This is a genomic window from Arthrobacter sp. 10N43 (genome assembly GCF_056394525.1).
The window spans coordinates 1-55,477 of sequence record NZ_JBFTIA010000019.1 but is presented as its reverse complement, the minus strand read 5'-3'; the positions used below and the strand labels follow the sequence as shown (position 1 = coordinate 55,477).

Below are 55,477 nucleotides of genomic sequence, written 5' to 3'. Positions count from 1 at the left end.
GAGTTCAGAGATCATGAACGCCGGGATGAGGGTCTGCAGCGGGACAGCCTCGGGAGTGGCCGGGTTCTCGGCCCCGGCTGCACGGGACATCAGGGCGATGTCCTCTTCCCTGGTGTGGGCGAGCATGAAGTGCTGCAGCGGACCCGACGCGGCGCTGACCGCACCGTTGAAGTCCAGCGTGCCGTTGAGGTACGGCTGGATTCCAGTGGTGTTGATCTCGTTGATGACGGGCCACATCACAAAGATGGACAGGAACAGGGCCAGCCCGGCCAGCACCTGGTTCGGCGGGATGGACGGCAGGGACAGTGCGTTGCGGGTCATCGCCAGGACCACAAAGATCTTGGTGAAGGACGTCATCATCAGCAGCAGCGAGGGTGCGACGGCCAGGAGCGTGATCCCGATCAGGGTCAAAACGGCGGTGGAGGGTTTACCGTCCGCGCCGTTGATCTGGATGTTGACGTTCCCGCCGCCGGGGTTGGCGGGATCGGTCGGCGCCACCGGCGCTATCGGGTCGATCGGCGCGGCGTGGCCGGCGGAGGCATTGAGCCAGAGCAGCAGGAAGGTGAACAGCACGACGGCGACCCCCGCGGCCAGGAGCCTAAGGGGTCGTGCGCCTGCTGAAAGCGAGCGGGTGGTACCGGTAGCAAGGGGGCGGATCAATTGCGGCGTCCGCTCCTGAGTGCGGCGGCGGCCTGCTTCCACGTGGAGCCGGCCAGGATGGAGCCGTGCAGCGGCGGGTGTCCCGACGCGCCGCTCGCGCCGCCACGGACGGCAGGGCCGCGGGCGTGGGAGCTCCGGTGAAGGGTGCTGCGGCGGGACGGCGGCAGGTCCCGGACGCCGTCCTGGCCTTCCGCGCCGTCGGCGTATCCGCCGTCGTCGTATCCGGCGTCGTCATATCCGCCGTCGTCATGCGTGCCGGCGTCCGTGCGGACGTGGCTGCCGGAGAGCGGGCTGGCCTCGGCGAGGATCCGGGCGAAATCCCCGAAGCCGCGGCCGGTGCCGGGGACAGGGATTTCTTCGGGTTCGGGCGGGATGTCCCCGGTGTGCAGGACGTTGACGGCGTGCTCGGTGACGCCCAGGAGGAAACGCTGCCCGGCGGCGTCGACTACCACCACGGAGGCTTTCTGTCCGAGGCTCTGCCGGCTGACGATGGTCAGGGCACGGTCAGCCCGGCGCCGCCCGGTGCCTTGGCCCAGCCGGCGCTGCAGCAGCCACATGAGGCCAAGCACCGCGCCCAGGGCCACGACTACCCGCAGCCCGAGGATCAGTGCATCCATTCAGCTGAGCCCCTCGGCAACGTCGAGGATCCGGGTGATCCGAACCGCGTAGTCCTGGTCCAGGACCACAACCTCGCCGTGGGCGATCAGGCGCCCATTGAGCAGGACGTCCGCCGGGGCGCCGGCGGAGCGGTCCAGTTCGATGATCTTGCCCGGTTCCAGGGACAGCACATCCCGGACAGACATCCGGGTGCGTCCGATCTCCACGGTGAGGGCCATTTCAATGTTGTTGATGCGGCCTAGCCGGCCGGCCACCGTGTCGCCGCCGGCGAAGACGTCCCCGGCGCGGTCCTGGCTGTTGCCGTGCTCGCGGAGCCGGACAGCAAACCAGGCCGCGGCGTTCGTGCCGTCGGAGAGTTCGAAGACCGCCGTGTCGGGGTCCGAGAGCAGCCCAGAGACGTCGGATTCGCGCAGGTCGGACAGGACGCCGGCGCCGAAGACCGAGCTGGCGCCTTCCATCGCGGGACGCAGCACGTCCGTCACGGAGACGTGCCCCAGCTGGGACCCTGCCCCAGCGGCCTCGTCAAGGAAGGTGCGGTCGCTGAGCATGAGCGCGAGATCGGCGGTCACCGCGCCGACGAAGGTCGCCGTGACGGCCTGGCGGGCGTAGGCGGCCGCGGCCCGGGCAGGAACCAGGGCAACAACCTTCAGGGCCACCGGGCTCGGCAGTTCCTCGACGAGCCGCTCCGCCGACAATTCGTGCTTGGTCAGGGTGATGCTCATCGTTGGTTCTCCTCGATTGTGACAATGACTGCGGCCGCGCGGGAGCCGTTGCGGGCCGGGGCCGCGGTGGCCAGCCGGGTTCCGTCCAGGGTGAGGTCAAAGGGCCGGTTTTCCAGGTGCGGCAGGGTCAGGACGTCGCCGACGGCGAGGCCCAGGACCTGGCTCGGGGTGACGAACGACGTCGAGAGCCGCACCGACAGTTCCACCGGCACCTGCTCCAGCTGGGCGCTGATGCGTGCCGGGGCGTCGTCGCGGGTGTCGGTCGGGTTGACCTTCTTCAGCCGCCCCAGCAGGATGCCGGCCGGAACAGCCAGGGTGGCGGGGGCGTTGACTTCGCCGACGCTCATGGTGAAGGAGGCCACGATCATCAGTTCGCTCGGCGCGGCGGCCTGGGCAAACTGGGAGTTGTACTGGATGGTGTCCACCCGGACGGCCTCGCTGAGCAGCGGGCCAAGGGAGTAGCCGAGGTCCTCAAGGGCCTCGTCCATGAGGCCCTTGATCAGCGCCTGCTCGATCTGGGTGAACTTGCGGTCCGGCATGGGCGAATCATTGGAGGCGCCGAGCATGCGGTTGACCCAGCCGAGGGCGGCCGGGCCGGGGAACTGCACCACGAGCTTGGAATCGTGGGCCTCCACGGTGCACAGGACCATGGCGGTGACGGCGGGCAGGGAGGCTGCGTACTCGTSGTAGCTGAGCATGCTGACGTCTTCAAGGCGCACCACGGACTTGACGCGCACCTTGGCGGTGAGCTGGGTGCCCCACTGGCGGGCGAAGGTTTCAAAGGCGAGTTCGAGCACCCGGCTGTGTTCGCGGGCGAGGGTCGCCGGAMGGCGGAAGTCATAGACGCTGACGGTCCGCTCCCGTGCCACTTCCCGCTCATCCAAAACACTCACGGTTGCCACTATCGGCAAGGGAATGCGCGGCGTAAGCGATCCGCCGGTGGCAATCCGCTGGAAGCAACCAACGGCTTATTTCTTGCTCAGCTTCAGTGCCTCTGGAATCAGCGCCCGGACGACGTCGGGTTTATCGGAAAGGACCACGATGTCCACCCGGCGGTTCCGCTCCATGAGCGCGGGGGTGGAGTCGTCGTTGACCTGGCGGGCCGATCCGAAAGCGACGGCGCCAATGGTGCCGGGGCCAATGCCGCCGTTGTCCACCATGTACCGCAGGACGTTGACGGCGCGCGCGGAGGACAGTTCCCAGGTGGAGGGGTAGGCCGTGATGCCGTTCGCGGCGTGGCCCTCGACCATAATTTCCATGCCGGCCGGTTTCAGGACCGGGGAGATGACCTGCAGCACCCGGGCAGCCCGGGAGGTGAGTTCGGGCCGGTCAGGTTCGAAGAATGCCTGAGATCCGACGAGTTTGACAGTCAGGCCCCGCTGGTCGATCTGGAACTCGACGTTTTCGCTCAGCCCGGCCGCCGCCAGGCCGGCCTGCATTTTCTTCTGCAGCTCCTTGAGCCGGTCCACTTCCTTGATCGCCTCAGCCATGTTCTCGGGGGAGGCGGTGGCGGCGCCCTTGACGGCGGCGAACGCCTCAAGGTTCTGGTCCACGAGTTCGGGCGGCACCACCGTGCCCGACGCCGTGTCCACGGTCTCGGACGCGACCGCGCCGAATCCTGTGGCCAGGGAGTTGCGGAGCTTTTCAAACTTGTTGGCGTCCACCGTGGACATCGCGAAGAGGACGATGAACATGCACATCAGCACGGTGACCATGTCCATGTAGGACGCCATCCAGCGTTCGTCGACGTGGTGCTCCTCCGGCTTCTTCCGCCCGCGCCGTCGTGGGCTCACGCGGCCTCGTCCATCCTGTCGGCCTTGTCCGCGCCGGCCTTCTTGCCGCCGGAGCTCCTGAGCTGGTGCTCGGGGACCATGGCCCGGAGCCGTTCGGCGAGCAGCAGCGGCTGGGCGCCGGATTGGACGGACAGCATGCCTTCCATCAGCAGGGTCATCCGTTCGATGTCCAGTTCGGAGAGCCGGGCCATCCGGGCGCTGAAGGGGAGCCAGATGAAGTTGGCGGAGAGCAGGCCCCACAGGGTGGCGACGAAGGCCGCGGCGATCATGGGGCCAAGGTGGTCCGGCGTGGAGAGGTTTTCCAGGACGTGGGTCAGGGACACGACGGTGCCGATGATGCCCACGGTGGGTGCGTAGCCGCCCAGGCTTGCAAAGAATTTGGAGTTTGCGTGGTCGCTGCGGGACTTCGAGTCGATCTCGTCCTCCATCAGCATCCGGAGGTCCTCGGCGTCGGTGCCGTCGGCGATGTTCTGCAGGGCACGGGCCAGGAAGGGATCCTTGACGCTGGCCGCTTCCTCTTCCAGGGACAGCAGGCCCTCGCTGCGGGCCTTTTCGGCGAAGCGGACCATCTGGTCAATGCTTTCCTGCGGCTTGGCGGTCTTGCCGAGGAACATCTTGGGGAGGGCCTTGAAGGCCTGGAGGACGTCTTTGAGGGTGTTCCCGGCGATCCCGACGGCGAGCGTGGCACCGAAGACCAGGATCATGGGGGCGGGGAGGAGCAAGGCCGACAGGCTGGCGCCTTCAAGCGACACCATGGCGATAACGGAGCCAAAGGCGAGGAGCAGTCCAATGACTGTTGCGGGATCCATCGTTACTTTCTGGGTTGCAGGGGCACCGTGGGGCCGGCGCCGTCGGTGTCGTCTGTGTCGTCGTCGGGCGAGTCGTCCGACGAGTCGGTCCGGACCAGGCTGAGCGGATACCCGGTGATGGCCGGAAAGTCCCTTGCCTTGCTCAGGACGTAGGCCCGGTAGTCGGCAATGAGCTCGACAACTTCAGCGAGGCTTTCCAGCACCACGTACGCGGCGCCGTCCAGCGTCACCAAATGCGTATCCGGGCTCTCGTGGATGCGCTCAATGAGGTCCGGATTGACCGCGAAGCGCGTTCCGTTGAGGCGTGTAACGACGATCATGGGCCGATTCTGCTCTGTGAGGGGAAGGGTGTTCTCCTCCGTACTGTCGGCAGCCCCGGCCCCTTCGTTAGGCGCCGCGAACAGGCCCCTTGCACAGTCCGGATCCACGGGGTGGCGGCCGTGCCAAGATTTCCCGTGCCAAGGCCGCCTCACGGTATTAAGGTGGGAGCTGACGGGGCCACCCGGCCCGCCCCGGAAGGAAGGCCAGCCATGGTGCCATTTCCGGCTCTCGAGCAGCCGTTGAACCCGTTTCCCCGCTATGAAGCCATGCGTGAGAGTGAACCGGTTTTCCAGGACCAGGAAACCGGCGTCTGGCACGTGTTCCGCTACGACGACGTGCAGCGGGTCCTGTCCGAGCACGCCACGTTTTCCTCTCGGTTCGGCGGAGATGACCCCTCGGGCCAGATGTTTGCCGCCAGCCTGGTCAACACGGACCCTCCCCGGCACCGCCAATTGCGTTCCTTGGTGTCGCAGGCGTTCACGCCCCGGTCGGTGGAAGCGCTCGCACCGCGCATCTCCGAGCTCACCAGCGAATTGTTGGACCCGGTCATTGCCGCCGGCACCACGGACCTGATCGACCAGCTGGCCTACCCGCTGCCGGTCATCGTGATCGCGGAACTGATGGGCATCCCGGCCTCGGACCGGAACCGGTTCAAGCAGTGGTCTGACGTGATTGTCAGCCAGACCCGCGAGGGCGCCAACGGATCCAGCCACGCGGCCGCCAACCGGGAAATGGCGGAGTACTTCATGGACATGATCGAACAGCGGCGGCGCCAGCCGGGCAACGACCTCATCAGCGCGCTGCTCGGGGCCGAGATCGACGGGCAGAAACTCACCGTGATGGAGCTGCTCGGATTCTGCAGCCTCCTCCTCGTTGCCGGCAACGAGACCACCACCAACCTGATCGGCAACGCGGTGCTGTGTTTCACCGAGGCGCCGGGCACGGCAGAACGACTGCTCGCCGAGCCTGATCTGCTGCCGCATGCGATCGAAGAAGTGCTGCGCTACCGCTCCCCCGTCCAGTCCATGTACCGGATCTCGACGGTGGACACGACGCTGCACGGCCGGCCGGTCCCCGCAGGGTCGCCGATCGTGGCCTGGATCGGTTCTGCGAACCGGGACGCAGCGCAGTTCCCGCACCCTGACGTGTTCGACGTCGAACGCTTACCAAACCGTCACCTGGCCTTCGGTCAGGGCATCCACTTCTGCCTCGGCGCTCCCCTGGCCCGGCTCGAAGCCAAGATCGCGCTCCAGGCTGTGCTCTCGCGGTTGCCGGGGCTGGCCGTAGAACCCGGAGCGGCGCTGGAGCGGATGGAGAGCACGATCGTCTTCGGGGTGAAACAGCTCCCCGTGACCTGGCGGGCTGCCTGACCGCGAGCGCCGCTCCCGTTGCCCTCGCCGCTCCCGTTGCGCTCGCCGCTCCCGTTGCCCTATCAGTTGTGGCTGCCACAGCGTCCGAATGACAGCCGTAAGTGACAGGGCAACGCGGAGGATTTAGCGCTTGAGCTGGGTCAGTTCCTGCAGGACCTCGTCCGAGGTGGTGATGATGCGGGCGTTGGCCTGGAAGCCGCGCTGCGCAACGATCAGGTTGGTGAATTCCTGGGACAGGTCCACGTTGGACATTTCCAGGGTTCCGCCGGTCAGGGTGCCGATGCCGGGGTCGCCCGCAGCACCCAGCTGCACGCCGCCGGAGTTGCCGGTGGCCACGTAGGAGGAGCCGCCGGCCTTCTCCAGGCCGCCGGGGTTGGTGAACTTGGCGAGGGCGATCTTGGCCAGGACCTGCTTGATGCCGTTGCTGAAGGATCCGACCAGTGAACCGTCGTTTCCGAGCGTGTAGGATTCGAGCTTGCCGACGGGCGCGCCGTCCTGGCCGCTGACGGCCAGCGAGCTCATGGTGGCGTAGCCGGAGACCTTGGAGATGTCGATGGTGATGCCGTTGACGGTGAAGTTGCCGCCGGCGGTGGGCTTGCCGTTCGTGTAGGTCACGGACCCGGCGGCTGTGGTGCCGTTGTCGTCAGCGGCGATGTTCCAGGTGCTGCCGGCCTTGGTGAAGGTCATGGCCACACTGCGCTCGGCGCCGGCCGCGTCGTAGACCTTGACGAGGCGGTCCAGTTTGGTGCCGTCGGCGGCGTCGCTGGGCAGGTTGCCGTCCAGCGTCACCGTCTTGGTGGCGGCCGCCACCATGGTGTTCGGGTTCAGCGTGATGTCGCCGACCGGACCGCCGGCGTTGATGACGCCGTTGGTGGCGGTCCAGCCCTGGAGAACGCCGCCGTCGGGGCTGACCAGCTGGTTGGACGAATCGGGGCTGAACGAGCCGGCCCGGGTGAAGAGCTGCTGGCCGCCCTTGCTGGTCACGAAGAAACCGTCGCCGGAGATCATCATGTCCGTGGCGCGGCCGGTGCTCTGCGATGAGCCCTGGCTGAAGTTGGTGGTGACGCCGGCAACCCGGACGCCGAGGCCGACCTGGGCGGGGTTGGTGCCGCCCGACTGGGCCTGCGGGCCGGTGGCGCCCTGCTGCAGCTGGGACAGAGTGTCCTGGAACTGGGTGGAGGAGGCCTTGAAGCCGGCGGTGTTGACGTTGGCGATGTTGTTGCCGGTGACGTCGAGCATGGTCTGGTGGGCGCGAAGGCCGGAGATTCCGGAGTACAGCGAGCGGAGCATGGGAACTGCCTTTCTACGGGTGAAGAGCTGGTTAGGAAGCGGCCGGAGCAGTGAGCCCGGTGATGGAGTCGAGGGGAACGGAATGATCGCCGACCGTGACGGACGGGACCGAGCCCGCATATGTCACGGAGCTGGCGATGCCGGTTCCGGTGGTGCCGTCCGCGAGCGTGTAGCCGACCGAGTGGCCGATCAGCTGGGCCGCCGCCGTCCGCATCTGGAGGGAGAAGCCCTCCTTGCTGTTGGTGGTCAGTTCAGTCATTTTTTCCATCATGGAGAGCTGGAGTGTCTGGCTCATCATCTGGTTGGTGTCCATGGGCGCGCTCGGGTTCTGGTTCTTGAGCTGCGTCACGAGCAGGGACATGAACACGTTGGCATCCATGGTCTGCGCGGGAGTCCGGACGGCAGAAGCCTGGGAGGCCTCCCCCGCTGCCGTTACCGGCTGGGATGCGATCGGCTGAATCGTCATAAGTCGCGTTCCTTCGTGTCAGACAAGAATGTCGAGGGTGGTCTGGGGGCCGTTCAATGCCCGTGCGGTGCGCACGGCCTGGTCATCGGCCAGGGCGTCCCAGCGGTGTCCGGGTCGCGGCTCGGCCGGTCCGTTGCGGCCGCCCGGACCGGAGCCGCTTCCGCCGGGGTCCCGGCCGGCGGCGAACTGGCCTCCGGGGCCGGTCCGGTCCTGGCCGGCGCCGTTGTTCCCTCCGTTTGGGGAGGAGCCCCCGGGGCCGCCGCGATCGGACAGGTCAAGGCTGGCCCCGAAGCCGGCGTTGTGCAGTTCCTTGCGGAGTTCGGGCAGGATCCCTCGGACGGCTTCACGTCCTGCCTCGCCCGGGGCGAAGAGCTCAATCCGGACGCCCGCGCCGTCAATATGCGCCCGGACCGTCAGCGGGCCGAGATCTTCCGGGCTGACCTTCAGCGTCATGACGTGCTGTCCGTGGGCAGCTCCCACGAGGGTGAAGAGCGGTTTGGCCAACTGGGGCTGGAGGGCCTCGGCCTGCGAAGCCGGCTGTGCAGCCGGCGGGAACGCAGCCTGCGCGGTTGTTTGGGGCACGGTCGTTTGGAACACAGTTGTTTGGGGCACAGTTGTTTGGGGCACACTCATTTGGGGCACAGCCGGGGGTACCGTTTGGGGCCCGGACTGGGAAACGGTGGTGCCGGCCGACGGCGGCACGGCGGCCGTGCCTGCCGGGGCACCGTTGTCCGGGCCGGACGGTGCCTCCGCGGCGCTGGTTATCGCGGCGGGACCGGGTGCCGTGGGGGCATTGGGGCCCGCCGGGACGGCGGCGGCGGCGGTTGCGGTTGCGGTCGCGACGGCGGCGGATGCGGATGCGGTCGCGACGGCGGCGGTTGCGGTCGCGACGGCGGAATCCATGGTGCCGGCCTGGACGGCGGGTACGGGCATGAGCTGTGCGGCGGCAACTTGTCCGGGTACTGACGGAGCGCCGGCGGCAACGTCCGCCTGCGCGCCAACGGTCGCCGTCGTGGAAGCCGTGACCGTCAGGGGCACCCCTCCGAGCACAGAGGCACGTCCCGGGACGGACTGTGCGGGGAAGGACTGTGCGGGGACGGCGTCAGTGCCAAGCCCTGCCGGCGCGCCGAAGTCCGGTGCGGACCCGGACACGGAAGTCGTTGCCACCCCGCCGGCGGCAGGCCCGGCCGGCGACGAGGCCGCGGCAGTAACGAACTGGGTCACAGGCACCGGGACCGGCGCGCCGACAGGCGACGCGGCCGGGGCAGAAACCTGTGCAAAGGAGGGCCTGCCGTCGGCCGGCGTGGAGAGTGTCGCGGCCGTGGCAGGGACGGCAGCGGCGAACGGGCGTGGGCCTGCCGGCTGTGCGGCGGCAGCGGCGGCGGCTGGCGCGGCCGCGCGGGAACCGGCAGAGGCAGTGGGCGCCGCAGGGGTTGCCGCGGCCGCGGTGCCAGTTACCCCGTTGGTTGCTGCGGCCGCAGTCGGGACGGCAGCGGCGAACGGGTGTGGGCCTGCCGGCTGTGCGGCGGCAGCGGCAGCGGGCACGGCCGCGCGGGAACCGGCAGCGGCAGTGGGCACTACAGGGTTTGCCGGAGGGGTTGCCGCAAGGGTTCCCGCAGGGGTTGCCGCGGCCGCGGTGCCAGTTAGCCCGTTGGTTGCTGCGGCCAATTGGGTGCCTGCAAGAGTCGGAGCCTGCCCGGCAGCCGTCGCAAGCGTTCCCACAACAGGCCCAGCGGTAGTGGACCCTGGTACCTGCTCCGGCCGGTCCGGGGCGGGTGCCACACCTGCGGACACAGCCGTGGGTGAAGCGGAGGCCGGTGCCGCGGCGCGGGATTCTTCGATGCGGCCCGACGTCGGAGCAGCGGCCTGCGCGGCTGCGAACTGCACGGCTGCGAACTGCACGGCTGGAATTTGCGCCGGGGCAAACTGCGTGAGCTGGGTGAGCTGGGTGGGGGCCGCACCGGCGGGCGAGCCGGCCTCGGCCTGCGGCGCGGGCCCGGCTCCGCCGTCGGCCGTCACGGCGCTATTGGCCGCGCCGCTATTGGCGGCGTCGCCGCCTGGCGCGCCACCGGAAAGGTCCCCGTCGGACACCGGCAGATCCGTTCCCCCGCCGTCAGTTGCCGAAGCGGCAACCTCGCGGATGGGGCCGGCAGCGGTGCCGTTGCCTGCCGCGCCCTGGACGTCGTTCAGGACCGAGTCGAAGGACGCGGTCCCCGGGTTTGCGTTGGCGGACCGGGGATCCGTGCCCAGGCGGCCGGTCCGGACCGGTGTGGCCAGTGCAGCCGCCAGATCCGGCGCCGCCGCGGCCTTCACGATGCGCTCCCGGCAGGAACGATGCGCCGGATGGAGGTCAGGTTGGACTGCTGCTCCCAGGCATCGCGGATCTGGATGGTCTTGCCTGGCACGGGTGCGTCGATCGCCTTGCCGTTGCCCAGGTAGATGGAAATGTGGTTGCCGCCGAAGCTCACCAGGAGATCGCCGGGCTTCGCCTCGGCGAGGGAAGCCACGGGTGTGCCTTGGCGCATCTGGTCACTTACCACGCGGGGAATCTCCACGCCGAGGTCCTTGAACACGCGCTGGGTGAAGCCGGAGCAGTCCATGCCCGTGGCCGGGTTGGTTCCGCCCCATACATAGGGAACTCCGATGTACTTCTTGGCCACAGCCACCACGTCGTTGCCGGTCGCTGCACTGCCGGTGTGCACGGATCCCGCCGGCTGGGCTCCCGTGAGCCCTGCTGTCCCGGCCGCGGTCGTGCTGCCCAGTCCCAGGGTGCTGCCGAGCCCCGGGCTGTCGGTGAGGGAGGAACCATCCGTTGCCCCGCTCCCGCCCAATGCCGCGGCCAGCGCCTGCGTGAATGTGCCGGAGTCGCCCGTGCCCGTAGCGGTGGCAAGCGAGGTGGCCGCCGCAGTCTTGGCGGCGGTTGTCTCCGTGGCCGCGGGCCGGCTCAGTTCCGCGATCATCGATTGGATGCCCTGCATGCGGCTGATCGCCTCGGTCATACTCATGGCTTCACCTGCTGCTCGTCGCGGTGCCAGAGCGTCGAGGCGATCTCGTCGAGGGCCGACTGTTCGGCGCGCAAGTCCGCGGAGTGGACCTCGGCGTCGTGACGGGCCTGCAGTTTTTCCAGGCCCACGGACCGCGTGCGGGCAGCGATGAACTCGGCACGGGCGTTGGCTTCTTCGGCCTCGACCAGGTGCGTGAGGTTTTGCAGGTCCGCGAGCATGCTGTGCGAGGACGACCGGGCGGCGGCCACGGCGCGCAAGGAGGCCGAGCTGGAGATGGGGTCATCCGTTGCGGCCAGTTCGCGGCGGGCGGCGGCCTCGCGGACCCGGACGGAGCTGGAGCGTGAACGGGCGCGTGCCAGGCCGGTGGCCGCCTGGTCCTGCTGGAGCTGGCGGAGGCGCAGGAGGCCGGCCAGAGAGAATTCGCGGTTCATGCTGCTCCCAGGATCGAGGTGAGGTGGCCGAGCCGCTGCCAGGACTCGGGGTGGGCCGTGGATTCGTCCATCGGCTGCTGGAGGAAACCGCTGACGTCGTGCTCGTGGTTCAGCGCTGCGTCCACAAGCGGGTTGGTCCCGGCCTGGTACGCGCCGACGTCGATCAGGTCCTGCGCCGCCTTGCGGGCCGCGAGGACCCGGCGGAGCGTGGCCGCAGACTCGAGATGGGGCCGGGAATTGACCTTGCTGGCCACCCGGGACACGGATCCGAGCACGTCCACGGAGGGGAAGTGCCCGGTGACGGCCAGCTTGCGGTCCAGGACCACGTGGCCGTCCAGGATGGAACGGGCAGCGTCGGCGATGGGTTCGTTGTGGTCGTCGCCGTCCACCAGCACCGTGTAGATGCCGGTAACGGAACCGGTTTCGGCCGTGCCGGCGCGCTCCAGCAGCCGCGCCAGGATCGAAAAGGTCGACGGCGGGTAGCCGCGGGTGGCAGGGGGCTCGCCGGCCGAGAGGCCAATTTCACGCTGGGCCATGGCCACACGGGTCAGGGAGTCCATCATCAATACGACGTCCTGGCCCTGGTCGCGGAAGGACTCGGCGATCCGGGTGGCAGTGAAGGCCGCACGCATGCGCATGAGGGCGGGTTCGTCGGAGGTCGCGACCACCACAACGGAACGTGCCAGGCCGGCGGCCCCGAGGTCGTCCTCAAGGAACTCGCGGACTTCGCGGCCGCGTTCGCCGACCAGCGCAATTACGGAGACCTCGGCGTCGGTGCCGCGGGCGATCATCGAGAGCAGGGAGGACTTGCCGACGCCGGAGCCGGCAAACAAGCCCATGCGCTGGCCCTTGCCGAAGGTCGTCATGGTGTCCAGGACGCGCACGCCGGTCTGCAGCGCGGTGTCGATGCGGGCGCGTTTCATGGCGTTGGGTGCCTCGTTGTCGATCGGCACGCGCGGTCCGCTGAGCAGCGGGCCCTTGCCGTCGATCGGGCGCCCAAGGCCGTCAAGGACCCGGCCGAACAGTCCCCGGCCGGTGGGAACCAGCACCGCGCCGCCCTTGGCGCGGACGGGGTCGCCGGCCGCCACGCCGGCAAGCCGGCCCAACGGCATGCAGCGCACGGAGCCTTCCAGGGCCGCGACGACTTCGGCGTCAAGGCCCGGGTTCTGCCCCACCGTGACGAGGTCGCCCAGCGCGCAGTCCAGTCCTGACACTTCCATGCCGAGACCAATGACGGACGTGACAACGCCGACCCTTTGGGGGGCAGCAGCGGCCAGCGCAGCGGCGTAGTCGGCACCCTTCGGGCGCCACTCGGCGATCATTCCTGCCCCCGGTAGGCGCCGGCAGGGTAGGCGACGCCAGGGTAGCCGCCGGCAGCGTCAACGCCGGCAGGGTCGGCGCCGGGCAGCTCCGCGTCGCCGAGCAGGGCCGTGCGGGCACGGCCCAGGGCCGTGCGCAGGCTGGCATCGAACCAGCCCTGCTGGTATTCGACCTTCGCGTCGCCGCGGCCAAGGGAAGGGTCCGCGATGAGCGGCAGTCCGGCGGGCAGGTCCTGGCCCTCCCGGCTCAGGACGTCGATGTCCGCCGGGTGCAGCCGGATCGCCAGCACGGTGGCGGCGTCATTCCCGGACAGGGCCCGGGCCAGGGCGGCGCGGGCGGTCCGGGTGCCTTCGGCCAGTTCGTAGCCGAGAATGGCCTCGGCGAGTTCCAGCGCCGTACGCGCCAGGATTTCCTCGGCGTCCTGCAAGGCCTGCACGTTGCGGTGCGCGAAGTCGGTCTTGGCGACGGCGAGGGCGCGCACGGCGCGGTCCAGGTCCTGCTGTCCGGCGGCCAGGGAGGCGGCCTGTTCGGCGGCCATCCGGTCCCGCCAGCGGCGCTGTTCCTTCGCGGCGGCGCGGACTCCGGCGGCGTAGCCTGCGGCGTGGCCCTCGGTGTAGCCGGCCTGCTCGGAGGCCGGGCCGTTGGCCCGCAGCGAGGGAAAGACGATGCGCGCCGGGGCGCTGGCGGCTGCCCCGTTCTCAGTAGACATAGTCTTMTTCGTCCCCGCGCTGGATGGTGATCTGGCCTTCGGCCTCGAGCTCGCGGATGGACCGCACGACGGCGGCCCGGGCTTCTTCGATCTGCGAGGCACGCAGCGGCCCCAGGCCGGCGATCTCGGATTCGAGGATTTCCAGGTTGCGCCCGGAAACGTTGGTGGTAATGGTTTCCAGGACCGGCTCGGAGGCACCCTTCATGGCGATCGCCAGGACGGCCGAGTCGAGTCCGCGGAGCACCAGCTGGACGTCGCGGCGTTCCAGCTTCACGATGTCGTCGAACGTGACCATCTGGGCCCGGATCTCCACCGCGAGGTCGGGATCGAGCAGGTCCAGGCCGTCCAGCACGGACCGTTCCGTACCGGCGTCGGTCCGGTTGATGATCTCCAGCAGCGGCTGAATGCCGCCCACCACCTTCGAGGCCTGCTGGGACACGGCGGCACCGCCGCGGAGCTTAAGGGTGTCGGCGACAATCCCGATCGCCTCGGGCGCGCCGGATCCCATGGTGGCGATGCTGAGGGCAACGTCGGCCCGCAGCGAGCCGGGCAGCCCTGACATCACGGCCGAGGCCTTGCGCGGACTGAGGTGGGCGAGAACCAGGGCGATGGTCTGCGGCAGTTCGCCGTCGATCAGGGCCAGGATCTGCACCGGTTCGATGTCTTCGAGGAACTCGAAGGACTTGCCCGCCATGTTGACCGTCAGGCGGTTCATGAGTCCGGCGGCCCTTTCCGAGCCGAAGGACGCCTCGAGCAGGCCCTCGGCGAGTTCCCGGCCGCCCCGGGCCTGGCGCGGGCTGGTCAGCGCAGTCTGGTGGAAGTCCTTCATGATCTGCTCGGCGACGTCCGGGTCCACCTTGCGGAGCTTGACGATCTCGCCGGCAATCTCCTCCGCCTCGGTGTCCGTGAGCTGGGCCATGACCTTGGCGGCGTTCTCTGGGCTCATCTGCATCAGGACGACGGCGGCGCGCTGGGTTCCGGTGAGGAGCGTATCGGCCGGTTTCATGCCGGCTGCCTGTCATCCATGAGGCTGCGCAGGTAATCGGCGGCCCGCTCCGGGTTGGCGGCCACCATGCTGTCGATCTCAAACCGGCGGCGCTCGGACTCCAGCTGTTCCATGCTGGGACCCGGAAGCGGAGGCAAGGCGGTGATCGGGATGGCCGACGTCGCCGGCGCGGGCTGAAGGGCGACAACGGGCGGGGCCACCGGCATGATCTCCAGGTCCAGGCGTTCGCCCAGGTCCACAGGCTCGCGCTTCTGGCGGCGCCGCAGGATGATCGTGAGGACCAGGGCCAGGATCAGCAGGCCAAGCAGGATGCTGCCGGCGGTGACGAGCGTTCCGAAGAACGCGGCCTGCTTTTCGGCTTCGGCATTGGCCTGCGCCTCGGCGAGCGCTTTGGCCGCGTTGTCGGCGGCGGTGGTGCTGAACGGCACCACCTCGACGGTGACGACGTCGCCGCGCGTAGCGTCGATCCCGGCCGCGGAGGTGACGAGGTTCTTCAGGGAGGCCAGGTTCAGGCCACCGGCGGCGGCCTGGCTGACGGCCACGGAGATGGTCTGCCGCTTGATGGCGCCGGCCGGGATGAGCCTGTCCTCGGTGACCTTGTTGACGGCGTTGTTCTTGGTCTCGGTGGAGGAGTCGAAGTTGCCGTTGCCGGCCGTGCCGCCGGGAACGGCGATGTTGTCCGGGCCCAGGACGCCCGCGGCGCCTCCCCCGGTTCCGGTGTATTTCTCGGTCTTGGACGATTCGCTGAGCGGCAGGGCGCCCGCGGTGTTGGAGAAGGTTTCGCTCTTCTGCTGCGCGGATTCACCGGTCACATCGGTGGCGACGGCGACCGTGGAGTTACCCGGGCCCACCACGCGGTCCAGGACGGCTTTGACGGCGTCGGAGGTGCGTTGCTGGTAATCGCTGGCCTGCTTGGACGAGGAACCGGCCGGCCCGCCGCCGACTGTGGAGAGCACATTGCCCTGGGAATCGACCACGGAGACGTTGGCGGGCTTGAGGTTTTCGATCGCGGCGGAGGTCAGGTGGACGATCGCCTGCACTTTGTCGCCGGAGAGGGTGGTGCCGGCGTCGGTCTCGACAAAGACCGAGGCGGTGGTGTCCGGGGCCGTGGACACAAAAACGGTCTTCTCGGGGATGGCGAGCCGGACGGCGGCGGTCTTCACGCCGTCCATGGCGGAGATCGTGCTGGCCAGTTCGCCTTCGAGGGCGCGCTTGTAGGTGACGGACTGCTGGAACTCCGAGGACGTCACGCCCATCTTGTCCAGCAGGGAATACCCGGTCGCGGCGGCGGTCGGCAGGCCGGCGGCGGCAGCCTTGAGGCGCTCGTCATAGACCTTGTCCTGGGGGACGAGGATGGTGGATCCGCCGTCGCTGAGCTCGTACGCAACGTTGTCCTTGCGGAGCTGTTCGACGATGCCGTTGGCGTCGGTGGTCTGGAGTCCGGAAAACAGGGGCGTCAGCACCGGACGGGTGAGCCAGGCGGACAGCGCCACAATGCCGACCACCAGAAGGGCAGCGCCGAGCACGGCCAGGGTGCGCTGGCCGGCGGTGAAGCTCTTCAGGCTGGCACCGAAGCGCTGGAAGAAGGCGTTTATCTGCGGAGGCATCAGGCCTGCATCCTCATGATCTCGTTGAATGCGTCAACACCCTTGTTGCGTACGGTGGCCATGAGCTCGAGGGTGACCTGGGCCCGGGTGGCGGCGAGGGTGGCGTTGTGGATGTCATCGAGGTTGCCGGTGACGGCGGAGACGGCCAGCTGGTTCGACGTCGACTGCAGCTGCTGGAGGTTGTCCACCGCCCCCGTGAGGGACGTGGCGAAGGCGGAACCGTCCGTGCCGGCCACGGGGGCCGTTCCTGCGACGTAATTCGTGGGCAGGACTCCCTGGACAGGAGCGATGGGGGCAACAGTCATCAGGAGCGTCCAATCTCAAGGGCAGCCATATAGGTTTCGCGGGCGCGGTCCACAACCTGGGCGTTGGCCTGATAGCCGCGCTGGGCGATGATCAGGGCGCCCATCTGTTCGGCCAGGTCAATGTCCGGGTATTTGACGTTGCCGTTCGCGTCCGCCAGCGGATGGTCCGGCTGGTAGACGATCCTGCCCTCGGCGCTGCCGCGCAGGGCGCCCTTGACGTACACGCCGGATCCCTCCGAGCCCTCCGCGGCCTCGACGTAGCGGGCCTGGAAAGCCGGGCCGGACGTGGCTGAGGCGTTGTTCATGTTCGCGAGGTTGTCCGAGACAGCATCGAGCCACTTGCGGTGGACGGTGAGGGCGGAGCCGGCGATGCCGATTGCGTCGAAGGTCATCAGCTGGTCCTCAGGGCGGCGCGCACGGCGGAGAATTCGGTATTGACTGCGCGGGCGGCGAACTGGAAGCGCAGCACGGTGTCGATGTTGGACAGGGTCTCGGTGTCCAGGTTGACGTTGTTTCCGTTCAGCTGGGTCGGCTCCAGGGATTCCGCCGTCGTTGCCTGGACGTGGCCGTCCCCGGACTTCACCGACGCAGCGAGGGCGTCCTCGAAGCTGACCCGCTTCGCGTGGTAATTCGGCGTGTTGACGTTCGCGATGTTGTTCGCGATGGTGCGCTGGCGCAAAGCCAGGCCGTCCATGGCGCTGGCCAGGGCGGCGGAAGTCACGGATTCGAGCACAGAGTCCTGCCTGGGAAAGGTGGGGGTGGCCAATCCGTGGCCGGTAATCGAGCGATCCGTGCTCTTACAGTGGTTATCGGCACTGCTCAGCGCCGCGTTAGGTGAAAACGGGAGAGTATTTCAGGATGTTTTGGAGCCCGCGATTCCTAGCCGTTGACGTCGAGGTACAGCGCCCCCGCGGACTCCCCGACGCCGGGCACCGAGGACACTGCCTGGAGCTGCCGGGCAACACCCAACCTGGCGTCTTCCAGCCGCAGGGCGACGCGTTCCTGGGCGGCCGCCAAGGCCGCAGCGCGCCGCCGGGCGGCCGCCGGCAAAGGCCCCGGCAGGGCGGGCGGGGACCAGCGTTTTTCCGGTCGCGGCTCCGCCGTGGAACCGGCGGGGACCGCGAGCGGGCCCAGTGGGTCCTTCAGGGTTCGTTCGGCTGCCTGGACAGCCATTTCGAGTACTTCCAGGACTGCCATCCAGGCTGCCAGGGACGTGTCGTCCGGGTTTTCCTCGGGAGCAGGTGATCCAGCGTTGTTGGATCCGGCTCCCCCAAAGCCCGACCCCACGTCTGCCTGGTTAGCCAAAACCTAGGCTCCCGCCGCCTGAGCCGGACTGCGCGTTCCAGGCGCCGGCGCCTGCGAAGGCGGGTGCGGCCGGAGTTGCGGGGGCCGCTGTGGGGAGCGCCCCGCCAGAGAAAGCTGCGGGCGCCGCGGCGGCCTCGTGCCAGGCTTGGCGCAGGGGCTCAAGGAGGTCGATCGCCTCCCGGGTGAGGGCGGGATCGCGTTGGATGTTGGCGTTGACCAGCGCGGTCGAAGCGTAGTTGTAGAGTCCCAGGAGCCCGTCGGCGCCTTCCCAGGTGTCCGTCTTCAGGGAAGACGACAGCTCGGTGATGATCGCCTGCGCGTGGATCAGGTTCTCAGAGGCGACGGACCAGTTCGCGGTTTCCTGGGCCGATTCCGCCCGGCCCAGGTCCAGCAGGAGCCGGTCGTAGAGCATGGTGAGCAGGCGCGCGGGCGGGGCCGAAAGAACCGAGTCCGCGAGGTACTGGTTGCGCTGCGAGGCGTGGCCGTAGCCGCCGGCAAAGGGCATCGAGGTCATTATTTTGACGTACTTCCTGAGAGGCCTGCGATCTGGGACGACAGCCACGCTGACTGCGCTTTCATGCCGCTGAGGGACACCTCGAGCGCCGTGTAGGTCTGCTGCAGGGTGGCGCGGCGGATGGTGAGACGATCATCCCAGCTGGCGATCTGGTCCGTGTAATCCTTGGCGGCAGACTGCTGGCCCTTGATTTTGGTGCTCAGCAGCCCCGTCGTGGGGTCCGAGGCCTGCTTGGCGGCGTCGGCCACGCGGCCGGCGATTGTGGCCACAGCGGCCATGGTTCCCACGGGGTCCTTCGCCATAGCGTCGCCGAACTTGGTGGAGTCGAAATCGATGGATCCGGTCTTGTTCAGGACCAGTCCGAGGTCCGACGGTGACTTGCCGTTGACGGGCTGGGAAGCCGCGGACAGGACGGCCGCGTTGACCGCGCGGATGGTGCTGTCACCGGTGAAGATTCCGCCGGAGGTGATCGCGGCGCCGGAGGCGTCGGTGCTGCTGACCACGTTGCTCTTGGTGGCGATCTGGGCCAGGACGCCGTTGACCGAGCTGACCAGGTCCGAGGCGGCCCTGCTGATCTGGGCGTTGTCGCGGGAGACGGTGATGCGGGCCGGCGTGGCCGAGACCTCGCTCACCGTGGCGGAGACGCCCGGGAGGAGATTGGAGAAAGTGTTGGTGGAGGAATTGAGCGAGACCTCGGCGGCGCTGCCTGCCCAGAGCTTGATCTGGGCGTCCTGCGGTGCCTGGACAGTGGTCAGCGCTGCGGTTCCGTCCGGATCCGCGATGCTGAATCCGCCGGCCACGCCCGACGTCGAGGACGCGAACTGGAGGCGGTACTCGCCGCCGCCCACGGACACTTTTGACGCCACAATGCCGGCGCCGGAGAGGTTCACGGCGGAAACGACGTCGTCGAGTGAACTGGTGAGCGGCGTGACGGTGATGGCCTGTCCGCCCTCGCCGGTAATAGTCATGGTGGTGTAAGGCCACGCGGCGATGTTCTTGGTGACCGAAACCTGGGTCTGTGCCAGCTTGGTTACCGTGAAATCAACGGCTCCGGGCTTCGCCCCGGCGCTGACGGAGGCCGTGACGTTCGAGGCGCTGCTGGTCGCCGAGTAGAGTTCCAGGTTCTTGGGGTCCGAGAGTTTCCCCGCCTTGGTGGCCAGATCTGCGACGGCCGAATTGAGGCCCTGAAGCGCTGAGATGCGGGTCTGGACAGCCGCAGCCTTGCTTTTGATGAGGTTCTGCGGTGCAGCCTCAATCGTCATCAGCGAATTGATCAGGGATGTGGTGTCCAGTCCACTGGACAGCCCATCAATGGAGAGTCCCACGCCTACAACTCCTTAGAACAATCGAAAAGATGAAATACGTAACAGCCGGTGGTACTGCAGAGCGCCCGGGGAGAGGTTTTCACCCTCCCCGGGCGCCAAGTCCTCGCCTAAAAACTAGCGGAGAGGGGCCGCTGAGCCGGCCCCTCTCACGTTAGGTCTAGCGGAGAAGCTGCAGAACACCCTGGCTGGTCTGGTTGGCCTGGGCCAGCATTGCGGTGCCGGCCTGGGACAGGATGTTGTTGCGGGTGAACTTGACCATTTCCTCAGCCATGTCCGTGTCGCGGATACGGGAGTTGGAAGCCGTCAGGTTTTCCTTGGCCACGTTGATGGTCTGCACAGCGGACTCAAGGCGGTTCTGGGTCGCACCGAGATCGGCGCGGGCCGTGGAAACGTACTTGATCTGGGTATCGATGGCGACCAGGGAAGCCTGAGCTGCACTGGTCGAGGAGAAGTCAAGACCCGTGCCGCTAACGACTGTGCTGCCGGCATTGAACACGCCCGAGCCCGACGGATCGGTCAGGTCGATCGTGCCGCCATCGTTAGACCGGATGATGATGCCATCGCCCGTGCCGTTCGTGCTCTTGGAGACTGAGGCCGTGAAGCTCGAGTTGAAGTTCTTGTCCGCGTTGAGCTTGGCAACGAAGTCCTCTGCGGTGGTGGCTGCAGCGGTGGTAGTGACAGCCACGGTGGTCGTGACGCCACCCTTGACCGACTCAAAGGTGTAAGCACCTGCGGCGAGACCCTGGGGGCTGCCGTCCGTGGCGCTGAACGCTGCAACCTTGAACGTGGTGGAACCGGACGCTGCCGACCCCAGTGCTGTCGCGACAGAACCGACGTTAGCAGAGGACAGGTTGACGTCGATGATGCTCTGCGCGTCAGCGTTGGCGCCGACCTGAAGCGACATCTTCGCCTTGGAGCCGTCCAGCAGCTGGGCACCGTTGAAGTTCGTGGAGCCGGCGATGCGGTCCAGTTCCTTCACGAGGCTGTCAGCTTCGGTCTTGATGGCGCCGCGGGATTCTGCGTTGTTGGTATCGTTCGCGGCCTGGACGCCCAGGTCACGCAGGCGCTGCAGGATGGAGTGAGCCTGGTTCAGGCCGCCTTCAGCGGTCTGGACTGCGCCGATGCCATCCTGGGCGTTGCGGGCGGCAACCGTCAGGCCACCGATCTGGGACTTCAGGCCTTCGGAGAGAGCCAGGCCGGCCGCGTCGTCACCGGCGCGGTTGATGCGCAGGCCGCTGGAAAGCTTCTCCAGCGACTTGGACAGGTCGTTCTGGGTGTTGCTGAGGCTGCGGTAAGCGTTGTTCGCAGCCAGGTTGGTGTTGATCTGCATTCCCATGATGTTTCCTCCATGATTGGGACTTGTGCGACGGCCCATCCGTGGGCCTTCAGGAGTAGTTATCGCCCGGCTGATAACTCTGGTAAGGGGAATCCGAAAAAATGTTTTCCGGCTTGATGCTGCCCTGCGGTGTCGTGAAGTCCAGCGTGATATCAGCTTTATTGCTGCTAACGCTTGCCGCAGCCCTGCCGATAGTTTCTACGAACCCAGCTGTTGGCTGAATCGTCCGCACGATTAATCAGCCGCCCCGGCACCACCGCACCTGTCACCGAAGAGGGAGTCCTCCGGACCTATGGCCATCCACGAACTGTCAGCCCTGCTGTGGCGGGAGCGTGAACTCCTGGACGTTCTCACTTTCAAGCTGGAGGAAGAGCAACTGCTGCTCACCTCAGGCAAATCGCGCTGGCTGGCCCACGGCACCAAGGAAGTCGAGCAGGTCCTCGAGCACCTCTCCAAGGCGAGCCTGGCGCGCACCATCGAGGCCGCCGTCGTCGCCGAAACCTGGGGTTTGCCCTCCGATGCTTCGCTCGGGGAGCTGGCCGCTGCCGCCCCGGAAGGCGCCTGGTCCGAGGTCCTGACCGCGCACCTGACCGCGCTGACCCGCCAGACGGCCCTCATCAAGGAGCTGCGCGACTCCAATGAGCAGTACCTGCGCACCGCGGTCCGTTCCACCCAGGAGTCCCTGGCCGACCTCCGGCCCGCCGCCGCCGGCACGTACGACGCCCACGGCAAGACCGGGGAAACCGCCGGCTCGCGCCTTTTCGACAAGCAATTCTAAGGAAGCGACCATGAGCACCTTTGGCGCCCTGAATACCGCCTACCGGGGGCTGACGGCTGCCCAGCAGGGCATGAACGTCGCCGGCCAGAACATCGCCAACGCCGCTACCGAGGGCTACACCCGGCAGCGCGTTCAGCAGTCCTCCATCGCCGCCCCGGCCCAGGGCCTCTTCGGCTCGGGCCGCCCGGAGTCCGGCAACGGTGTCTCGGTGGACGGCATCGCCCGTCTCGGCAGCAGCTTCCTGGACGCGGGTGTCCGCTCTGCCGGCGCCCGGGCCGGTTACGCCGGTGTCCGGTCCGCCGCGCTGCAGGGAATCGAGGGGATCCTGCAGGAACCGGGCGACAACGGGATTTCCTCCGCGCTGCACAACTTCTGGTCGGCCTGGCAGGGCGCGTCCAACCAGCCCGGGGAATCCGGTCCGGCGGGGCAGCTCCTGCAGGCCGGCAACGAGCTCACCGCGAAGATCTCCGCCGGCTATCAGTCGCTGACGGCGCAGTGGACCAGCGTTCGCGGCCAGGCCCAGGACAACGTCGACGCCGTCAACTCTGCGGCAGCGCAGGTGGCCGCGTTCAACGCGACCATTCGCTCGACGACCGCTGCGGGCGGTTCAGCCAACGAACTCATCGACGCTCGGGCCAAGCTCACGGAGACGATCTCCCGCCTGACCGGCGGAACTGTCCGCGAACAGGCTGACGGCACCGTGGACATCCACGTCGGCGGCAACGCCCTCGTCATGGGCACCTCGGTCCGGGCCCTGGCCCTCTCCGGCACGCAGTCCGGGGACTCGCTCGGGTCCCCGGTCCAGCTCGAATGGGCGGACCGGCCCGGCGCGGCCGTGCCGGTCACCGACGGCGAAATCGCCGGCGCCCTGTCCGTCCTGGCGCCTGCCAACAGCGCAGGCACCGGCGGCGCGATTGCCGAGGCAGCGGCGTCGTACAACACGTTTGCTTCAAACCTGAGGGACGCCGTCAACGCCCTCCACAACGGCGCCCGGACCTCCACCGGGGCGGTGGCCGGCAACTTCTTCAGTCCGGCCTCCGGGCTGCCGGCGGCGCTGGATATCGCTGTCCTGCCCAAAGACGCCAGCGGCATCGGCATCGGCGCCGGGGCTGGGAATCTGGACAACAGCGTGGCGGACAAGATTTCCCAGCTCGGCACGGGTCCCGGATCCCCGGACAGCCTCTGGGCCGGCGTCGTGACGGGGATCGGTGTCCTGTCCCGGGGCGCGCAGCAGCACGATGCCCTGGCCGCCGCGTCGCAGGCGTCCGCCCAGGCCAACCGCGCGTCCTCCGCCTCGGTCAGCCTGGACGAGGAAAACGTCAGCCTGCTCACTAACCAGCACGCCTACCAGGCCGCCGCCCGGGTCATGACGGCCGTGGACGAGGCCCTGGATGTTTTGATCAACCGCACCGGACTGGTAGGAAGGTAGACATGCTGAACCGGGTAACAAACCTGACCATGAGCACGTCGGCCCAGCGGACGCTGCAGGCCCAGCAGGCGAAACTCGCCGAACTGCAGGACAAGGCGAGCACCCTCGACAAGATCTCCCGGCCCTCGGACGACCCCGCGGCCACGGCGCAGGCCCTCCAGACCCGCTCCCGGATCGCCGCCGCCGCCCAGTACGGCCGGAACATCGACGACGGCGACCGCTGGCTCACCGCCGCGGATTCCGCCCTGGAGCAGGCCACCAACGTGGTCCACAAAATGCAGGACCTCACGGTCCAGGCCGGCAACGGCACGCTCAACCAGTCGGGCAGGGACGCGATCGCCCTCGAGCTCGAGGGCCTGAACAAGGACCTCCTGTCGATCGCCAACCGAAAGCACCTGGGCCGCAACATCTTCGCAGGCAGTTCGGACGCTGCCAACGCCTTCACCGCCGGGACATCTGGCCCGCCGGCCACGCCCGCGACGTTCAACGGGATTGCCAACAGCTCCGTGGAGCGCCGCATCAGTGAAAACCAGACCGTCCGGGTGGACGCCGACGGCGCCGCGATCTTCGGTGACGGCGCCACGTCGATCTTCGAAACCGTCAGCGGAATCGTCAACGGACTGCGCAGCAACTCGGACGTGACGGCACTGGCCGGCAAGCTCGAGTCCGGGGCCAAGGACGTCATCAACGGGCGTTCTGACATCGGAACACGCCAGGCCCAGCTGGAACGTGCCAGCAGCGTCAACACAGAATTGGAGGCCACCTTGGATGCACAGAAGACGGGCATCGAGAAGGCAGATCTTGGCAGCGTCATCATGGACCTGAAGCTTCAGGAGACCAACTACCAGGTGGCCCTGGCCGCGACGGCGCGCGTGCTTCAGCCGACGCTGATGGACTTCCTGCGGTGAGTGCCCCGGTCATGGACACTCCTGTCGCCAACCTGCCTGTCGTGTTCACCGCGCCCATGCCGGGCTTCGAGGATCTGCACGACTTCAGCCTGCGCAGCGTCGAGGGCGCGCCCGGGCTGTATGCCCTGGAAGCTGCTTCCTCTCCGGTGCGGCTGTTCCTGGCCGACGCCGCCGTGTTTGCTCCCAGCTACGCCCCGCCCATCCCTGCAGCAGCGCTGGAGGCACTGGACCTTCCGGAGTCGGAGGTACCCCAGGTACTGATCGTCCTCAACCACACCCCCGGTTCCACCACGGTCAACCTCATGGCCCCGATCGTCCTCAACCGCAGCACGGGACGCTGCACCCAGCTGGTGCTCGACGGCCGGGACTACCCGCTTCGGGCCGAACTCAACTCCCTCTAGCCACCGGGCCCGCCGGGTTCGGCCGGTTCACCAGAAGTGCGCCACATCCACCACGAACCGTGACCCGGTGCCCGGTCCGGCCAGGGCAAGGACCCGGAACGGCAGCCGGGCACGGACCCCCAGGCCCAGGCTGCTGTAACCCTCGAAGCTGCCCGCCCACGCCACCTGCCGAAACGTCTGGTACCCGCTCACGTTCACAAGTTCATTCTTGTCCGCAGGGGTGTACGTGGAGTTGCCGTTGCTGTCATAGGCCGGCGCGTTGACCGTGAGCTGGATGAAGGCCTGGCCGCGCAGCAGGACCGGCAGGCCCGACCCGTCCTGCAGTACTTGGGGAACATAGCGGACGGTGTAGCCGGCCACCGGGCCGTTCAGGTCGATGACGAGCCGATCGAAGCAGTAGTGCTGGCCGCTCCGGACGTTCACCGCCTGGGCCTGGCTCATGGCAGGATCCGTTTTCATCAGCGATCCCCAGACCAGTCCGCAGTATGGGTCCGCGGCTGCCGGCGCCGGTGCGAGCATCCCCAGGCCTATGGCCATCAGCACTGCCGCGAGCAATGCGTGGATCTTCTTCACCTGGATCTTCTTCAGCTGGGTCTTTTTCAAAGCGGCCACCCCCTGACACTGAACTGCTCCGATATTGAACGCACTGCCCTGTGTTGACGGGCGGTCTGGGCGGGGAGCCTGGACGGGCGGCACTGTCAGACGCTTTCAGCGTAAGCGGAGCCGAACCGGCGGGCGAGGCCGCCCACCATTTCGGCGCCCAACTGTTAGCGCGGCCCGCCGCCGGTCACGGACGGATGTCTCCGGAGGGTGCTTCGAGATTCGTTTACGAACAGATAACGCGCCCGCTCGCTGGGTCCAGGCGTGCCGGAGCGGGCAGGAACGCACGAAGCGCCGGCACCCTGGCGGGTCCGGCGCTTCGTGCGTTTAGTGCTGGAAGGCTCTTAGCCTTCGCAGTCGCGGCAGTACTTCATGCCGTTCTTTTCAAGGGCAACCTGGGACCGGTGGCGGACCAGGAAGCAGGAGGCACAGGTGAATTCATCGGACTGCTCGGGAACAACAACGACGGTCAGCTCTTCGCCGGACAGATCCGCACCCGGGAGATCAATGCCTTCGGCGGTGTCGTTCTCATCGACGTCGATCACAGCAGTCTGCGCGCCGCCACCGCGGGACGCCTGCAGGGCCTCCAGCGACTCGGCGGGAGATTCTTCTTCTGTCTTGCGTGGGGCGTCGTAATCGGTAGCCATTTTGGGGTTCACTTTCGTTGCTGCGCAGCGCCATTTCAGGCACCTCAGTGAAGCAGTTTAGGACATTATGCATGGAGTTGAGCAATAGTGTGGCCAATCCGACACAATGAGACTGCCGGGCCGCGGAAATCCGGGGCAGCGGCCCTGGCCGGAGCCCGGCCGTGGGCGTCGGCCGGGCGGTTCAGGTCGGGTCCAGACGGGCAGTCCAGGACGGGTTCAGACGGGCAGGTCACGCGACCGGCCAAACCACCAGAGTCTGCCATTTCGCCGGGTCGGGTTCGACGCCGGGATCGGTCAGGTAGTACTCCCACATTGCCTCCCCCGGGCTCGCGCCGTCGTGCCGCATCCGCGCCATGATGGCGCCGTAGGTCTGCGGCAGTGATTCGTAGGGACCGATGTGCATCGCCTCGTAGGCCCGGCCCGCGGGGAGGCTCCCGGCGATGACCGCGGTGTCCGCGCCGCCCGGGTTCGTGAAGGGCGCGGCGAGGGGGAACCCCGCTTCGACATCGACGACGTCGGTCGGCGTGCCGCGGTACAGCGCGAACGGCGGTCCGGCCAGCTGGACGTGCTGCTCCTGCACCGCGCCCATGACGGCACCGAAGGCACGGCCGAAAAAGTCCCGCAGGGCGTTCATCGGGACAGTCTCGTGCACCACCGCCGTCGGCTGTTCCTGGAGCTGGGCGGCCTTGATGTCCGGGGCGGGCCCCGGATTCGCTGGAGTCATACGCCCAGATTCTGCCGCGCCCATTCCGCGGTCTAGGGCCTTACGGCCCGCCGCCGAATAAATAAATGAACTTTATTCATTTTTGGTCTTGTCCCGAGCTGCGAGTGCCCCGATACTAAATGAACAACGTTCATTTCTGTGACGCCCGTCTCACTGGAGTAGCCATGATTGAAATCACTTCGCTCGATTGCCCGCCCTCCCTCGCCCGGACGGCGCCGTCCGGCCGGCCGGCGCTGCGCGTCGGCGTCGTGCAGCACCGCTGGCAGCCCGACGCCACGGCCCTGCGCGCCGAACTGGACGAAGGCATCGGGCGCGCCGCCCGACTGGGAGCCACCGTCGTCTTCCTGCCCGAACTCACCCTGTCCCGCTACCCGGCGGACACGCTTCCGGAGAACGACACGACCGGCGGCGGGGCCACGCGCCCGCGGCCCTCGGACATCGCCGAGGACCTGCTCACCGGCCCCACGTTCCACTTCGCGGCGGACGCGGCCCGCCGGCACGGAGTCTGTGTCCATGCCTCGCTGTACCAGAAGGCGGAGAACCCGGACGGCTCCGATGACGGACTCGGCCTGAACACCGCCATCCTGGTGTCCCCCGAAGGCGAACTGCTGGGCCGCACCCACAAGCTGCATATCCCCGTCACGGCCGGCTACTACGAGGACAAGTTCTTCCGCAAGGGCCCCGAGGGCGAGGACGCCTATGAGGTCCACTCCCCCGCCGAACTCGGCGGCGCACGGCTGGGCATGCCCACCTGCTGGGACGAGTGGTTCCCCGAGCTGGCGCGGATCTACTCCCTCGGCGGGGCAGAAATCCTGGTCTACCCCACGGCCATTGGCTCCGAGCCGGACCACCCGGACTTCGACACCCAGCCGTTGTGGCAGCAGGTCATTGTGGGCAACGGGATTGCCAACGGGCTGTTCATGGTGGCCCCCAACCGCTACGGCAGCGAAGGCACGCTGAACTTCTACGGCTCGTCCTTCATCTCCGATCCCTATGGCCGGATCCTCGCCCAAGCGCCGCGGGACGAATCCGCCGTGCTGGTCGCGGATCTGGACCTTGACCAGCGCAAGGACTGGCTCACGCTCTTCCCGTTCCTGGCCACGCGCCGCCCGGACACTTACGCGCGGCTGACCGAACCCGTGCGCCCCGAGGCCCCGCTCGGTCCTGACGCACATAGTGCCACTGCGCAGAAGACCACTGAGCAGACGGCAACCATGCAGAAGGCCACGGCGTGAGCGCCTGGCGGATGCCGTCCGAAACGGCACCCCAGGACCGCGTCTGGATGGCGTTTCCCACCGGCGGCTACACGCTGGGCGAGACAGCGGAAGAAGCCCACGCCGCCCGATCTGTCTGGGCCGCCGTCGCGAACGCCGTCGTGGATTTCGAACCCGTCACCATGGTGGTGGCCCCGGACGACGTCGAGACCGCCGCCGGCTACCTCCGCCCGGAGATCGAGGTGGTCACCGCCGCGCTGAACGATGCCTGGATGCGGGACATCGGCCCCACGTTCGTGCTGGACAACGCCGGCCGGCTCGGCGCCGTGGACTGGGTCTTCAACGGCTGGGGGGGCCAGGACTGGGCCGCCTGGGACAAGGACTCGCTCGTGGCAGCGGACGTCGCGGCACGCTCCGCGGCCCGCCACGTCGTCTCGCCGCTGGTGAACGAGGGCGGCGGCATCCACGTCGACGGCGAAGGCACGGTCCTCGTCACCGAGACGGTCCAGCTGGATCCGGGCCGCAACCCGGGGCTCAGCAAGGCCGACGTCGAGGCAGAACTGGCCAGGACGCTGGGCGCCACGCACGTCGTTTGGCTTCCGCGGGGGCTGACCCGGGATTCGGAACGGTTCGGCACCCGCGGGCATGTCGACATCGTCGCCGCCATCCCGTCCCCGGGCACGTTGCTGGTCCACTCCCAGCAGAACCCGGAGCACCCCGACTTCCAGGTCAGCCGGGACATCATCAACCACCTCGCCACCACCCGGGACGCGGCCGGCCGCGAATGGAACATCATCGAGGTCCCCGCCCCGGAAATCCTCACGGACGAGGAAGGCTTCGTCGACTACAGCTACATCAACCACCTGGTGGTCAACGGCGGCGTCATCGCCTGCACCTTCGGCGACCCGATGGACGACAAGGCCTTGCGAATCCTCGGCGATGCCTACCCCGGCCGCACAGTGGTGGGCATCGACGCCCGCGAGCTCTTCGCCCGCGGCGGCGGCATCCACTGCATCACCCAGCAGCAACCATCCGCCTCCCAGAATCTCCCAGAATAAGGTCAGCCATGAGTCAAACTATCGGCCGTGAAGACGGCACCATCACGCACGACGTCGTCGATCCGGCCGGTTCCAAGCACGGCATCTCGGGCAAGGGGCTCAAGGGCGGCCAGCTTGGCCTGCTCGCCGTCGTCGTCCTCGGCATTTCCTCCGTGGCGCCCGCCTACAGCCTTACCAGCTCGCTGGGACCCGCGGTCGGCGCCGTCGGCCTGCAGCTGCCGGCGATCTTCATCGTTGCGTTCATCCCCATGATCCTGGTGGCGTTCGCTTACCGGGAGCTCAACGCCGATTCCCCGGACAGCGGCACCACCTTCACGTGGGCCACCAAGGCGTTCGGCCCGTTCGTCGGCTGGATGGGCGGCTGGGGGCTGCTGGCGGCCAACATCATTGTTTTGTCCAACCTGGCCGGCGTCGCGGTGGACTTCTTCTACCTCTTCCTGGCCCAGGTCTTCAACAACCCCGAGCTCGCGGACCTGACCTCCAACACCGCCGTGAACATCCTGACCTGCCTCGTGTTTGTGGCACTGGCCGTCTGGGTCAGCTACCGCGGCCTGCACGCCACCAAGCTGGTGCAGTACACCATGGTCGGATTCCAGGTGCTCGTCCTGGGCATCTTCGTCGTCATGGCGCTCACCCACGCCGCCTCGGGCGACTCGGGCACCGCAATCGCCTTCAGCTGGGACTGGTTCAACCCGATGAAGATCGGCAGCTTCGAGCAGTTCGCCGCGGGCATGTCACTGGCCGTCTTCGTCTACTGGGGCTGGGACGTCTGCCTCACCGTGAACGAGGAAACCAAGGGCGGCAAGGGCACGGCAGGCCGGGCGGGAACAACGACGGCGGTCGCCGTCCTGGCCCTCTACCTCGTCGCGATCGTGGCCACCATGATGGTGGCCGGCACCGGAACCGACGGCATCGGCCTGAACAACCCGGACAACCAGTCGAACATCTTCGCGGCACTGGCCTCCCCCGTCATGGGCCCGCTGGCCATCCTGATGTCCCTGGCCGTGCTCTCCGGCACCGCGTCGTCCCTGCAGTCCACCATGGCCTCCCCCGCCCGCAGCCTGCTGGCGATGGGCCACTACGGCGCCCTGCCGTCGCGCTTCGCATCCGTCAGCAAGCGCTTCGGGTCCCCGGGCTACGCCACGGTGATCGCCGGCGTGATTTCCGGCGGCTTCTACGCCGTCATGAAGGTGGTCAGCGAAAACGTCCTCAACGACACCATCATGGCCCTGGGCCTGATGATCTGCTTCTACTACGCCCTTACTGCGTTCGCCTGCACGTGGTACTTCCGTCACAGCCTGTTCTCCAGTGTCCGCAACGTCTTCATGCGGCTGCTGTTCCCGGTCCTTGGCGGACTGGTCCTCACCGTGGTCTTCTTCCAGACCGCCGTGGACAGCTGGGCACCGGAATTCGGCAGCGGCTCCGAGGTCTTCGGCGTGGGCCTGGTGTTCATCCTGGGCATCGGCATTCTCGCCCTGGGCGTGGTGGTCATGCTCGTGACCGCGAAGCTGCATCCGGGATTCTTCCGGGGCGAGACCATCCGAAAGGACACCCCCGCCCTGGTGGTTCCGGAGTAGCCCCAGTTGCAAGACACGACGCACGGCTTTGCCCCCTGCTGCGGGGCAAAGCCGTGCGTTTTGCTGTCACGTTTACTGTCAGCGGACCCTGCGCGTGCTGATCGGCGCTACTGGGCAACTTCTTGCTGGGCGGCGCTCACGGACCGATCTGCAACAGTTCCGGCTCCGTCTCTGTCTCCGTCTCCGTCTCTGTCACTGTCTCGGCAGACGAGGGGCCGCTATTGCGCCGACGCAGGCGCCTTTCCACCGCGAAACCCGCCAGGCCAAGGAGCACGAACACCACAATCACTGCGTAGTTTTGGTACCACGGCGCCTCCGGCTGCCGGGGCCATGCGATATTGACGATCTCAAAACCCAACCACAACAGCGCAGCCACGTTCACCACCGGGCCGAAAACTCCCAGGCTGAAGGGTCCGGCCTTCCATGCTCCTTTCAGCCGCACTACTAGGGCGGCCAGCACTGGGAAGATGAAAGCCACGTAGAAGCCCGCCGTTGCGAACGCAATGAGGGCGCCGTACACCTGCGATGCCGACAGTGCAAGGACGATCATTGAAGCGACCGCAGAGACTAAGAGGGCGTTGATGGGCAGCCGGTCGGTCTTGCTGAGGCGCCTCAGAACCTTGGCCGCAGGCAGGGCATCCAGCCGGGCGAATGCGAAAATCGATCGCGATACGGCAGCCTGCAGCGCTACCGTCCCCGCGATGAATCCCAGGACGATGGTCACCAGGAGCGGCTTGGTGATTCCCTCGCCAAGATTGGCAGTCAGGGTTGTCGTAATCGGGTCCGGGTCTGCCCCGGACATGGCGGCACCAATATCCGGGATTGCCAGGAGCAGGGCAAGGCACGAAAACGTGATGACCGATGCCACCGTGACCAGGGACGTCAGCACAGCCCGAGGCACTCTGCGTTCGGGCGATCGAACTTCCTCGGCTATTGCGCCTGCACTTTCAAATCCAACAAACGACCATCCGATAATTGCCACTGCCGCCAGGAAAGGCCCAAAGACGTATGCGGTGGTGTCGGGTGCGGATCCGAAGGACTCCAGGATCGTGCTGAGGGAATTTCGGCGATGGAAGATGATGAGTACCAACCCGACTCCCAGGCTGGCGATGACCTCGCACACGATGCTCACGGTCACCAGCAGGCTCAGCCATTTCCTGCCGGCGGAGTTGGCAATCGTACTGACCAACAAGATGACGGCGCCCAGGATGATTTTCGTTGTCGTGTCAGGCTGTTCGATGCCGAGCAATGAGGCCAGGAATGTGCCTCCGCCGAAGGCTACAGCGGCGACTGTGATGATGAGGGTCCAGATGTAGGCCCATCCTGCGTACCAGCTGTAGGTGTGCCCCAGAAGGGACCTGGACCAAAGGCAGACCCCTCCGGCAACAGGCCAACGTGAAGCGAGCTCGGCAAGGACCGCCGCTACCAGGGCCTGGCCCAAGAGAACCGCCAGCAGGCCCCACCAGAAGGCCGGCCCTGCGGCCATCAGTGCCAAGCCAAATACGCCGTACAAGCCGATGATTGGCGACATGAACGCGAACGCCAAAGAGAACGAGGACCAGAACCCCATCTCCCGTTTGAGTTGGAGGGATTCAGGATTGGGCGTCTGTGGTGGACCAGGTGCCTCCGACAACAGCTGGGACGGGGAGTTCATTGCTATGGGCCTTCTTTCGCTGGGACGGTCATGGGGTTGAAGCTTCACAACGCGCGGCTGGCGTGGCTGAAGCGCAGGCCAGGGGCTTAGCCCCTGGCCTGTTGTGTTGTGGGATCAGCAGTGTTCGCCGTTGCGCCGTGTTAAGTAGTCCGAAGTTCAGTAGTCCGCAGTTCAGTAGTCCGCAGTTCAGTAGTCCGGATACAGCTCCGCGGACGCTGTGACTGGATTAAGGGGCCCGGCAATCAATTCCGGGTCACTGAGGGCCGCTTCCGCGAGGGCTTCGCAGGTCGAGAAGCGGACGTCGCCTCGTTGCAGCGCCGTTTCAATAACGGTCAGCAGTGCTTCCAGCCGTCCTGCCCGCCCAGTGAGAAAGGGGTGGCACGTGAGCATGAAAAGCGCCCCATGACGTCGCATTGCGTCGATCTCGTGAATCCACATATCAGCGACCACCAGTGGCGACTGGATGATTTCACCGATCTTGGGTTCCGGAAGGAACGCGTACTGCTCCCAGTCGTCCAGGCTCCAATGCGGGGGAAGCTCCGCAATCGTTCCTGCGGGGGTTTCAATCAGATACGGGACGTCCGCGTCCATCAGGCTGGAATCGTATTTCAGCCCGTACTCAGCTACCAACGACGGCGTCTGCCAAGAGGGCTCCCACAGTGCGGCCCTATGCCCCTTTGGCGCAATGCCGAAGCGCCCGAGTGCGACAAGCGCCAGGTCGAAATCGGCACGTTCCTCGTCGAAACTCATGTTCACTGCGGTGCGGTGAGTGTGTGAGTGGTGCGCGATCTCATGCCCCGCTTCCAGGACCTGTTCAACCATGTGGGGATAGCGCTCCGCGGTAACCCCTGGAATGAAGAATGTCGCCGGCTGTTGGACATCTTTCAGCATTTGGAGAATCCGAGGAACACCCACCTTGGGTCCGAACGCCTGGTGAGTCATCGCCATCGCATTCTCGGCGTAGCGGCGGCCGGCCGCCAGAACGGGTGACTCGGCGTCGACGTCGAACGTCAACGCGGCAACGCAGGCCGCCCCCTGCCTCCATCCGCCCTTAGCGGGCTCAGAAGTCATGGCTGGAAAGCCAGTCTGCGTAGTCGCCGATGGCCCGCTGCAGCGGCCAGGCCGGTTCGTAGCCCAGATCCGCGGCCGCGGAAGCGATGCTGAAGTGGCCCTGCAGGTCCAGGGTTGGATCCGCCCCGGGACCGATCTCCACAGTGGCGTCCGGGAATGCGATTCGTACTTCCTTGACGACGTCGCTGAGTGTCCAGTACTCGCTGCCGGAGATGTTGTAGGCCAGCGGCCTGGCCGAGGCTGTTTGTGGTGCCTGGACTGCCGCCAGGATGGCAAGAGCGACGTCGCGGACGTAGACCAGGTTGTAGCGGTGATCGGCCCCGCGGTCCTGTGAGAACGCACCGTCACGGACCACGCCGCGCATGATATCCCGCATGACTTCATCCATGCGGTTTCCGGGTCCGTAAACCTGCCCGATGCGCAGGGAGATAACGTCGATCCCGTACCTGTCGCCGTAGACCTGGCCGAGCCACTCCCCGGTAACCTTCGTCACGGCGTAGGGCGTCGTGGGATTTACGGGCTCCGATTCGAGAACCACAGGTGCCGAGGTCTTGCCGTACACGCACTCGGAAGAGAAGAAGATGATCCGTTTGACGCCGTGCAGTCGCGCCGCCTCGAAAACCGCCACCGTCCCTTCGACGTTGGCAGCAAAGGTTGCCAGGGGGAAGCTCAGGGAATAGGTCGGGTGGGATATTGCGGCGGTGTGGACGATGGTGTCGACGTCGTGCTCCTTGAATACTTCCAGGAGCCGAGGGACATCGAACAGCTCGCCCTGAACGGAAACGACGTCGGGGCGAGGAGCCTCGAGGAAATCCCGGTTGTAGCTGACGGTTTGGTGGCCGGCGTCGGCAAGTTCGTTGATGATGTGGCGTCCGGTGAATCCGGCACCGCCCGTGACCAGGACAGAGCTCATGTGATTTTGCCTTTCAGTACGTGCGTTGGATGTGGGATTCAATGTCCGAGTGGGAACGTCGTGGTTCGACCACCGTCGACAACAAGGTTTGTTCCCGTGACATATGAGGAATCAGGGCCCAGTAGCCACAGCGCCGCGGCTGCGATCTCCTCCGGCAGGGCGAACCGGCCAAGCGGCACGGACGCTTCGTCCCTGGCGCGTTCTGCTTCGTTCGCGAACTCGGCCGCGAGCATCGGAGTATCTGTCGTGCCCGGGGATAGTGCGTTGACCCGGACGCCGGCAGGGGCAAGTTCGGCGGCCAAAGACCGCATCATCGAAAGGACGCCGCCCTTGGTCGCGGTGTACGCGGAGTAGCCCGTCTGGCCGACCAGTGACAGCTCGCTGGCGGTGCAGACCAGCGATCCGCCGCCGTTGGATGTGAGCGTTCGCGCCGCTGCCCTGGCGAAGTGGAAGGTGCCGGTCAAGTTCACCTGGATCAGTCTTTGCCACAGCTCGTCGGACGTTTCTGCGATGGGCGCCACGCTGGAGATCCCTGCAGCGTTGAAGGCTCCGCTCAGTGGTCCGAGTTCGGCTTCCGCCTGGGCGAAGGCGCTATCGACCTGCAGGGACTCAGATACGTCGGCTTCGATGAAGATCACAGCGCCGGTCAGCTGGCGTTTTGCATCATCAAGCAGCCGGTCAGGCAGCCCTACTGCTGCGACCTTGGCCCCTTGCGCCAGGAGGGCTCGAGTGGTAGCGAGACCGATGCCGGAGCTGGCTCCCGTGACAAGGTAGGCGTTGTCCTGAAAATGGCTCATGTCTTCTCTTCCCGCATCGAATTGGTGGTTTAGCCCACGAGGGCACGGGTGTGGTCGTTAAGGAACATTCCGCGGGGGTCGAATTCCCGGCGAACCTGGATGAAGGTGTCAAGCTCCGGGTAGAGGCGCTCCAAGCGGCTCCTGGTCATGAAGTGGATCTTTCCCCAGTGGGCACGTGGCTCGAATTCCTGCAGCACCGCGTCTGCGTCCCGGAAGAAGGGCCAGTAGTCGGTTCCGGGTTCAGTGGTCAGGGTGATGACAGTGGTGTCGCGTCCTTGGAACTGGGACATGTAACCGTCGTCGGCCTTCACCCAGCGGACCTCGACGGGGTACTTCTGGTCGGAATGCTTGGTGCGGATCAGGTCCTGGACGGCCTCGACGGCCTCCAGTCCGTGCTCGCTGGGAACGAAGTACTCGAGTTCATGGAAGGGTGTGGTGAATCCGCCCGGGTAGATGCGGTAGGACCGGTCCAGCCGGGCACCCTCCGTCGTGGAAATTTCACGCTCGTCCTTGATCTGGGCAATGTTGTACCGCTTGGTGTAGCTGCGGTTTGCCATGCTCTGGCCCGGCGATCCGGGCAGGTCCAGGAGCTCGCAGGAGTCGTCGTCCGGGCACCAGAGGAACGAGTAGTGCCGGTTCGCGTCGATGTCAGCCTGCCAGGTTGCCGCGGTCTCCGCCCATGTGGGATAGGTAATCTCCTCCTGCAGGTAATAGCGGTCCTCGACCGCCAGTTCGACCTCAAGGAATATTCCGAGCGTCCCCAAGGCGACCTGCGCGGCCCTGAGTTCGCGGAGCTGTCCTTCACCGATTTCGACGATTTCGCCGTAGCCGTTGATCAGCCTGACCCAACGCAGTGCTGATGAGAAGCTGCCCAGGTTCTTTCCGGAGCCGTGCGTGCTGGTGGCGAGGGCCCCGGCGATCTGCTGCTTGTCGATGTCACCCTGGTTGCCCAATGCCAGCCCCTGCTCCCACAGCGGATCGCCAAAGGTGTTGATGGTGGTGCCGGCCAGGGCCCGGGCGCGACGCCGCATGAGGTCCGTTCCAGTGATGGCCGAGAGTGCGGACATGTCCATCAGGACGCCGCCCGTCTGGACCAGCGGAGAAGACGAATGCCCTGAACCGACGGCGCGTACGGGCAGGCCTTCGCGGATGGCGAACCGGACGGCGTCGAGCGCTTCCTGTTCATTCGTGGGCCGGACGGTGAAAGCGGGCGTGGCGCTCTGGTTGCCGCCCCAGTTGGTCCAGGTTACATCCGTCCCGAAGGGAGCGGACGGGGTTGCGGCGCGAGCCGACGACGCCGGGTGGGAATGATTCGTGGTGGTCATTACTGAGCTCCGATGCTGGTCTTAACGCTCATGCGCCGTGGTTGATCATGACGTGCTTGGTCCGGGAGTAGTCGTCCAGGGCATACAGCGAGAGGTCGCGGCCATAGCCGGATCCCTTGAATCCGCCCCACGGAACCTCGCAGGCCAGCACCAGGTGTGAATTGACCCAGACAGTGCCGAAATCGAGTCGCTTCGGAACGCTGAGCGAGAGGCTCGAATCCCGCGTCCATACCGAGGCAGAAAGGCCATAGGGGCTTTCGTTTGCCCGGGTAATGGCTTCTTCGGTGGTACTGAAGGACTCGACGGTGACGACCGGACCGAAGATTTCGTGGGTCGCAATAGGCGCCCCGGCCGGAACGTCGCTGATCACCGTGGGTTCAATGAAGTAGCCGGGGCCTGCCAACGCCGAGCCACCGACGGCCACCTGAAGGCCCGCAGCCTTTGCCTCGGCGAGCGCCTCCTTCACGCGTTCGAAGTGGGGGCGCGAAATCATGGGACCGATTTCCACGTCCTCTCCTGCGCCTGGAGCGCCGACGACCAGGGTGCCGACCTCACGTACCAGGTGCTCGGTGAACTCCTCGGCCACGGACTCGTGGACGAGCACGCGGCAGGCTGCGCCGCAGTCCTGGCCGGCATTCCAGAAGCCAGCGTTTCGCACGCCGGCGGCTGCCGCGCGGAGGTCGGCGTCCGGGAAGACAACAACCGGGGCCTTGCCGCCGAGTTCCAGATGGACGCGCTTGACGGATTTGGCCGCGGTCTCCGCCACCGCCTGTCCGCTGACGACGCTCCCCGTCAACGCAACGAGGGCGACATCAGGGTGTTCGGAGAGTCGCTGCCCCACGGTTCGGCCTTGTCCCGTCACGACGTTGAGAATCCCGTCGGGGATGCGTCCGGCGACAAGTTCTGCCAGCTTCAGCGTCGAGAGCGGGGTCTGTTCCGAGGGCTTGAGGACGATGCTGTTTCCGGCGGCCAGGATGGGCGCGATCTTCCAAGCAGCCATCAGCAGCGGGTAGTTCCAAGGGGTGATGACGCCGACGACGCCGACGGGTTCCCGGAGGATGACCGACGTGTGTCCGGTGGCGTAGTCGCCACCTGCCATGGACGTCAGTGTGCGGGAAGCCCCGGCCATGAAACGGAAGGTATCGATGGTGCTGGAGACATCGTCCTCCGCAACGGTCCGCGGTTTACCGGTGTTGGCGGACTCGATGATTTCGAAGGCTTCCCGGTTGGCTTCAATGATATTGGCGATCAGGGAGAGCACCTCGGACCGTTCCTTCGGTGTCGTGGCGCCCCAGGACTTCTGGGCCGCCACGGCCGCCTCAACCGCATCGTCCACATCCGAGGCTGTGCCTGCCTGAACGGACGTGATGACCTGCTCCGTGGTGGGGTCGACGACGTCGATGAGCCGGGTGGAGGAACCGGGAACAAATGCTCCACCGATGAAGTGCCCCGCGGGAGGCAAAACGGAGGGCAAGACGCTGGCGCTACTTTGCTCCGAGGTAGAGCGTCGGACCGTGAACTGCTCGGTGTCAGTGAGTGTCATAATGTTTGCCTTTGTTTTGTGCGCCGATCTCGGCGTCCGGAGTTTGTGTGGGGAGGGCGGTACGCCCAGGCTGGGCGTAGCGGCCGCGGTGGGCGTTAGGCCCGAGGGGCATCAATCAGTTCAGGTGCGAAGGCAGGCGACTGAAAGGGGGCAGCTTCCGACGTCTTCCGGAACATCCGCGCCGCAAAGTAGTACAGGGGTGCAACGACCACCAGGCCAACAATCCAGGAGACGTCCACGCCGTTCATCGCTGCGGCAAGAGGGCCAGTGAACATCGCTGTTGCCGAGAACGGAACCTGGATCAGTGCGCCGGCAACATAGGCTCCGATCGCAACCCAGTTGAACCTTCCGTACACCCCGCCGTCGCGCTTGAAGAAGTCTTCAACCCTGTAGTCGCCGTGACGCAGGAGGTAGTAGTCGACCAGGTTGATGGCTGTCCAGGGAACCAGGACGTACATCAGGAACGAGAGGAAGTTCGTGTAGAAGAAGATGAAATTGTCGCGGGCGAACAGCGCGATCATGAGGGCGAGGGTGAAAATGAGGATCGCCGCAATGGTTCGGGTCTTGGCGTGGGGCAACCAGGTCGGCCTGAACGTCTGCCCAATGGTGAGAGTGCACAGGACCCCGCAGTAGAGGTTCATGGCGTTCGACGCCGCCACGCCGAGGCAGAAGATTCCGATGATCACCATGGTCCACGGCCCGAGCATGGCTCCCAGGCTCCCCACTATTTCTACGGTGCTGCCATCGTTGACCAGCGCCAGTGCAAGCGTTCCCACCAAGGCACCCAGGACCATCGGGAAGAGTGTTCCCAAGACGCAGCCTGAGTAGGATGCCCAGAACGCCGGGGCCGAGCCGGTGCCCTGAGGCATGTAGCGGGAGTAGTCCGAGACGTAGGGAGCGTAGGCGAGCTGCCAGAGGGCCGAGACGGAGATGGTGGCCATGAAGCCCACCCAGTTGAAGTTTCCCTGGTCCAGGAAGCTGGCCGGCAATCCGTGGACGACCAGGATCCAGCCGAAGGCAAGCACCAGCGCCAGACCGGCCACGATGCTCAAGACGCGTGCATAGGCGTGGATGAGCCGGTATCCGAAGATGGTGGCAACGACGCTCAAGACGCCGATGACAATGATGCCTGCGTCAACACTGATGCCGGGGCTGACTGCGGCCAGTGCTTGACCGCCAAAGACGAGGTTCGCCGCAAAAAACCCGACGTACATGATCACCACGATCACAACGATCAGCAGCGCCCCGTACGAACCGAATTGGCCGCGGGTCTGAATCATCTGCGCCACACCCAGCTGCGGGCCTTGGGCCGAATGCAGTGCCATGAAGATGCCACCGACAAGGTTCCCAACGATGATTCCGACGATGGCGGGCACAAAGCCGAGCCCGAACACCGTGGTCGCAAGCCCCCCGGTCACGATGGTCATGATCATGATGTTGGAGCCGAACCAGATGGTGAAAAGGTCCCGTGCTTTGCCGTGGCGTTCGTCGGCCGGGATAGGTTGAATGGTCTTGTCTTCAAGCCGGGGCACCTCGGCCGCGACGGGCTGAGTGGGGTGAGTGGGGTGAGTGCTCATGATGCATTCCGGGAGTACATGGGAACCTCTTTGGTCTGTCCCGGCGCTTCGTCGAGCACGGGATCCGTTGTATTAATCATTCGTGACATTCGTCACGGTGAATATCCGGCGATTGAATAGTTGCCGAAAACACGTTCATACATACGTACAAATCGGGCGCGACTGCCCAGCCGTGATGGCTCAAACAGTGGCCGCTTGCAGATCCTGCGCGACGTTGGCGGAGGCCTTGCTACGGTTCACCATCAGGGCGAGAAGGTCGAAAACGAGGGTTGCCGCGGCGACCGTTGTGATGTCTGCGTGGTCATAGGCCGGAGCGACCTCGACGACGTCGGCGCCCACGATGTTGATGCCGTTCAGTCCGCGGAGCAGGGCCAGCAGTTCGCGGGAGTGGAGCCCGCCCATTTCCGGAGTACCTGTGCCGGGCGCGTAGGACGGGTCCAGGACATCGATGTCGATGGAGACGTAGACCGGGGTGTCGCCCAGCCGCTCCTTGACGCGCTGGATCGCGGCCGGAACACCGATGACGTCCAGGTCAGAGCAGCGGATGATCTGGAAGCCGAACTCGTGGTCGCGGAGGAAGTCGTTCCGGTCGTAGACCGGGCCGCGGATGCCCACGTGCATTGATTTGTCCTCGACGAGAAGGCCTTCTTCGAACGCCCGGCGGAAGATGGTTCCGTGCGTGACCGGCTGGTCGAAGTAGGTGTCCCACGTGTCCAGGTGCGCGTCAAAGTGGAGCAGGGCCACCGGGCCGTGCATCTTATTCAACGCCCGCAGCATCGGCAGGGCGATAGTGTGGTCGCCGCCGATGGAGATGAGCTTCTTGCCGGAGCCGGCGTCGCCGAGGAGCGGGAGTGCCTGCTCCTCGATCTCGCGGACTGCGCGGGCGATGTCGTAGGGGGTGCAGGCGATGTCGCCGGCGTCCACAACCTGGGCTTCGTACACGGGCTCGACGTCGAGCTCCGGGTGGTAGCCGGGGCGCAGGAGCCGCGACGCTTCACGGACAGCAGCCGGGCCGAAGCGGGCGCCCGGGCGGTAGGAGGTGCCGCCGTCGAACGGGACACCGACAATCGCAATGTCGTAGTCCGGAACACGGTCGATCTGAGGAAGCCGGGCGAAGGTGCCCAGGCCTGCGTAGCGGGGGACTTTTGTTGCGTCGACGGGTCCGATTGGCTTGTGCGTGGTCATGGCAGGGTTTCCTTCAGTTGCTTGGGTTTCAGCCGGTCCGGCAGGCTTCTTCTCCGTGCTGAGCTCCTGCGCCGGTTGAGGTCTATGACTCAACTATTAGTGATCGGCGTCACGCGGTACATGCGCCGATTGACTACAAATAACGGAGTGGCTTATACATGTGTATAAGCGGCTTGGGGGTGGCCTCCAGACCTATGAACAGGAACCCCTCATGGCGATCACCGTGGCCGAGCTGCTGGCCGAACCCCAGCTGGGCCTGACCCTTCTGGCGGGCTCCGCGGGACTGGGCAACCGCGTCACCTGGGCCCACACCTCCGACCTCCCGCGCTTGTGGGAGTGGATCACCGGCGGCGAGCTCATGATGACCAACGGACTATCCATTCCGGCCGATCCCGCAGGGCAGGTTGAGCTGGCCGAGGCACTGGTCAGCGCAGGTGCCAGCGCCCTTGCTATCGGCGAGCAGATGCATGCCCCCGAACTCCTTCCCGAGTTCTTCGAAGTCTGCGACCACCTGCCGTTGCCGGTCATCAGCATCCCGTACCCTCTTCCGTTCATCGCCATCGCACGCTCGGTCGCTGAGGCTTCGCTGCTTGAGGAGTCCCGCAGGCTGCGTCAGACGGCGCGCATCTACGACCTGTTGCGGCTGGCGGGGCCATCTGAGGACAACTGGCTAAGCCTGATCCTGGGCATCGAAGCTGAACTCGACGCGAGCCTCTTCGTGATTGATCGACGGTGCCTGCATGCCTGGCATCCCGGGGGCCAGTCATTGCCCCCGGATTTGAAGCGACACCTTGAACCGCTGACCAGCAAGTCACCGGTGGCCGGCAAGAAGTTTCAGTGGCACCGTTTCGGGGACAGCCATCTTCTGATGATGGACATCCCGACTCACGCCAATGCGCTTCTGGTGGTGCTGCCGAAATCCGAGCCGCTCCCTGATGCGGTGGTGCTGCTCCATGCGGCCACCGTCCTTGGACTGGAGCTGTCCCGGACGGTGCTGTCCCTCGAGAACCAGCGCCGGCTGGGCGCGGAGTTCCTCTTGCAGGCCTTCGACGGGCGTCTGGGGATCGCCGACATTGAAAGCCGGCTGCCTGAGTTCGGGATATCGTCACGGGAATTCCTCATCGTCTCCATGTCCAGCGAGGACAGCGAGCGTCTGGCGGGGATCCACGTTGATCTTTGGCGGCATGGCTATCCGACGGCGTGCCAGCGCAGGATCAATGCATTGCACCTGGCTGTCGCCTCGGACTGCACCGATGATCTGCTGCAGCACGCCGTCCCCTTGGACGTGAGAATCGGGATCAGCCGGCCGTCGGCGGCCGCTGGAGTGCAGAGGGCTCTTCAGGAATCGATGTGGGCGCTTGGGACCGCATCAAGCACCGGTGAGCGGTTGGTCCGCTATGCCGAGGGACCCTCGTGGCTGGGACTGACCAGCTTTGAGGAAGGCAACGCACTGGTCCAGCGGCTCCTCGGACCCATCTTCGAGTACGAACACGGAGAAAACGGGGACCTCATCGTCACGCTGAAGACGTTCCTGGATATGCAACGGTCCTGGCAGAAGACGGCGGCGGCCCTGTTCGCGCACCGGCAGACCATCATCTATCGCATCCGGAAGATCAGTGAGCTGACCGGCCTTGACATGACCGAAACCTCCACGCTGGCGCAGCTGTGGTTTGCCCTGCAAATCCATGAAGCCATGGATCTGCAGGGCAATCCGCGGCGTCTGCCGGCGGCTGAGGTCACTACTCCACGACGTTGACGGCGGGGCCGCCCATCGCGGTTCCCTTGCACCAGGCGGACTAAAATAAGGCATGGCCGTACGCCATACTTGTGGGATTCTGATGCTCACGGCACTCACTACTGTGGGCCTTTCGGCGCCCCCTCCCGCCGCCCACGCATCACCCCAGGAAACCGCGCCCTGCGCGAAGTTGAGTGCACACCAGACCCGGTACAGTGCCGGCACGGCCACAAGAGTGGTTTTCGTGACAGCCGCCGAAGCCGCACAGAATGCCGTGCTGATCACCGGCTGTGTCCGCAACCCCGAAGGGTATGTCCAGGAGTGGCAGCAGACCGGCTTCATCGGCAAGAACGGATTCGCCCCGGAGGGACAGCTGCGGGAGGGCCAGTACCGTTCACCCACCGGCTCGTTCTCCGCCACCGAGGCCCTGGGCAAGGCGGATCCCGGCACCAGGCTGCTGTACCACACGGTCAACCGGCGCTCCCGGTGGGGCGGGCCGGGCAGCCCCGCCTACAACAACTACGTGGAGGGCGGGTCGGCCGCCGACGAAAACCTCTGGTACTGGATGAACCAGGGCACCTACGAGCAGGCGGCCGTCATCAACTACAACCGACTGCCGGATGCCACCCCCGTCCCGGGCGCGGACTACGCAATCTTCTTCGGCGCCGGCAACCGGGTCTCGGCCGGGTGCGTCTCGACCACACTGGAGACCTCAACCCGGGTTGTGCAGACCCTCGTTCCCGGCGACCGCTTCATTATGGGAGCAGTGAGCGACGTCTTTGTGGCGGCCCCGCCGGCCACCTCGGCGCCTGCCACTGCCACACCGCCGGCCGCCCAGGCGCCGGCGGCGTCGTCACCCCCCGCGCCTCCAGCCGCCACGGCTGCGGCCTCGCCCTCGAGCCAGGGCGCGCCGGCTGCCGAAACGGGCGTCCCCGCGCCGGTCACCCTCGGGTTGCTGCTCGTTGTCGGCGGCGCCGCGGCGGTGGCTCTGTCCTTTGTACTGAGGATGCACCGCAAGCGCGGGAATGGCTGACGGTCCTGCCCCGGAACCGCGACCAGACAGGCATGAGAAAACCCCTCCGTTCCGGGCAATATCGCCGGAACAGAGGGGTTCGTGGGGCCCCCTGTCGGATTCGAACCGACGACCCCCGCTTTACAAGAGCGGTGCTCTGGCCAACTGAGCTAAGGAGGCATTCCTGGCGCATTCCGGCACCACGCCAAAAATGGCGCGGATGTCAGGACGCTAGATAAGGTTAGCCCACCGATGCCCGGTGAGAAAAACCGTGGGAAAAACGCGCACCCCACTGGAAGCGAAACGGAAGGCCCGGCCCCGAAAATATTGCGGGGCCGGGCCAACAGCTGCGGGCCTTCAACGGCGTGAGTGCCGTGGGCGGTTACTTCTTGGCGTCGACGGCGGCCTGCAGGAACTGGTCGAACGGAGTCTGGGCGCTGTCGCCGACGCCCCACTGCTTGCCTTCGACGAACACGGTGGGCGTCCCGGTCACACCGATCACCGCGGCCTCCTGGGTGGTGTGCTTGACCCACGGGCGGAACGTCTTGTCATCGACACACGACTCGATGCTCTTGGCGCCGACGTCGGTGGCCATCTTCTTCAACTCCGTGTCGGAGAGACCGGCACTGCCTTCGGCCGGCTGCTTCGCGAACAGCGCATCGACGAAGTCCGAGTACTTCTCCGGGGATTCGTTGACCACACAGGCAGCGGCGTTGGCCGCGCGCGAGGAGTAGTTGGTGGTGGACCGGCTGTCCAGGAAGCCGAGCGGGCGGTACTCCACCGTGATCTTGCCTTCATTGCGCAGCTTGGTGAGCGTCTCGTTGTACTGAGCCTCGAAGTTCTTGCAGACGGGGCAGATGAAGTCGATGTAGAGGACCACCTTGACCGGCTTGCCGGCCTCCGCTTCGGCGCCCGGGGCCGTGACCGTCGCCGGCGGCGTGGCCGGCGCGGCCGGGAGGTCGGACAGCTTCACGGTTGCGGGTTCGGTCTTCGCAACCTCCGTGTTCGCCAGCAGGGTGACGCCGCCGTGGATATTGCCGTTGGCCGGGGTGGGTCCCTCGTCGGCAACCGGGGCGTTGTTCTTGATGTTGGAGGTGACAACAAGCGCCACGATCACAATGATGACGACGACGGCGGCAACAATGCCCCAGCCGATCAGCAGCTTGTTGCGCTTCTCCTTTTTCAGCTGCGCCTCACGGATCTCACGGGCTTTCTCGCGCGCCGCGGCAGTGCGCTCTGCCTTAGACTGTCGGGGTTCGTTTGCGGGGCTCATTGGTTCCTCGGGTCGTTCGGCCAGGGACGGTCCACTCTGTGGCAACTTCATCATTTTAGGGGAGAAACCCGAGAACTTGCGCTTTCAACTTTCCCCTCCGCCCTGCCCAACGGACGAATAGCCCGGAAGATTCCGTGCCGCTAGGGTTGATGGAGAGCCACGAGCGGACCCCAGGGGGCACCAATGGAAGCAACGGACAGAGCTGGCGACGGCGGGACAAGCACCGCCGAAGCGGCGCGGACGGCCACCGACGGCGCGGCATCACGTGCCGGGGCCGGGGATCAGTTCGACTTCATGGTGGTGTCCAACCGGCTGCCCGTAGACCGCTGTTCGCCCGAGGAGGCCGGCTGCGAGGGCGGCTGGCGCCGCTCCCCCGGCGGACTCGTGACAGCGCTGGCCCCGATGATGACCAAGACCGACGGCGCCTGGGTGGGCTGGCACGGGGCCCCCGACGAGACGGTCAAGCCCTTCAGCCACGGCGGCATTGACCTGATCCCGGTCCAGCTGAGCACGGACGACATCGAGCTTTTCTACGAGGGCTTTTCCAACGCCACCCTGTGGCCGCTTTACCACGACGTCATCGCCCCGCCGGAGTTCCACCGCACCTGGTGGGACTCCTACCGGAAGGTCAACAGAAGGTTCGCCGACGCCGTCATCCGCCATGCTGCCGAGGGCGCCACCGTCTGGGTGCAGGACTACCAGCTCCAGCTGGTTCCGAAGCTGCTCCGGGAGGCCCGGCCGGACCTGAAGATCGGGTTCTTCAACCACATCCCCTTCCCGCCGCCGGAAATCTTCGCCCAGCTGCCGTGGCGCCATGCGATCATCGACGGCCTGCTCGGCGCGGACCTGGTGGGTTTCCAGCGCACCAGCGACGCCGGAAACTTCATGCGCTCGGCCCGGCGCTTCCTGGGCGCCAGCGTCAAGCAGCAACAGGTCCACGTACGGGGCTCCGACGGCGAAACCACCCACATCGCCCGGGCCCAGGCATTCCCTATCTCCATTGACGTCAAGCAGATCAGCGAGCTGGCGAAGAGTCCGGAAGTCATTGAGCGCGCCCACCAGATCCGCCGGGACCTCGGCAACCCGAAGACCATCCTGCTTGGCGTCGACCGCCTGGACTACACCAAGGGCATCCGGCACCGGCTCAAGGCCTACGAGGAACTGCTGCAGGACGGCAAGCTCACCGTGGAGGACGCGAGCCTGATCCAGGTGGCCAGCCCCAGCCGGGAACGCGTGGAACAGTACCGCCTGCTCCGCGAGGAGGTCGAGGGCACGGTGGGCCACATCAACGGCACTTTCGACACCATGCAGAACACGGCAGTCCGCTACCTGCACCACAGTTACCCCATCGAGGAGATGGTGTCGCTGTACCTGGCCGCCGACGTCATGCTGGTCACCGCCTTGCGTGACGGCATGAACCTCGTGGCCAAGGAATACGTCACGGCCCGGACGAATAACGACGGCGCGCTGGTGCTCAGCGAGTTTGCCGGCGCCGCCGACCAGCTCAAACAGGCCCTGCTGATGAACCCGCACGACATCGACGGGCTCAAGGACACCATCATGAGGGCCGTCCATATCCCGCCGGCCGAGGCATCCCGGCGCATGCGGGCCATGCGCAAGCAGATTCTGGACCACGACGTCGACCTCTGGTCCTCCGACTTCCTGACCGCCCTTGCCGAAAAGGTTATTCGCGATGACTCCTGACGCCACCGGTACCGAGGATTCAGGCACCAACGACTCGGGCACTAGAAAATCAGGCACGGCCCGGCTCTCGCTCTCCCCGGAACTGCTGGCTGCCGTGCGCCGCGTCGCCGGCACCGGGCACCTGCTCGTGGCTATGGACTTCGACGGCACCATGGCACCGCTGGTGGACCATGCGGGCGACTCCCGCTCGCTCCCGCGCTCCGCGGCCGCCTTCGCGGGACTGGCGGAACTTCCCGAAACGACGACGGCGCTCATCTCCGGCCGCGCGCTGGACAGCCTGCGGGCCGTCGCCTTCCCACCGGAGAACACACTGTTGATCGGCAGCCACGGCGCCGAGGTCTGGATGGGGCCCGGGTCCTCGCAGCTCATGCTCGACGACGACCAGCGGGAACTCCTGGCCGAGGTCCGCAAAGAGCTTGCCGAGATCGTGGAGCAGGCGCCCGGGACGCTACTGGAGGACAAGCCGGCCGGCGTCGTCCTGCACACCCGGCTCGCTGCGGATGACGTTGCCGAGGACGCCGTCGCCGCGGCCAAGGCAGTCCTGCAGGACCGCCGCGGAGTGTTCCTCAAGACCGGCAACCGCGTCCTGGAGACCTCGGTGGTGCACGCCTCCAAGGGAGAGGGCATCTCCTTCCTGCGGCAGGCCACCGGGGCCACGGCAGTGGTCTTCGCCGGAGACGACACCACCGACGAGGACGCCCTGGCCAGCCTGGTCCCGGGCGACCTGGGCGTAAAGGTGGGGCTCGATTTCACCCAGGCCGAGTTCCGGGTGGAGGCGCCAGTCCACATCTGCGAGCTGCTCGAGGCCCTCCTGAGGGAACGCAAACGGGCCCTGGACCACTGAAAGCCCTCCCGGGAAACGCAGCCGCAGACCGCCAAGTGGGCAGCATCACCTGTGACATCCGTAACATTTTGGCCCAAATGTCAAAAATCTGACATACTCTGTTTGTGATGTGGCGCACAACTACCGTGCGGCGTCACTGGATACTCCTCGGCTTCGGCCGAGGAGTATGCGCATGAAAACCCACAATTAAATTAACAACTGCATAAAAAGACCATTCACTACGGATCGTCCGGCACGTACCTGCCGGTGAAGGGATTGATAACTGTGGCTACAGTTACTTTTGACAACGCAACACGTCTGTACCCGGGCACCGAAAAGCCCGCTGTTGACAAGCTCAACATTGATATCGCCGATGGCGAATTCCTGGTCCTCGTTGGACCCTCCGGCTGCGGAAAGTCGACCTCCCTGCGCATGCTCGCAGGTCTTGAGGACGTCAACTCCGGCCGCATCCTCATTGGTGACCGTGACGTCACGGACGTCCCGCCGAAGGATCGCGACATCGCCATGGTGTTCCAGAACTACGCCCTGTACCCGCACATGACCGTGGCGGACAACATGGGCTTCGCACTGAAGATCGCCGGCGTCAGCAAGGAAGAGCGCGCCGAGCGCGTCCGCGAAGCTGCAAAGCTGCTCGACCTCGAACCGTACCTGGACCGCAAGCCGAAGGCCCTCTCCGGCGGCCAGCGCCAGCGCGTTGCCATGGGCCGGGCCATTGTCCGTAACCCGCAGGTCTTCCTCATGGATGAGCCGCTGTCCAACCTTGACGCCAAGCTGCGCGTCCAGACCCGCACCCAGATCGCGTCCCTGACCCGCCGCCTCGGCGTCACCACGGTCTACGTGACACACGACCAGGTCGAGGCCATGACCATGGGCGACCGCGTCGCCGTGCTGAAGGACGGCCTGCTGATGCAGGTCGACACCCCGCGCAACCTCTACGACAAGCCGAAGAACGTCTTCGTGGCCGGCTTCATCGGCTCCCCCGCCATGAACCTGCTGGAACTGCCCGTCGTCGACGGCGGTGTGCAGTTCGGCGGCACCGTCTACCCGGTACCGCGCGACGTCCTCGAAGAAGCCCACGGCCAGACCGTGACCCTGGGCTCCCGCCCGGAGGACCTTGAGACCGTTGCCCAGGGCGAAGGCCTCCAGGTCGAGGTCGACGTCGTCGAAGAACTCGGCGCCGACGCCTACGTCTACGGCCACACCACGCTGGACGGCCAGAGCCACGACATCGTGGCCCGCGTCGACGGCCGCCGCCCCCCGATGAAGGGCGAGTCCATCTGGGTCCGTCCGCAGTCAGGCCACGTACACCTGTTCGACACCAAGACCGGCCTGCGCCTCGGCGACTAAGCCCACCGGTTCCCTAACCACGGCGTAACCGACGGCGGTCCTCCCCAGTGGAGGGCCGCCGTCGGGCGTTAACTGCACCGCTTTAGGCGGGCCCCGCAAAATACGGAAGAATTGATTCATGACCGAGGAAACCCCATGACCGAGGAATACAGCGCCCAGTGGCACGACGAGCCCACTGACTACGGTCAGATCGGCAAATTGCCCCGGCAAGAAGCCGCCAGCGCCAATGACGACAAGGCCTCGCTCGTGTCCAGTTCGCTGAGCATCACGGCCGCCGCCACAGAGCCCGAGCTCCTGGACCTGCCCTGGCACATTGCCCTCGAGGACTGGCCGGCCGAGTATCTGGCAGCCCTGCCGCGCGGCATATCGCGGCATATCGTGCGCTTCGCCCACCTCGGCGGCTCGGTCATCGCCATCAAGGAAACCTCGGAACACGTGGCCCGCCACGAATACCACATGCTCCGCAAGCTGGCCCGGCTGGACGTTCCCGGCGTAGAGCCGGTGGCCGTCATCACCGGACGCACCACGCCCGACGGCCGGCCGCTGAACCCTGTGCTGGTCACCCGGCACCTGAAATTCTCGATGCCCTACCGCGCGCTTTTCTCCCAGATGCTGCGCAAGGACACCCTGACCCGTCTCATAGACGCCCAGGCGCTGCTGCTGGTCCGGCTGCACCTGATCGGCTTCTACTGGGGCGACGTCTCGCTCTCCAATACCCTGTTCCGCCGCGACGCCGGCGCCTTCGCCGCCTACCTCGTGGACGCCGAGACCGGCGAGCTGTACCCGGATCTGTCCACCGGCCAGCGCGAATACGACCTCGAAATCGCCCGGGTCAACATCGCCGGGGAACTCATGGACCTGCTCGACGGCGGTCTGATCGAGGAGAAGGTGGACCCGGTGGCCACCAGCGAGCTGATCATGGACAGCTACCGCCGGTTGTGGACCGAGCTGACAGCGAAGGAGTCGTTCGAGATCGGCGAGCGCTGGCGCGTGGCCGCCCGCATCCGGCGGCTCAACGAGCTGGGGTTCGACGTCGAGGAATACGCGATCAAGACCACGCAGAACGGCTCCACCATCCAGCTCCAGCCGAAGGTGGTCGACGCCGGGCACCACCAGCGCCGGCTGCTGCGCCTGACCGGCCTGGACGCCCAGGAAAACCAGGCCCGCCGGCTCCTGAACGACATGGACTCGTTCCGGGCGGACAACAACCCGGGCATGGACGAGGAATACAGCGCGCACCTGTGGGTCAGCCAGATCTTCGAGCCGATCGTGCGCGCCATTCCCCGCGATCTCTCCGGCAAGCTCGAGCCGGCCGAGGCCGTGCATGAGGTCCTGGAGCACCGCTGGTACATCTCCGAAAAGGAGAACCGGCACATCCCCCTGGCCGAGGCCGTCCAGTCCTACATTGACAACGAGCTCCGCCACCGCCGGGACGAGGCCGCCATCATGCTCAACCCGGACACCGGGCTGCTCAAGATCCTTGAGGTGGAGACCGAGGAATCACGCTACGGTGCCGACGAATCGATCGGGGAATACCCCGACTCGGACGACTAACCTGCAGCCCGGGCCACGCCGACTGATGCGCCGGGCGCGTTGTGGCACGCCCGGGCTAAATAGTTTTCAGCTAAGTCGATTCAGCTAAATCGCTTTTCCGGGGTTCAGGATTCCGGCCGGGTCGAACAGCTCCTTGATCCGTCGCTGCAGTTCGCGCACCGGTTCCTTCTGCTCCAGGCCCAGCCAGCGCAGCTTGTACTGGCCGATCCCGTGTTCGCCGGTGATGGTGCCGCCCATGGCCAGCGCCACGGCAATGGACCTGTCCAGGGCGGCGCCGAGCCGCTCCATGGCATCGGGGTCCACTGCGTTATCCACCCGGTCGATCCAGAAGGTGGGGTGCAGGTTGCCGTCGCCGGCATGGGCCACGACCTTGAGCTGGACCCGGTGCTCGGCCGCCATAGCCTCCAGCTCGGCCACGTAGTCCACCAGCCGCGAGCGCGGTACCGCCACGTCTTCGCCCACCCGGTATTCGTCGTCCACCTCGGTCCCGCGGCTGTTGCGGCGCAGCTCGACAAGATGCTCCGCCTCGGCGTTGGCCTCCATGGTCACCACCGCTCCCCCGGCCGCCAGGACCGGGCGGATGGCCGCAGCCTCCGCCGCCGCACCGAAGCCGTCGGTCTGGATCAGCAGCAGGGACGCTCCGCGCGCGGCCAGGTCAGAGCCGTGGATGTCGTCGAGCTGGGCGAGTGAGCCGCCGTCGAGCAGTTCCATGATGGCCGGCTGCACGCGCGCCTGGCCGACGGCGAGGACGCCGGCCGCGGCGCTGCGGAAGTCCGGGTAGAAGGCTGCGATGGTGTGCACTTCGCGCGGCAGGTACTTCAGCCTCACGGTCACGCCGACAACGATCCCCAGAGTCCCCTCCGAGCCAACGAAGAGCCCAGTGAGGTCGTACCCGGCGACGCCCTTGAATGTCTGGTGGCCGGTGTGGATGAGGGAGCCGTCCGCGAGCACGACGTCGAGGGCCAGGACCGAGTCACGGGTGACGCCGTACTTCGCGCACCGCAGCCCGCCGGCATTGGTGGCCACGTTGCCGCCGATGGTGGACATCTTGAAGCTCGCGGGGTCCGGGGCGAACATCAGCCCGTGCGCGGCCGCGGCGGCGTTGAGGTCCGCATTGATGACGCCCGGCTCCACGACGGCGGTCTCGTCATCCGGGTTGAGGTCCAGGATCCGGTTCATCCCCTCGAGCGTGAGCACCACGCAGCCCTCACTCGCGTGCGCGCCGCCCGAGACTCCGGTGCCGGCCCCGCGCGCCACCAGGGCGACGCCGCGCGCGGCACAGGCACGCACCGTTGCCTGCACGTCGGCCACCGAATCGGCGCGAACCACGGCCAGCGGGAGCTGATAGTCCAGGACGGGAGCCTGGTCCACGGCGTACGCGGCCAGGGTGGTGGCGTCCACGGCAATTTTGGCCGGGCCCAGGGAAGAGGTCAGCTCATCGATGATGCTTCGCATGCGGTCTCCAGTTCGGTCGAATCCGAATCCCAGTCTAAGGCCGTGCATTGTCGGTGATCTGGCTCACAACCGCAAGCGCTTCCAAGCATCACTGTGTTATTCCAATCGTTGACCGAAACTACGCGTAAAAATGAATGTAAGCGTTTTCATTTTTCGGCTTTTCAGCCTTACGATTGCCGTCATGTCCGTAGATTCAGTTCTCTTCTCCCCCGCAGCGCTGGCCGGCCCCCTGACGGGTCCGCTGACTCCTGTTCACGCCGCAGACCACATTCCCGGGTGGTGGCGCTCTGCCGTGATCTACCAGGTCTACCCGCGCTCGTTCCGGGACCTGGACGGCGACGGCATCGGCGATCTCGGCGGAATTACCGCCGAACTGCCCCGCCTTGCCGAACTGGACATCGACGCCGTCTGGCTGTCCCCGTTCTACCGCTCACCGCAGCGCGACGCCGGCTACGACGTCAGCGACTACTGCGACGTCGATCCCCTGTTCGGCACGCTGGAGGATTTCGACGCCATGATGGCCGAGGCCACCCGGCTGGAGATGCGGATGATCGTGGACCTCGTGCCCAACCACTGCTCGGACCAGCACCCGGCCTTCCAGGCCGCCCTGGCCGCCCCCGCCGGCAGCCCGGAGCGGGACATGTTCATCTTCCGCGACGGCCGTGGAACATTCGGCGAGGAACCGCCGAACAACTGGCAGTCCCACTTCGGCGGTTCAGCCTGGACCCGGATCACCGAACCGGGCGGCGCCCCGGGCCAGTGGTACCTGCACCTCTTCGACTCCTCCCAGCCCGACTTCAACTGGGACAACCGCGCCGTCCACGACGAATTCGAGCGGGTCCTGCGTTTCTGGCTGGACCGCGGCGTCTCCGGTTTCCGGGTGGACGTGGCGCATGCCCTGGTGAAGGCCCCCGGCCTGCCCGAGTGGGGCGGACGCGCCGACGGCAGCAGCTCCGACGGCTTCCCCGGCCACGACGCTCCGATGTTCGGCCAACCTGCCCTCCACGACATCTACCGCCAGTGGCGGAAGATTCTCGCCGAGTACGGCCCCGACCGGATCCTCTGCGCCGAGGCAAACGTTGACCCGCTCCCCCGGCTCGCGGACTGGGTGCGCCCGGACGAAATGCACCAGGCCTTCAACTTCCCCTACCTCCACGCGGGCCTTGACGTGCACCGCATGCGCCACGTCATCACCGAGTCACTGACATCGCTGGACGCCGTCGCCGCCCCCAGCACCTGGGTGCTCTCCAACCACGACGTCGTCCGCCACGCCACCCGCTTCGGGTACAGCGGGCAGGCGCCGCGCGACGGTGACGGAATCGGCACCGGGGACCCGCAGCCGGACGAGGACCTCGGCCGGTCCCGTGCGGCAGCGGCATCCATGTTCATGCTGGGGCTGCCCGGCGGGGCCTACCTCTACCAGGGCGAAGAGCTCGGCCTCCCGGACGGGATCGACATCCCGGACACCCGCCGCCAGGACCCCACCTTCGCCCGTACCGGCGGCGCGCGACTGGGCCGCGACGGCTGCCGTGTCCCGCTGCCCTGGCGGGCCCGGGAACGCAACGCCGGGTTCGGCGACGGGCAAGACCCCTGGCTGCCCCAGCCGGAAAGTTTCGCGCGGCTGGCGCGCGATGTGCAGGCCGCTTCGCCGTCGTCACACCTGAGCCTCTACAAGCGCATGCTGGAGCTGCGACGCCGGCTGGACCTGGGCCGCGGCTCACTGGCCTGGTACGAGGACCTGTGCACGGACACGAGCCTTGCCTTCCTCAACGGCTCCACGCTGGTGCTGCTGAACGTGGGGTCCGAACCACTGGAACTGCCCGCAGGGCGGGTCCTGCTGCGCAGCTCATCGGCTCCGGACGCAGGTTACCCCGCCGAGGCCATTTCCAGCACCGGAGATCAGTTAAGCTCAGGTGAAACTGTTTGGTTGGAAATCTACATCGAGGACACGGAGGGGTAGGAATGCCCGGCATCAAGGACGTCGCGGAACGGGCCGGCCTCTCCAGCGCCACCGTTTCACGCGCCTTGAGCGGCAAAGGCAACGTCTCCCCGCGCAGCCGGGAACGTGCCAGGGCGGCCGCCGCCGAGCTCGGCTTCGTCCTGTCCTACCACGCCTCCAGCCTGGCCTCCGGCCGTAGCCACAATGTCGGCGTCGTGGTGCCTTCGGTCCACCGGTGGTTCTTTTCCTCGGTGGTCGAAGGCGTCTCGGCAACCCTGCTGGACGCCGGTTACGACCTCACGCTGTACAACGTCAGCGAAGGGCAGGAACGCCGGCACAGTGTGCTGAACGACTTCCTGCTGCGCAAGCGCGTGGATGCGGTGATCGCGGTCTCCTTGGAGCTCTCCGAATCCGAGATCGATCAGCTGCTGGCCATCCACCGTCCCATCGTCGGGATCGGCGGCCCGCTGCCCGGGGCCTCAACCATCCGCATCGACGACTCCGGAATCGCCGAGGCGGCTGCCCGGCACCTGATCCAGCTCGGCCACACCAGGATCGCCCATATGACCGGCGACGCCGCCTATGAGCAGGATTTCCGCCTGCCCGTAACCCGTCGGGCGGGGTTCAAGAAGGCCATGCGCGACGCGGGGTTGGCCGTCCGGCCCGAATGGCAGGTCTCCGCGGATTTCACCATCCAAGGCGCCTATGCCGCCGCACGGCACCTGCTCGGCAGCTCGCCGGAACGTCCCACGGCCGTCTTTGCCGCCTCCGACGAGATGGCGATCGGCGCTATCCTCGCAGCCCGGGACTTCGGCCTGAGGGTGCCCCAGGACCTCTCCGTCATCGGCATCGATGGCCACGAGCTGGGTGAGGTCTTTGGGCTGACCACATTCGACCAGGATGCGCGAGGCCAGGGCGCGCTGTCGGTGCGGCGTTTGCTGGCCAGGCTCGAGGGTACCTCCGACGCGGACGCCACGCACACCGAATATCCCACGCGCTTTGTCATACGGTCCAGCACTGCTGTTCCGCCGGTTGACCAAGGACTCCTGCGGGGCTAGCGTCCTGCCGGCAGCACCCGTTCCATGATGATTTCGGATTGTCCGGTATTGAGCGGGTAGGGCTCCCGCGTACCGGTGTCCTGGAAACCGTGGCGCAGGTAGAACCTCTGGGCCCGTCCGTTGTCCTGGTGCACGCCCAGCTGGAGCAGCCGGGCGCCAAGTTCCTCTCCTGCAGCCTCAACCGCCTGCCGGAGCATGGCATCGGCCAAGCCGGAACCACGGTGCTCCGGAGCAACATACACGCTGATCAGCATCGCCTGCCGAGGGCGGGCCAGGTCCGTCGGCAGCTTGGCTACTACCCGCATCAGCGCGTGCAACGGGCTGCCGTCCCGTCCGTCGTCTGCGACCAAGGACACGCTGCCTGGCCCCGCCATTGCTGCCGCTCGATCCTGCCACTGTTCCTCGGACTGGGCGCGGGCCGACTCCAGGCTTTCGACGTAGGCAGTGGGGGTATCTGCGAGCATCTCCAGGCGGATACTGCGCAGCTTCTGCCACTCGTCGGCCTGCAGCCGACGGATCCTGGCCTGCGGGCTGTCAGTCATCGGCACCGCCCATGAACCGAACGAAACGGTCCAGGACGCCGGGCCAGCCGGCTGCGTAGTCTGCCCGGGCCGCGGTGGGGTCCTCCGCGCCTTCCCAACCGCCGTGTACCAGGCGGAGCTCTGTTCCCCCATCTACTGCCCTGAATGCCACCCGCAGTTCGGTGGACCACATGGCAGTGGTGCCCGGGTGCCAGCTGGCATGGAAGGACAGCGGCGGCTGCCAGTCGTCAATCGACCCCCACACGGCCGTCCGGCCATCATCAGCGGTTTCCATGATCAGGTTTTCCTCGAACTCCACGTAGGAGCCGGCACCATAGACGCTGTGGTCCTCAAGCGGCCACCAGAGGTGCGTATGCTCGGTGAATCCGACAAAAGCCCGGGCGACGGCGCCCGGGACTACGACCGTGTAAACAACCGGCTCCAAGCCGTCTGCTGCCTCCGTCTCGGGGGCATCAGGCGGGTCAACGGGAGCGTGGCTGAAGAGGTTATCCATGGGCATTTACTCTACCCGTGCCGCTCAACCGGGCGGGCGCCGGATTTTTTGTTTTGTGGGTTAAATGCGGGAGGACCCCCAACATGTGTTGGGGGTCCTCGACCGTTAATGATGTTCCGGCGGTGACCTACTCTCCCACACCCTCCCGGGTGCAGTACCATCGGCGCTGTGGGTCTTAGCTTCCGGGTTCGGGATGGGACCGGGCGTT

Annotated in this window: 54 protein-coding genes, 1 tRNA gene and 1 rRNA gene (1 of these 56 cut by a window edge); 16 read left to right on the top strand and 40 right to left on the bottom strand. The window is 66.5% G+C overall.

The genetic code is table 11. The annotated features are described in order from the left end of the window. The 7 genes from fliP to AC1DDO_RS21555 form a co-directional block, all read right to left on the bottom strand. Positions 1 to 660, bottom strand: the 5' portion of a protein-coding gene (fliP, locus tag AC1DDO_RS21585; RefSeq protein WP_476868834.1) for a flagellar type III secretion system pore protein FliP. It extends 207 nt beyond the left edge of the window; 660 of the gene's 867 nt are visible here — the first part of the coding sequence; its start codon is at positions 658 to 660; the stop codon falls past the left edge of the window. Continuing rightward, entirely contained in the window at positions 657 to 1,277 is a 621-nt protein-coding gene (gene fliO / locus AC1DDO_RS21580; protein WP_476868833.1) for a flagellar biosynthetic protein FliO, read from the bottom strand. Before fliO ends, fliP begins: the two co-directional genes overlap by 4 nt. Beyond that, positions 1,278 to 2,000, bottom strand: a complete 723-nt coding sequence (gene fliN, locus AC1DDO_RS21575) for a flagellar motor switch protein FliN (protein ID WP_441410866.1) — start codon at positions 1,998 to 2,000, stop codon at positions 1,278 to 1,280. It lies immediately after the preceding gene. Beyond that, positions 1,997 to 2,893, bottom strand: coding sequence for a flagellar motor switch protein FliM (locus AC1DDO_RS21570; protein ID WP_476972720.1), 897 nt, complete (start codon positions 2,891 to 2,893; stop codon positions 1,997 to 1,999). Before AC1DDO_RS21570 ends, fliN begins: the two co-directional genes overlap by 4 nt. Before the next feature lie 75 nt (positions 2,894 to 2,968). Then, positions 2,969 to 3,793 (bottom strand): OmpA/MotB family protein, encoded by an 825-nt coding sequence (locus AC1DDO_RS21565; RefSeq protein ID WP_476868832.1) that lies wholly within the window; start codon positions 3,791 to 3,793, stop codon positions 2,969 to 2,971. Further along, the gene (locus tag AC1DDO_RS21560) at positions 3,790 to 4,602 is read right to left on the bottom strand and encodes a motility protein A (protein WP_476972719.1); all 813 of its coding nucleotides are present in this window, start codon (positions 4,600 to 4,602) and stop codon (positions 3,790 to 3,792) included. The genes AC1DDO_RS21565 and AC1DDO_RS21560 overlap by 4 nt, the downstream gene beginning before the upstream one ends. Positions 4,603 to 4,604: 2 nt before the next feature. Beyond that, complete coding sequence (locus AC1DDO_RS21555) at positions 4,605 to 4,922, bottom strand: flagellar FlbD family protein (RefSeq protein ID WP_441410870.1); 318 nt, start codon at positions 4,920 to 4,922, stop codon at positions 4,605 to 4,607. A gap of 210 nt (positions 4,923 to 5,132) precedes the next feature. On the opposite strand from AC1DDO_RS21555, the gene AC1DDO_RS21550 reads away from it, so the two are divergent. Beyond that, positions 5,133 to 6,293 (top strand): cytochrome P450, encoded by a 1,161-nt coding sequence (locus tag AC1DDO_RS21550; protein WP_476868830.1) that lies wholly within the window; start codon positions 5,133 to 5,135, stop codon positions 6,291 to 6,293. Positions 6,294 to 6,416: 123 nt separating this feature from the next. On the opposite strand, the gene AC1DDO_RS21545 is transcribed toward AC1DDO_RS21550, so the two are convergent. From AC1DDO_RS21545 to AC1DDO_RS21470, 16 genes are all read right to left on the bottom strand, one after another. Beyond that, positions 6,417 to 7,583: a flagellar hook protein FlgE gene (locus AC1DDO_RS21545; protein WP_476868829.1), complete on the bottom strand. Its 1,167-nt coding sequence runs from the start codon at positions 7,581 to 7,583 to the stop codon at positions 6,417 to 6,419. Between the two features lie 31 nt (positions 7,584 to 7,614). Further along, a complete protein-coding gene (locus AC1DDO_RS21540; protein WP_476868828.1) occupies positions 7,615 to 8,049 on the bottom strand; it encodes a flagellar hook assembly protein FlgD in 435 nt (144 codons plus the stop codon). Between the two features lie 18 nt (positions 8,050 to 8,067). Further along, the gene (locus tag AC1DDO_RS21535; protein ID WP_476972718.1) at positions 8,068 to 10,362 is read right to left on the bottom strand and encodes a flagellar hook-length control protein FliK; all 2,295 of its coding nucleotides are present in this window, start codon (positions 10,360 to 10,362) and stop codon (positions 8,068 to 8,070) included. Next, positions 10,359 to 11,054, bottom strand: a complete 696-nt coding sequence (locus AC1DDO_RS21530; protein ID WP_476868826.1) for a C40 family peptidase — start codon at positions 11,052 to 11,054, stop codon at positions 10,359 to 10,361. The genes AC1DDO_RS21535 and AC1DDO_RS21530 overlap by 4 nt, the downstream gene beginning before the upstream one ends. Next, complete coding sequence (locus tag AC1DDO_RS21525) at positions 11,051 to 11,485, bottom strand: flagellar FliJ family protein (protein ID WP_476868825.1); 435 nt, start codon at positions 11,483 to 11,485, stop codon at positions 11,051 to 11,053. The genes AC1DDO_RS21530 and AC1DDO_RS21525 overlap by 4 nt, the downstream gene beginning before the upstream one ends. Next, positions 11,482 to 12,807 carry a FliI/YscN family ATPase gene (locus tag AC1DDO_RS21520; protein ID WP_476868824.1) on the bottom strand — a complete coding sequence of 442 codons (1,326 nt, stop codon included), beginning with the start codon at positions 12,805 to 12,807 and terminating at the stop codon, positions 11,482 to 11,484. The genes AC1DDO_RS21525 and AC1DDO_RS21520 overlap by 4 nt, the downstream gene beginning before the upstream one ends. Then, entirely contained in the window at positions 12,804 to 13,514 is a 711-nt protein-coding gene (locus tag AC1DDO_RS21515; protein ID WP_476868823.1) for a FliH/SctL family protein, read from the bottom strand. Before AC1DDO_RS21515 ends, AC1DDO_RS21520 begins: the two co-directional genes overlap by 4 nt. Continuing rightward, on the bottom strand, positions 13,504 to 14,520 hold the full coding sequence (gene fliG, locus AC1DDO_RS21510) for a flagellar motor switch protein FliG (protein ID WP_476972717.1): 1,017 nt from the start codon (positions 14,518 to 14,520) through the stop codon (positions 13,504 to 13,506). Before fliG ends, AC1DDO_RS21515 begins: the two co-directional genes overlap by 11 nt. Beyond that, positions 14,517 to 16,127, bottom strand: coding sequence for a flagellar basal-body MS-ring/collar protein FliF (fliF, locus tag AC1DDO_RS21505; protein ID WP_476868821.1), 1,611 nt, complete (start codon positions 16,125 to 16,127; stop codon positions 14,517 to 14,519). The genes fliG and fliF overlap by 4 nt, the downstream gene beginning before the upstream one ends. Further along, complete coding sequence (fliE, locus tag AC1DDO_RS21500; protein WP_476868820.1) at positions 16,127 to 16,432, bottom strand: flagellar hook-basal body complex protein FliE; 306 nt, start codon at positions 16,430 to 16,432, stop codon at positions 16,127 to 16,129. The genes fliF and fliE overlap by 1 nt, the downstream gene beginning before the upstream one ends. Further along, entirely contained in the window at positions 16,432 to 16,824 is a 393-nt protein-coding gene (locus tag AC1DDO_RS21495) for a flagellar basal body rod protein FlgC (RefSeq protein WP_476868819.1), read from the bottom strand. The genes fliE and AC1DDO_RS21495 overlap by 1 nt, the downstream gene beginning before the upstream one ends. Beyond that, entirely contained in the window at positions 16,824 to 17,165 is a 342-nt protein-coding gene (gene flgB / locus AC1DDO_RS21490; RefSeq protein ID WP_476868818.1) for a flagellar basal body rod protein FlgB, read from the bottom strand. Before flgB ends, AC1DDO_RS21495 begins: the two co-directional genes overlap by 1 nt. A 146-nt stretch (positions 17,166 to 17,311) precedes the next feature. Next, positions 17,312 to 17,737, bottom strand: a complete 426-nt coding sequence (locus AC1DDO_RS21485) for a hypothetical protein (RefSeq protein ID WP_476868817.1) — start codon at positions 17,735 to 17,737, stop codon at positions 17,312 to 17,314. Beyond that, a complete protein-coding gene (gene fliS, locus AC1DDO_RS21480; RefSeq protein WP_476868816.1) occupies positions 17,730 to 18,251 on the bottom strand; it encodes a flagellar export chaperone FliS in 522 nt (173 codons plus the stop codon). Before fliS ends, AC1DDO_RS21485 begins: the two co-directional genes overlap by 8 nt. Further along, positions 18,251 to 19,576 (bottom strand): flagellar filament capping protein FliD, encoded by a 1,326-nt coding sequence (gene fliD / locus AC1DDO_RS21475; RefSeq protein WP_476868815.1) that lies wholly within the window; start codon positions 19,574 to 19,576, stop codon positions 18,251 to 18,253. The genes fliS and fliD overlap by 1 nt, the downstream gene beginning before the upstream one ends. 157 nt (positions 19,577 to 19,733) lie before the next feature. Further along, positions 19,734 to 20,912 (bottom strand): flagellin N-terminal helical domain-containing protein, encoded by a 1,179-nt coding sequence (locus AC1DDO_RS21470; protein WP_476868814.1) that lies wholly within the window; start codon positions 20,910 to 20,912, stop codon positions 19,734 to 19,736. A 292-nt stretch (positions 20,913 to 21,204) separates the two neighbouring features. On the opposite strand from AC1DDO_RS21470, the gene AC1DDO_RS21465 reads away from it, so the two are divergent. From AC1DDO_RS21465 to fliW, 4 genes are read left to right on the top strand one after another with little or no spacing between them, the layout of a single operon-like run. Continuing rightward, positions 21,205 to 21,690 (top strand): flagellar protein FlgN, encoded by a 486-nt coding sequence (locus AC1DDO_RS21465; protein ID WP_476868813.1) that lies wholly within the window; start codon positions 21,205 to 21,207, stop codon positions 21,688 to 21,690. Positions 21,691 to 21,700: 10 nt separating this feature from the next. Beyond that, positions 21,701 to 23,119 carry a flagellar hook-associated protein FlgK gene (gene flgK, locus AC1DDO_RS21460; RefSeq protein ID WP_476868812.1) on the top strand — a complete coding sequence of 473 codons (1,419 nt, stop codon included), beginning with the start codon at positions 21,701 to 21,703 and terminating at the stop codon, positions 23,117 to 23,119. 2 nt (positions 23,120 to 23,121) lie between these two features. Then, positions 23,122 to 24,027 carry a flagellar hook-associated protein FlgL gene (gene flgL / locus AC1DDO_RS21455; protein ID WP_476868811.1) on the top strand — a complete coding sequence of 302 codons (906 nt, stop codon included), beginning with the start codon at positions 23,122 to 23,124 and terminating at the stop codon, positions 24,025 to 24,027. An 11-nt stretch (positions 24,028 to 24,038) separates the two neighbouring features. Next, positions 24,039 to 24,428 carry a flagellar assembly protein FliW gene (gene fliW / locus AC1DDO_RS21450; RefSeq protein ID WP_476868810.1) on the top strand — a complete coding sequence of 130 codons (390 nt, stop codon included), beginning with the start codon at positions 24,039 to 24,041 and terminating at the stop codon, positions 24,426 to 24,428. Positions 24,429 to 24,455: 27 nt separating this feature from the next. Here the strand turns inward: fliW and AC1DDO_RS21445 are convergent, their stop codons facing one another. The 3 genes from AC1DDO_RS21445 to AC1DDO_RS21435 form a co-directional block, all read right to left on the bottom strand. Then, positions 24,456 to 25,001 carry an AMIN-like domain-containing (lipo)protein gene (locus AC1DDO_RS21445; protein WP_476868848.1) on the bottom strand — a complete coding sequence of 182 codons (546 nt, stop codon included), beginning with the start codon at positions 24,999 to 25,001 and terminating at the stop codon, positions 24,456 to 24,458. Positions 25,002 to 25,372: 371 nt separating this feature from the next. Then, positions 25,373 to 25,675, bottom strand: coding sequence for a DUF4193 domain-containing protein (locus AC1DDO_RS21440; RefSeq protein WP_476868809.1), 303 nt, complete (start codon positions 25,673 to 25,675; stop codon positions 25,373 to 25,375). 229 nt (positions 25,676 to 25,904) lie between these two features. Further along, positions 25,905 to 26,399, bottom strand: coding sequence for a GyrI-like domain-containing protein (locus AC1DDO_RS21435; RefSeq protein ID WP_476868808.1), 495 nt, complete (start codon positions 26,397 to 26,399; stop codon positions 25,905 to 25,907). Between the two features lie 164 nt (positions 26,400 to 26,563). Between AC1DDO_RS21435 and AC1DDO_RS21430 the strand changes: the two genes are divergently transcribed. From AC1DDO_RS21430 to AC1DDO_RS21420, 3 genes are read left to right on the top strand one after another with little or no spacing between them, the layout of a single operon-like run. Next, on the top strand, positions 26,564 to 27,634 hold the full coding sequence (locus AC1DDO_RS21430; protein ID WP_476868807.1) for a nitrilase-related carbon-nitrogen hydrolase: 1,071 nt from the start codon (positions 26,564 to 26,566) through the stop codon (positions 27,632 to 27,634). Further along, positions 27,631 to 28,671 carry an agmatine deiminase family protein gene (locus AC1DDO_RS21425; RefSeq protein ID WP_476868806.1) on the top strand — a complete coding sequence of 347 codons (1,041 nt, stop codon included), beginning with the start codon at positions 27,631 to 27,633 and terminating at the stop codon, positions 28,669 to 28,671. Before AC1DDO_RS21430 ends, AC1DDO_RS21425 begins: the two co-directional genes overlap by 4 nt. Before the next feature lie 8 nt (positions 28,672 to 28,679). After that, positions 28,680 to 30,248, top strand: coding sequence for an APC family permease (locus tag AC1DDO_RS21420; protein ID WP_476868805.1), 1,569 nt, complete (start codon positions 28,680 to 28,682; stop codon positions 30,246 to 30,248). A gap of 136 nt (positions 30,249 to 30,384) precedes the next feature. On the opposite strand, the gene AC1DDO_RS21415 is transcribed toward AC1DDO_RS21420, so the two are convergent. The 8 genes from AC1DDO_RS21415 to speB form a co-directional block, all read right to left on the bottom strand. Next, the gene (locus AC1DDO_RS21415) at positions 30,385 to 31,818 is read right to left on the bottom strand and encodes an APC family permease (protein WP_476868847.1); all 1,434 of its coding nucleotides are present in this window, start codon (positions 31,816 to 31,818) and stop codon (positions 30,385 to 30,387) included. Positions 31,819 to 32,088: 270 nt separating this feature from the next. Further along, complete coding sequence (locus AC1DDO_RS21410) at positions 32,089 to 32,973, bottom strand: polysaccharide deacetylase family protein (RefSeq protein WP_476868804.1); 885 nt, start codon at positions 32,971 to 32,973, stop codon at positions 32,089 to 32,091. Continuing rightward, positions 32,963 to 33,886 carry an NAD-dependent epimerase/dehydratase family protein gene (locus AC1DDO_RS21405; RefSeq protein ID WP_476868803.1) on the bottom strand — a complete coding sequence of 308 codons (924 nt, stop codon included), beginning with the start codon at positions 33,884 to 33,886 and terminating at the stop codon, positions 32,963 to 32,965. Before AC1DDO_RS21405 ends, AC1DDO_RS21410 begins: the two co-directional genes overlap by 11 nt. Before the next feature lie 38 nt (positions 33,887 to 33,924). Beyond that, positions 33,925 to 34,683, bottom strand: coding sequence for an SDR family NAD(P)-dependent oxidoreductase (locus AC1DDO_RS21400; protein ID WP_476868802.1), 759 nt, complete (start codon positions 34,681 to 34,683; stop codon positions 33,925 to 33,927). 29 nt (positions 34,684 to 34,712) lie between these two features. Beyond that, positions 34,713 to 36,008: a D-arabinono-1,4-lactone oxidase gene (locus tag AC1DDO_RS21395; RefSeq protein WP_476868801.1), complete on the bottom strand. Its 1,296-nt coding sequence runs from the start codon at positions 36,006 to 36,008 to the stop codon at positions 34,713 to 34,715. A gap of 28 nt (positions 36,009 to 36,036) precedes the next feature. Further along, entirely contained in the window at positions 36,037 to 37,551 is a 1,515-nt protein-coding gene (locus AC1DDO_RS21390; RefSeq protein ID WP_476868800.1) for an aminobutyraldehyde dehydrogenase, read from the bottom strand. Positions 37,552 to 37,646: 95 nt separating this feature from the next. Continuing rightward, positions 37,647 to 39,128 (bottom strand): purine-cytosine permease family protein, encoded by a 1,482-nt coding sequence (locus AC1DDO_RS21385; protein ID WP_476868799.1) that lies wholly within the window; start codon positions 39,126 to 39,128, stop codon positions 37,647 to 37,649. A 180-nt stretch (positions 39,129 to 39,308) separates the two neighbouring features. Continuing rightward, the gene (speB, locus tag AC1DDO_RS21380; RefSeq protein ID WP_476868798.1) at positions 39,309 to 40,313 is read right to left on the bottom strand and encodes an agmatinase; all 1,005 of its coding nucleotides are present in this window, start codon (positions 40,311 to 40,313) and stop codon (positions 39,309 to 39,311) included. 211 nt (positions 40,314 to 40,524) lie between these two features. Here speB and AC1DDO_RS21375 point away from each other — a divergent pair, with 211 nt between their 5' ends. Both AC1DDO_RS21375 and AC1DDO_RS21370 read left to right on the top strand, forming a co-directional pair. Next, the gene (locus AC1DDO_RS21375) at positions 40,525 to 42,069 is read left to right on the top strand and encodes a PucR family transcriptional regulator (RefSeq protein ID WP_476972716.1); all 1,545 of its coding nucleotides are present in this window, start codon (positions 40,525 to 40,527) and stop codon (positions 42,067 to 42,069) included. A gap of 223 nt (positions 42,070 to 42,292) precedes the next feature. Beyond that, positions 42,293 to 43,081 (top strand): hypothetical protein, encoded by a 789-nt coding sequence (locus tag AC1DDO_RS21370; RefSeq protein WP_476868796.1) that lies wholly within the window; start codon positions 42,293 to 42,295, stop codon positions 43,079 to 43,081. An 82-nt stretch (positions 43,082 to 43,163) separates the two neighbouring features. Here AC1DDO_RS21370 and AC1DDO_RS21365 read toward each other — a convergent pair. Next, positions 43,164 to 43,240 (bottom strand) — tRNA-Thr (locus tag AC1DDO_RS21365). Positions 43,241 to 43,442: 202 nt separating this feature from the next. Continuing rightward, positions 43,443 to 44,333, bottom strand: a complete 891-nt coding sequence (locus tag AC1DDO_RS21360) for a DsbA family protein (RefSeq protein ID WP_441410907.1) — start codon at positions 44,331 to 44,333, stop codon at positions 43,443 to 43,445. Between the two features lie 183 nt (positions 44,334 to 44,516). On the opposite strand from AC1DDO_RS21360, the gene AC1DDO_RS21355 reads away from it, so the two are divergent. The 4 genes from AC1DDO_RS21355 to AC1DDO_RS21340 all read left to right on the top strand — a co-directional run bounded on the left by AC1DDO_RS21355 (position 44,517) and on the right by AC1DDO_RS21340 (position 49,782). Continuing rightward, positions 44,517 to 46,037 (top strand): alpha,alpha-trehalose-phosphate synthase (UDP-forming), encoded by a 1,521-nt coding sequence (locus AC1DDO_RS21355; RefSeq protein WP_476868795.1) that lies wholly within the window; start codon positions 44,517 to 44,519, stop codon positions 46,035 to 46,037. After that, entirely contained in the window at positions 46,027 to 46,881 is an 855-nt protein-coding gene (gene otsB / locus AC1DDO_RS21350; protein WP_476868794.1) for a trehalose-phosphatase, read from the top strand. The genes AC1DDO_RS21355 and otsB overlap by 11 nt, the downstream gene beginning before the upstream one ends. Before the next feature lie 264 nt (positions 46,882 to 47,145). Further along, on the top strand, positions 47,146 to 48,228 hold the full coding sequence (locus tag AC1DDO_RS21345; protein ID WP_018775851.1) for an ABC transporter ATP-binding protein: 1,083 nt from the start codon (positions 47,146 to 47,148) through the stop codon (positions 48,226 to 48,228). Positions 48,229 to 48,363: 135 nt separating this feature from the next. Next, on the top strand, positions 48,364 to 49,782 hold the full coding sequence (locus AC1DDO_RS21340; RefSeq protein WP_476868792.1) for a DUF4032 domain-containing protein: 1,419 nt from the start codon (positions 48,364 to 48,366) through the stop codon (positions 49,780 to 49,782). An 84-nt stretch (positions 49,783 to 49,866) separates the two neighbouring features. Here AC1DDO_RS21340 and AC1DDO_RS21335 read toward each other — a convergent pair whose 3' ends face one another. Then, complete coding sequence (locus tag AC1DDO_RS21335) at positions 49,867 to 51,237, bottom strand: FAD-binding oxidoreductase (protein WP_476868791.1); 1,371 nt, start codon at positions 51,235 to 51,237, stop codon at positions 49,867 to 49,869. Between the two features lie 181 nt (positions 51,238 to 51,418). Between AC1DDO_RS21335 and AC1DDO_RS21330 the strand changes: the two genes are divergently transcribed. Continuing rightward, positions 51,419 to 53,197, top strand: coding sequence for a glycoside hydrolase family 13 protein (locus tag AC1DDO_RS21330; protein WP_476972715.1), 1,779 nt, complete (start codon positions 51,419 to 51,421; stop codon positions 53,195 to 53,197). A 2-nt stretch (positions 53,198 to 53,199) separates the two neighbouring features. After that, positions 53,200 to 54,234 (top strand): LacI family DNA-binding transcriptional regulator, encoded by a 1,035-nt coding sequence (locus AC1DDO_RS21325; RefSeq protein WP_476868789.1) that lies wholly within the window; start codon positions 53,200 to 53,202, stop codon positions 54,232 to 54,234. On the opposite strand, the gene AC1DDO_RS21320 is transcribed toward AC1DDO_RS21325, so the two are convergent. The 3 genes from AC1DDO_RS21320 to rrf all read right to left on the bottom strand — a co-directional run. Beyond that, positions 54,231 to 54,776: an N-acetyltransferase family protein gene (locus AC1DDO_RS21320; RefSeq protein WP_476868788.1), complete on the bottom strand. Its 546-nt coding sequence runs from the start codon at positions 54,774 to 54,776 to the stop codon at positions 54,231 to 54,233. The genes AC1DDO_RS21325 and AC1DDO_RS21320 overlap by 4 nt on opposite strands. Continuing rightward, on the bottom strand, positions 54,769 to 55,269 hold the full coding sequence (locus tag AC1DDO_RS21315) for an SRPBCC domain-containing protein (protein WP_476868787.1): 501 nt from the start codon (positions 55,267 to 55,269) through the stop codon (positions 54,769 to 54,771). Before AC1DDO_RS21315 ends, AC1DDO_RS21320 begins: the two co-directional genes overlap by 8 nt. Positions 55,270 to 55,383: 114 nt before the next feature. After that, positions 55,384 to 55,477: ribosomal RNA gene (gene rrf / locus AC1DDO_RS21310) — 5S ribosomal RNA — on the bottom strand; the annotation flags it as partial.

Bases quoted from the DNA above. Each gene is read 5' to 3' on its own strand.
- AC1DDO_RS21525 (WP_476868825.1), bottom strand. From the start codon at position 11,485: ATGAACCGCGAATTCTCTCTGGCCGGCCTCCTGCGCCTCCGCCAGCTC.
- otsB (WP_476868794.1), top strand. From the start codon at position 46,027: ATGACTCCTGACGCCACCGGTACCGAGGATTCAGGCACCAACGACTCG.
- speB (WP_476868798.1), bottom strand. From the start codon at position 40,313: ATGACCACGCACAAGCCAATCGGACCCGTCGACGCAACAAAAGTCCCC.
- fliW (WP_476868810.1), top strand. From the start codon at position 24,039: ATGGACACTCCTGTCGCCAACCTGCCTGTCGTGTTCACCGCGCCCATG.
- AC1DDO_RS21385 (WP_476868799.1), bottom strand. From the start codon at position 39,128: ATGAGCACTCACCCCACTCACCCCACTCAGCCCGTCGCGGCCGAGGTG.
- flgK (WP_476868812.1), top strand. From the start codon at position 21,701: ATGAGCACCTTTGGCGCCCTGAATACCGCCTACCGGGGGCTGACGGCT.
- fliN (WP_441410866.1), bottom strand. From the start codon at position 2,000: ATGAGCATCACCCTGACCAAGCACGAATTGTCGGCGGAGCGGCTCGTC.
- AC1DDO_RS21325 (WP_476868789.1), top strand. From the start codon at position 53,200: ATGCCCGGCATCAAGGACGTCGCGGAACGGGCCGGCCTCTCCAGCGCC.
- AC1DDO_RS21420 (WP_476868805.1), top strand. From the start codon at position 28,680: ATGAGTCAAACTATCGGCCGTGAAGACGGCACCATCACGCACGACGTC.
- AC1DDO_RS21520 (WP_476868824.1), bottom strand. From the start codon at position 12,807: ATGATCGCCGAGTGGCGCCCGAAGGGTGCCGACTACGCCGCTGCGCTG.
- AC1DDO_RS21495 (WP_476868819.1), bottom strand. From the start codon at position 16,824: ATGACCTTCGACGCAATCGGCATCGCCGGCTCCGCCCTCACCGTCCAC.
- AC1DDO_RS21320 (WP_476868788.1), bottom strand. From the start codon at position 54,776: ATGACTGACAGCCCGCAGGCCAGGATCCGTCGGCTGCAGGCCGACGAG.
- AC1DDO_RS21555 (WP_441410870.1), bottom strand. From the start codon at position 4,922: ATGATCGTCGTTACACGCCTCAACGGAACGCGCTTCGCGGTCAATCCG.
- AC1DDO_RS21435 (WP_476868808.1), bottom strand. From the start codon at position 26,399: ATGACTCCAGCGAATCCGGGGCCCGCCCCGGACATCAAGGCCGCCCAG.
- AC1DDO_RS21415 (WP_476868847.1), bottom strand. From the start codon at position 31,818: ATGGGGTTCTGGTCCTCGTTCTCTTTGGCGTTCGCGTTCATGTCGCCA.
- fliE (WP_476868820.1), bottom strand. From the start codon at position 16,432: ATGACTGTTGCCCCCATCGCTCCTGTCCAGGGAGTCCTGCCCACGAAT.
- AC1DDO_RS21400 (WP_476868802.1), bottom strand. From the start codon at position 34,683: ATGAGCCATTTTCAGGACAACGCCTACCTTGTCACGGGAGCCAGCTCC.
- AC1DDO_RS21545 (WP_476868829.1), bottom strand. From the start codon at position 7,583: ATGCTCCGCTCGCTGTACTCCGGAATCTCCGGCCTTCGCGCCCACCAG.
- AC1DDO_RS21405 (WP_476868803.1), bottom strand. From the start codon at position 33,886: ATGAGCTCTGTCCTGGTCACGGGCGGTGCCGGATTCACCGGACGCCAC.
- AC1DDO_RS21540 (WP_476868828.1), bottom strand. From the start codon at position 8,049: ATGACGATTCAGCCGATCGCATCCCAGCCGGTAACGGCAGCGGGGGAG.
- AC1DDO_RS21355 (WP_476868795.1), top strand. From the start codon at position 44,517: ATGGAAGCAACGGACAGAGCTGGCGACGGCGGGACAAGCACCGCCGAA.
- AC1DDO_RS21340 (WP_476868792.1), top strand. From the start codon at position 48,364: ATGACCGAGGAATACAGCGCCCAGTGGCACGACGAGCCCACTGACTAC.
- AC1DDO_RS21530 (WP_476868826.1), bottom strand. From the start codon at position 11,054: ATGAGTATGACCGAGGCGATCAGCCGCATGCAGGGCATCCAATCGATG.
- fliF (WP_476868821.1), bottom strand. From the start codon at position 16,127: ATGCCTCCGCAGATAAACGCCTTCTTCCAGCGCTTCGGTGCCAGCCTG.
- flgL (WP_476868811.1), top strand. From the start codon at position 23,122: ATGCTGAACCGGGTAACAAACCTGACCATGAGCACGTCGGCCCAGCGG.
- AC1DDO_RS21465 (WP_476868813.1), top strand. From the start codon at position 21,205: ATGGCCATCCACGAACTGTCAGCCCTGCTGTGGCGGGAGCGTGAACTC.
- AC1DDO_RS21395 (WP_476868801.1), bottom strand. From the start codon at position 36,008: ATGACCACCACGAATCATTCCCACCCGGCGTCGTCGGCTCGCGCCGCA.
- fliS (WP_476868816.1), bottom strand. From the start codon at position 18,251: ATGACCTCGATGCCCTTTGCCGGCGGCTACGGCCACGCCTCGCAGCGC.
- AC1DDO_RS21360 (WP_441410907.1), bottom strand. From the start codon at position 44,333: ATGAGCCCCGCAAACGAACCCCGACAGTCTAAGGCAGAGCGCACTGCC.
- AC1DDO_RS21315 (WP_476868787.1), bottom strand. From the start codon at position 55,269: ATGGATAACCTCTTCAGCCACGCTCCCGTTGACCCGCCTGATGCCCCC.
- AC1DDO_RS21430 (WP_476868807.1), top strand. From the start codon at position 26,564: ATGATTGAAATCACTTCGCTCGATTGCCCGCCCTCCCTCGCCCGGACG.
- AC1DDO_RS21330 (WP_476972715.1), top strand. From the start codon at position 51,419: ATGTCCGTAGATTCAGTTCTCTTCTCCCCCGCAGCGCTGGCCGGCCCC.
- AC1DDO_RS21335 (WP_476868791.1), bottom strand. From the start codon at position 51,237: ATGCGAAGCATCATCGATGAGCTGACCTCTTCCCTGGGCCCGGCCAAA.
- fliO (WP_476868833.1), bottom strand. From the start codon at position 1,277: ATGGATGCACTGATCCTCGGGCTGCGGGTAGTCGTGGCCCTGGGCGCG.
- AC1DDO_RS21440 (WP_476868809.1), bottom strand. From the start codon at position 25,675: ATGGCTACCGATTACGACGCCCCACGCAAGACAGAAGAAGAATCTCCC.
- AC1DDO_RS21515 (WP_476868823.1), bottom strand. From the start codon at position 13,514: ATGTCTACTGAGAACGGGGCAGCCGCCAGCGCCCCGGCGCGCATCGTC.
- AC1DDO_RS21375 (WP_476972716.1), top strand. From the start codon at position 40,525: ATGGCGATCACCGTGGCCGAGCTGCTGGCCGAACCCCAGCTGGGCCTG.
- AC1DDO_RS21390 (WP_476868800.1), bottom strand. From the start codon at position 37,551: ATGACACTCACTGACACCGAGCAGTTCACGGTCCGACGCTCTACCTCG.
- AC1DDO_RS21410 (WP_476868804.1), bottom strand. From the start codon at position 32,973: ATGACTTCTGAGCCCGCTAAGGGCGGATGGAGGCAGGGGGCGGCCTGC.
- AC1DDO_RS21550 (WP_476868830.1), top strand. From the start codon at position 5,133: ATGGTGCCATTTCCGGCTCTCGAGCAGCCGTTGAACCCGTTTCCCCGC.
- AC1DDO_RS21470 (WP_476868814.1), bottom strand. From the start codon at position 20,912: ATGGGAATGCAGATCAACACCAACCTGGCTGCGAACAACGCTTACCGC.
- AC1DDO_RS21560 (WP_476972719.1), bottom strand. From the start codon at position 4,602: ATGGATCCCGCAACAGTCATTGGACTGCTCCTCGCCTTTGGCTCCGTT.